We start from the raw sequence: 57,671 nt of genomic DNA on the forward strand, positions 1-57,671 counted from the left end.
ACCCATTGTCTTAATGTCATTTGAGGATTTGATATTTTTAGAGCTTTTGATCTTGCTTGCACCCTTCATATCTGTATAGCTCTTGATGCTATTTACACCCTTGACTTTGCGGTCATCATCATCGTCTTTTGTCGAGGATATCTTTTCTTGAAAGTCCTCTCCCGCTTCGACAACTTTACCTATTTTGTCGCGGACAGATAATAGTGCATCTTGTGCTTTTTCTTTACCTTCTTCTGCTTTATCTTCAAACTGTTCCGCTTTTTCTTCCGTCGCTTCTTGAAGGTTTTCTGTAGCATCCTCCGCCTTATCCTGAATAGTATCGACGAATTTTTCTTTCGCTTTTTCTTTCACTTTATCTTTGATTTCCTCTTTTATCGGCTCAGGGGTGTGTTCAAATAGTTTCTTTGCCGCTTTGCCTAAGGTCTTCTTTATTTCATTGCCCATCCAATTACCACCTTTGGGTTCATCGAAAGAGGACTGATTATTTCTTTGAATCTACTAATTCACCCAGCATGTTTTCGATTTTATCCAGTCGTTTATTAATGCTTTTGTTTTCTTCCTTGATTTCGTCCAAATCAGAAGAATTGCCTTCGGATTTGGATTTCTTTTTCTGGTCACTTTTTAATGGACTCAAAAGGCTTACCACATTTTTGCCCATATATCCTGAAGCCAATTGTTTGATTCCGCTTTGCGCCTGTGCAGCCAGCATTTCTTGGGCTGATCTTCTTAATTGGTTACCAGCTACCTTCACAATTTCCGATTGGCTTATATTTTTGAAAAGCTTTTTACTTGTACCGGGGCTAGAAAGTAAACCGATGCCAGCACCTACCACACCTCCAACAATTGCTAAATTGATAGAGTAATTGCTAATATCGTTTTTTTCTTCTTGTTGTTCTTTCTTCTCTTTTACAGCCATGTAGATCAACCTCATCCCTTCTGTGTGTATACTTTATAAATTAAAAACTGAATTGTCCTTCTTGATTCCTATTTGCAAGCCCTTCCTCCTGGACCTCATCTCGTAAAAGCCCGACTGCTTCCGCATATCTTAACCATGTATCCACACTTGCAATGACTACTCGCGCCTCCACTGTCAGGATTTCAATCCCTACCAATGAGACCCTTACAAATGCGTCAATAACGATACCTTTGTCAAGAATCCGATCAATTACTTCTGCAAGACTGGAACTGTCCGTGCTTTTTTGAACACTCATTTATAATTACTCCTTTCCGCTTTCAAATTTTAATGAAAAAATTATTATTCGTTTGACTTAGTAGGTATATATCCTAATAACCCCTGTCTAAAACGGGGCTTTAGAAGCAATGTCTCTAAAAATTCCAAGATATTCATTGTTTATGTCCGAATTCAGCTTTTACAAAATAGGAGGAAAGGGGCAGGTATCCATTATTCTTGAAATAAAAGGAAAAAGTTTGAAGTTATATTACAATAACAATACATTTTATTAAGAAGCGTTTTTAGAAAATAAAAAAGGCCAATCCGGCTCGTTAACGAGCCGGATTGGCCTTTTCCTTTATCTATTACTTATACCATCACTTTACATACATCATTCGTAAACTCAACAGGATCCTCTAACGGTAATCCTTCAATTAACAGCGCTTGGCTGTAAAGTAAGTTCGTGTACAACGCGAGCTTTTCACGGTCACCTTCATGTGCACTCCTCAATGACGTAAACACATCATGATTTGTATTGATCTCCAAAACCTTGTTAGCCTTGATATTTTGATTATCCGGCATCGCGCTTAGGATTTTCTCCATTTCGATGGTTACTTCTCCTTCTGTAGATAGACAAACTGGATGTGTTTTTAAGCGTTTGGATACCTTCACCGCTGAAACTTTATCAGCAAGGATTTCTTTCATCGCTTCAAACAATTCCTTGTTTGCTTCCTGTTCGGATTCTGTTTGCTTGTCATCTTCTTCAGAATCAATGCCAAGATCTCCGCTTGATACGTTTTTGAACTCTTTCTCTTTGTAATTCATCAACATCTTGATAGCGAACTCATCAATGTCCTCTGTGAAGTAAAGGATTTCGTATCCTTTGTCAGATACTAGTTCTGTTTGCGGCAGTTTTTCGATTCTTTCTTTGGACTCCCCAGTTGCATAATAGATATACTTCTGATCATCTTTCATGCGGGAGATATACTCATCCAACGTCACAAGCTCCTTCTCTGTGGAAGAATAGAACATCAGCAAGTCTTGCAACTGCTCTTTGTTTGCGCCGTATTCAGCATAAACACCATACTTTAATTGACGGCCGAATGCCTCAAAGAACTTCACATACTTCTCACGTTCGTCCTTTAGCATGCCAAGCAAAGCACTCTTGATTTTCTTCGCCAGGTTCTTCGAGATGAATTTCAGCTGACGGTCTTGTTGCAGCATTTCACGGGAGATGTTGAGGGACAGGTCCTCGGAATCTACCAATCCTTTAACAAAACTAAAGTGGTCAGGCAGCAAGTCCGCACATTTGTTCATAATCAATACGCCGCTAGAATATAGCTCTAATCCTTTTTCAAATTCCTTGGAATAGTAATCGAATGGGATACTCTCTGGAATATAAAGGATTGAGTTGTAGCGGATTGTACCGTCTACGCTAATATGAAGATGCTTTAAGGGTTTGTCAAAACCATAATGTTTTTCATTGTAAAACTTCTCATAATCTTCATCAGTTAGTTCTGTTTTATTTTTACGCCAGATTGGCACCATGCTGTTAATGGTTTGCTCTTCTGTCACTTCTTCCAGTTCTTCTTCATTGTCCGCTTTTGGTTTGGAAGTGGTAACATCCATCTTAATTGGGTAGCGAATGAAATCGGAATATTTTTTGATGATGGACTTTAATCTGTACTCATCTAAGTACTCATCATAGCTTTCGTCTTCTGTATTTTCTTTTATTTTCAGAACGATTTCCGTCCCTACAGAATCTTTCTCAGCCGGTTCGATTGTGTATCCATCTGCACCTTCAGATTCCCATCTGTACGCTTCATCGCTGCCAAGGGCCCTACTTGTCACGGTCACTACATCCGCAACCATAAATGCCGCATAGAACCCGACACCAAACTGACCGATGATGTCATGCCCGTCCTTGATTTCATTTTCCTTTTTAAATGCCAAAGAGCCACTTTTCGCAATCACACCAAGGTTTGCTTCCAATTCTTCTTTGGTCATCCCGATACCTGTATCGATAAGAGTTAATGTTCTTTCCTTTTTATTAGGAATAACTTTTACAAAATAGTTGTCCTTATCAAATGTAAGAGATTCGTCCGTTAAAGCGCGGTAATATATTTTATCCATTGCATCACTTGCATTGGAGATAAGCTCTCGCAAAAATACTTCACGCTGGGAGTAGATGGAGTTGATCATCATTTCTAAAAGTCTTTTTGATTCAGCTTGGAATTCTTTCTTTGTCATGTTCTGATTTCTCCTTCCAAATATGTATGATTATATTTTAGCACTCTCAAAAGAAGAGTGCTAACGCTCTATAAAATAATTATCATAGTTGGATATTTTATGTCAATAGGTTTGAAAAGAAAAAAAACAGTGCAATCCAAAAAAGGATTCCACTGTTTTTATACTAGGATGCACTTTTAGAAAGCTCAGAAACATTAGGTGTAGATACTTTCAATTTCCTATCATATATAGACGTAGTAAAAATAGCCACCAACATGAAGCCCATCAGTACTCCAAACAACATCCCCATACCGGAAAGGTCCACCAGCACTCCACCCATAAATGGTCCAAGCATGCGTCCTCCGGTTGCTGTCGAATTGACGATTCCTTGATAGAACCCTTCACGTCCTTTTGGCGCAAGCTGGTTTGCGACAGTCGGCACGGCTGGCCAGACGAACATCTCCCCTATTGTAATGATAATCATTGCGACAACGAAAGCCATGTACTGTTCTGCCACTCCCACGACAGCAAAGGAGATAATGAATATCACCAGGCCGACGATGATTTGTGTTTTCAATGTTTTGGTGTATTTCTTAACTATCCAAGATATGATGGGTTGCGCCAGTACAATCATCGCCCCGTTAATTGTCCATAAAATACTGTACTGTTTAAGCGAAATGCCTAACGATTGCGTATGTGCAGCAATGGTCGTTTGCCATTGGACATAGCCCATCCAGCAGAGCAGATAACCGATACATACCGTTAACAGCGCATAAAGTTTGGTGTGGTCTTTTATCCTCTTCTTTTGATCAAGGATGGAAGTCTGGCTTGTCGGGTTTGCCTGTATTTTACGATAACCAAATAGAGCTATTGTAAAAAAGACCGCATATGTGACCGTATTCGCAAGGAATATGTAGTCAAAGCGGATATCTGCTACAAGTCCACCTAATGCCGCCCCTATTGCCACTCCGAGGTTTTGCGAAACATACATCGCATTGAATGCTTTGCGTCCCCCGTCTTTCCAGACAGAACCTGCCATGGCATACATGGAAGGAAACACAATGCCTGATCCAAATCCAATAATGGTTAAGTACACCACATAGAAATTCCAGGTGTGATTGATGGTCATTCCAATCAGTGCTGTAATAGTGATGGAAATCCCCAACAATATGGAACGATAACCACCAATTTTATCAAAAAGTATCCCACCGATCAGGTTTCCAATGACACTGGCGAAAGCATTGACCATCAGGACAAGACCTGCTACAGATAGGGATTTTCCGAGTATGTCATGAATGTATATTGTATTTAACGGCCATAAAAAAGAAGCCCCTGTTACGTTTATTGCCATTCCAATAACTAATAACCAAAGGGCTTTGGGCATTTTCCGCATTTTGAGGTGCCCTCCTTCAACCAAATTATTTCGAAATCCAAAATAATTGTAATCCGTTTTGAAGGTAGTTTCAATATAAAAAGATTGAAAGGAGAAAATGTATTTATTCTGACATTTGGGACATCAAAAAAAGCAGCACTTAGGCTGCTCTTTTACTCGTTCTCGCTATGATTTTTGGATCGGACTGGTTGGGCTTTTTTCAAATTTTTCTGTTTTACTTCTTTTACCGGATTATATTCTGCACCCATTTCAACGGCCGTGTTTTCGGCGTTTCTCGTTTTTTGTTCTGGGTTATTTTGCTTAGATCGTTTTTTCATCGACGGTAGCCCCCCTTAATGTCTTAGTAACGTCATTTCATTTTGCAGGTTTTGCAATTGCAGACGCATGCGGTTCAACTGTTCACGTTGCTGTGCGTTACAGCTCTGGGAAAGGTGCATCAAATCATTATAAGTTGCTTCGATCTGCTCTTGAGCACTCGTGAACTCTGTATCATTGTAATGTTCCAATTGCTTTGCCTCTGTGTATTGTGCATGTGCATTGCGCAATGCATCTTCACATTGTTGTATAAACTGTTCAACCGATTCTCTTGTTGCCATGTTTCCATTCACCCCACATATTTTCTGTTTACTCTGCTTTATTTTGCTCATTTTTCTTAAGTCCATGCTAAAAAAATGAACAGCATTGAAGCAGAGGCAATATACATGCTAAAATGGTTTGTTAGCATTAATGGATAAAAAAGAGGAGGAGTACGGATGAACAATATAACTAGGCAAAATCCGTTTCCATATTCCGTTGAAGATAAAAGATATCATACTTGGAATTATCATTTACGCAATCATTTTGGACATAAGGTATTTAAGGTCGCATTAGACGGCGGCTTTGATTGTCCGAACCGTGACGGTACAGTGGCACATGGTGGCTGTACTTTTTGCAGTGCTGCTGGTTCTGGTGACTTTGCCGGAAATCGAGCGGATGATTTGATTACACAGTTTAATGAAATTAAAAATAAAATGCATCATAAATGGAAAGACGGCAAATACATGGCCTATTTTCAAGCCTTTACCAATACCCATGCGCCAGTTGAAGTTCTAAGAGAAAAATATGAAACGGTGCTAAAGCAAGACGGTGTAGTCGGCCTCTCGATTGGAACCCGTCCGGACTGTCTGCCTGATGATGTGGTCGAATACTTGGCAGAGTTGAATGAGCGCACCTACTTATGGGTGGAGCTTGGTCTGCAGACTGTTCATGAACGGACCGCACTTTTAATCAACCGCGCCCATGATTTTGAGAGTTATGTGGAAGGAGTAAACAAGCTGCGCAAGCACGGAATTCGTGTCTGTTCCCATATTATTGACGGCCTCCCGCTTGAAGATAATAAGATGATGATGGAAACTGCAGAGGCTGTTGCGAAGTTAGACGTGCAGGGGATTAAGATCCACTTGTTGCATCTCTTGAAGGGTACTCCGATGGTCAAGCAGTACGAAAAGGGAATGCTTGAATTCCTATCTTTTGAAGATTACATCCAGCTTGTTTGCGACCAGCTTGAGATCCTACCGCCGGAGATGATTGTCCATCGCATTACAGGAGACGGTCCCATTGATATTATGATTGGCCCAATGTGGAGCGTGGACAAGTGGTCTGTATTGAATGCCATTGATGCAGAGTTAAAAAGGCGCGATAGCTGGCAAGGGAAATTTTATCTAAGTGGGGATGATCAGTGAAATTAGAGCGAGTATTACCTTATAGTAAAAAAATCTTGAGGCTTGCCTTATCTGAAGGGGATATTGCTGTCGATTGCACAGTCGGAAACGGTCATGACACCCTCTTCCTCTTAGAGCTTGTTGGAGAGGGCGGACATGTATATGGCTTTGATATTCAACAAGAAGCCTTGGAGAATACGAAAACATTGCTATCAGAACATGGTGTGGAGTCGCGAGTCACCCTTTTCGAAGACAGTCATGCCAAAGTTTTGAAGCGCATCCCTTCAGAAAAACATCGTCAGATCAGAGGCGCCATATTTAACCTTGGCTATCTTCCTGGTGGGGACAAGGAAATTGTGACAGTGCCGGAAAGTACGATTGAAGCAGTGGACAACCTATTATCTGTAATGGAAAAAGAGGCCGTTATCGTCCTTGTCGTCTACCACGGACACCCAGAAGGCCAAGTAGAACGTGATGCCCTCCTGGACTATGTTACCAGGCTTGACCAAAAAAAAGCCCACGTCCTCCAATATCGCTTCATGAACCAAATCAACAACCCGCCATTCATCATAGCCATCGAAAAAAAATAAAAGGACCGGCAGTGGCCGGTCCCTTTATTGCATTAACGCAGAGAGGGTCAGACCCCTCTGCAGTTCTTTATATCACTAAAGCGAATCTCTCCGCTTTATCTATGCGCCTCGCCAGCTTTGGAATTTACGGTATGCCCGTCCATTCATGTAGAAGAAGTAGGCTGTGCCGCCGCTTGCTTTGATGATGCTCTTGGCCATGGAGGAGATATCTTTGCAATCATGGACTTTGCGGTCTGAGAGATAGACCCCAAGCAATCCGCGATTGATGAGGCGGTGAAACTTTTCGAACGGCAAGCCTGATGTATAGGCATCCGCCTGTTCCATGAAATGCCGAAGCCTGTCCATGAACACAGCCTCACTTTCATAATACGTACAGAAATTAAGATCTCCGCCATCCAAGTCCTCTTCTTGATCAATGAAATAATCCAACAGGATATGCAGTCCCTGAATATAGGGAAAATACCCACCAACAATTTTCTCAGCATGTTGGGAGGTAAAGGATTCTCGGTATGCCTGTGAAACCAAACAGAATATCCCAAGAGTGGACCCTGTACAAGCAGAGAATTCATACCATTCCATAGGTGGAAGCCCCTCCTTATGAAGAGAGAACCATTCCTCGAGTCTCGGCACCCTTTCTTTTTCTATCACATGCTTATGTACTTGCAAATCGCAATAATAGCCTGCAAGCCTCACAAGGTGCGGAGCTATTATCTCATAATTCCTGTGAGAGCCCAGCACATCCTGGCACGTTGTCACCAAGCTCCAAAGATACCCCCCATCATCCTGTTCATCCCGAAATCGATAGTAATTTTTCAAAGGTGTTCCGACCGTCAACGCGTCCGGCATGGACTCATGCAGAGCAGCAAAGTCTTCAGGGTCCATAGAGGTGCTCCTGTCACAAAGATTATCTAAATAATCACTGATGGTCTGATAAGCTACAATAAATTTAACCGCACTCCGAAAATCTGAACCAGCAAGCAAAGACAAGATTCCTCCCCCTTCACAATGGAAAGCTTTTGTCTCAATACTTGCCAACGCCTGCTTCCTAAGCTCCTTATCAGGAATACCAGACGCTCTCTTTTTCCAATGCTCCAACTCTTCATAAACAACAGGAAACACATCTCGATATACTCTTTTCATTAAAGAAAAAGGATGGGTGGGTACCTTCAAACTCAATCACTTCCTCCTATTTGTAAGTCCACAAAAGCTTTCGCATAGCGGAACACACGAGCACGCTCAGGTTCATTGAAAATTTCATGATATAGACCTTCCCATTCCTTGTACGTTTTTTCTTTAGCAGAAAGGGAATTGAACCATGTTTCTGAAGCGAATTGATCCACAATTAAGTCATCTCCCGCCTGCAAAAGCAAAACAGGAACATCCGGGAACTTCTCAATTCCTGTAAAAGCTTGATTCATTGATTGAACAAGTTCGCGATACCATCTTACAGACACTTTCGTGATGTATAACTCATCTCCTGCAGCGGTTCTTCTTATTTCTTCATTTCTTGTAGCTTTATCTATCGTCAATCCTGTTTTGAATTTTGTTTTTGGCAAAATAAGATTCAGGCCTTTGGAAAGGACATCAAGCCCTTTTGCTGGATGATGCAACAGCTTTAAACACGGCGAGGATAATATAACGCCATCCACCATCAGTGGTTTTTTTTCCTGAAGCGTTCGGATGACTGCAAGCCCTCCCATGCTATGCCCGATAACAAAGACAGGCGGCTTTAACAGGTACGCTTCTTTTATCCATTTTTCCACTTCTTCTATATATTCATCGAAATTATCGATATGTCCCCTTCTTCTTGTGGAAAGTCCTTGTCCAGGCAAATCCCCCATAATTACATTGAATCCGTTTGATTTCCACTGGTCCATCAACCACGTGTACCTCCCGTGATGTTCCTGCGCGCCATGGACGATTACGATGGTGCCTTTCGGTTCTTCCGCCTCCCATTTCCACATTTCAAAACACTCCCTCAAAAAAATGAAATTCTTTCTGATATAATAAAATAAAACACTCAACTCTTACAAGCTGGAGGAACTCATGTATAAAATATACCCATATCTTGATAAAAAACCACAGATTGATGAAACCGCCTATCTTGCAGACTTTTCGGTTGTAACCGGTGATGTAACGATTGGAAAAGAAAGCAGCATTTGGTTCCACACTGTCATCCGCGGCGACGTTGCCCCAACCATTATCGGTGAGAGGGTCAACATCCAGGATCAATCCTTGCTTCATCAAAGTCCCAACAAACCATTGATAATAGAAGATGATGTCACAGTTGGGCATCAATGTACACTACATAGTGCTTTTGTTCGCAAAAATGCCTTAATTGGCATGGGCTCCATCATTTTAGACGGTGCTGAAATTGGAGAAGGCTCCTTCATCGGTGCCGGCAGCCTTGTTCCCCCGGGAAAACGAATTCCTCCAAACTCACTGGCATTCGGCCGCCCCGCCAAAGTCGTCCGAGAACTAACAGACGAAGACAAACTAGACATGGCCCGCATCCGAAGAGAATACGTCGAAAAAGGCCAATACTACAAATCCGTCCAGACGTGAAGTTAAAAATTTGATGAAGCAATAACCAAGTTGATCGAAGCGCCTGGAACGGAGATCAACCGTTCATGCAATAACATTATCACACACACCACCCAAATCCCGGGTGGTGTATTTTATTCTAAAATTTCTGTAAATTTTCCATCATCAAATTCTAACGCTATCTTTACATAGACTTATAACTTCCTAAATAATTTCCACCTACAATAAAATTAAGAATCAAAACTAGCTAAAAAGGAGTCCTGATGATGGTCAAATTACTAGATAATTTCTACGAATTCGAGTGCAATCTATTTCGCAGTGTTAATCGACATTTTGACAGAAAATATGTGAATTTCTTTTTCCGCAACATCACCCATGTCGGCGGGGCCACTTTCACCATTTGTACCCTCTTGCTTTTACTATTCTTCAGCAATCATACCCTTAAACATACCGCTATTGCTGCAGGACTTTCCTTGGCGCTAAGTCATATCCCTGTGGCTATAGCCAAAAAACTTTATCCTAGACGCCGCCCCTATCTCGCGCTTGCAGAGATCAAAGTGGCAACCAATCCGCTCAAAGATCATTCATTTCCATCTGGTCATACTACCGCCATTTTCTCAAGTATCATTCCATTTATCCTATTTATGCCGCCGCTTGCCCTTTTATTGATTCCGTTGGGGCTTTGCGTAGGTATATCAAGGATCTATCTTGGACTTCACTATCCCTCTGATGTTGCAGTTGGAATGGTACTCGGTAGCAGCACAGGAATAATGTCCTTTCTGCTAGTCGTTCCCCTATTTTCATAAAAAGAAGGAGGCTAACTATGAAAATTGCCATTTTCACAGACACCTTTGCTCCAGATGTGAATGGTGTCGCCAAAACGTTAAAGCGTTTTACCAATTACTTGGACAACAAAGGGTTGGAATACCGGGTATTTGCCCCAGAAAGTACAAACAAAGATCTTTTTTCCAGCCATGTCCATCGCTTTGCAAGTCTGCCGTTTTTTCTATATCCTGAGTGCCGACTCGCTTTGCCGAATATGTTATCCGTGAAGGCCGAGCTCCTAACATTCAAGCCCGACCTCATTCATGTTGCGACCCCCTTTAATATCGGCCTTTGCGGACTTCATTATGCAAAAAAACTAGACATTCCACTAGTTGGGTCTTACCACACCGACTTTGACAAATACCTCGAATACTATGACCTTCAAATTCTGACAAAAGTGCTTTGGAGCTATATGAGATGGTTTCACAGACCATTACGGAAGATATTCGTTCCTTCCAGCGACACCCAGAATCACCTCAAGAATCACGGATTCACCAACACTGCCATTTGGCCTAGAGGGGTGGACTGCTCCTTATTCCACCCAAGAACATCCTCTCAACTACTGAAAAAAAAATATAATATAAAAGAAAAATATATTCTTTCTTATGTTGGTAGGCTTGCGCCTGAAAAAGATGTAACCCTGCTTCCAGAGATTAACTCTTCCCTGCCTGAATCCATTCGTCATGATGTACACTGGCTCATGGTGGGTGACGGGCCATTAAAACAGGAGTTGCACAAAAAAGCGCCAAATAATATGACTTTTGCAGGCTACCAATCTGGCCAAAACCTTGCAGAAGTCTATGCGGGATCTGATTTATTTGTCTTTCCTTCTGCTACGGAAACCTTTGGAAATGTTGTGCTAGAATCTATGGCATCAGGAACCCCTGTTGTGGGGGCTAATGCCGGCGGTGTCAAAACAATTATTAAACAAGGACTGACCGGCCACCTGTGCAGCCAAAATGATGCGTTCTCTTTTGCTTCTGCCATCACAAGCCTTTTGACGGATGAAGAAAAACGAGAGCAAATGGGTTATGCAGGAAGACAATATGCTTTAGAACAGTCTTGGGACTCTATTTTTGAAAGGCTCCTCCATGATTACCAAAACGCATTAGCACAACAAAAGCTTCAGATACTTGCATAAGACTTAAGAAAAAAGGAGGCCGTTACGCCTCCTTTTCCGTTTCGTTTGGAAGAGGTATATCCTGCAACTGCTTTTTCCTGGATATACTTTTCCTCTTTTCCTCATATACATCATGCCATATGATAAAGACTAAAACAGTCCAAAGCTTACGGCTATTGTCACGCTTCCCCTCTCTATGTTCTTCAAGCAATGACTTAACATTTGAAAGGTGAAACCACTCACCAGCCGCTTTACTATTTTCTAAAACAGAAACCGCCCATTCATACAGTTCGCCCTTCAACCAAACCCTCAGCGGAACAGGGAATCCAAGTTTCTTCCGGTCAATTACATGCGAAGGCACAATTCCCCTGAACGCTTCCCTTAGCAAATGTTTGGTTGTACCATTACTAATTTTTTGCGAAGCCGTCAGGGAGGAAGCAATTTTAAAGATTTCCTTATCAAGAAACGGTACCCTCACCTCTAAGGAATGAGCCATTGACATGCGGTCCGCCTTTACAAGGATATCACCTCTTAGCCATGTCATCATATCGATATATTGCATCTTTGCAACATCATCATAATTTTCTGCTACTTTATATAAATCTCCTGTGATATCTATGTTAGAATACTCAATTCTATGAGTTTTCCATAAAAACGCCTTTTCTTCCTGATGAAAAATTTGGGCATTGCCAATGAAACGGTCTGATAACTTCGAGCAGCCCCTTAAGATAAAACTCCTTCCTCTCATCCCCTCCGGCAATTCACTGGCAAAAGAGCGCAAGAGTTTTTTTGAAAATGGCGGTATATAATCAAATACACGCAATGAGGATGGTTCCCTGTAAATGTTGTATCCCCCAAACAGCTCATCTGCCCCTTCCCCTGACAGTGCCACCTTTACATGCTTGCGTGCTTCACGAGCAAGAAAATATAAGGGAATGGCAGCAGGATCTGCCACCATATCATCAAGATGCCAGATTATCTCAGGCAACTCTCTCCTGAATTCTTCCGCAGTGATGGTATATGGAACATGATCCAAGCCAAGAGCGTCAGCAGTTTGTGCCGCAATATCCATCTCACTGTACCCTTTCACATCAAAGCCGACCGAGAAAGTAGTTAAACGAGGGGTAACCTCCTTTGCCAGTGTCGCAATAATACATGAATCAATGCCTCCTGATAAAAAGCTCCCCACAGGAACATCGCTTCTCATATGCACCTCCACTGATTTTCGGAGCTCATCCTGAATGACACCTGAGAGCCCTCTTACAGATTGTTGAATGGGATGAAAAGTAGGTTGCCAATAATCTTTCCATATTATCTTCTCTCCAGGCCTCTTGATGAAATAAACACCTGGTTTTACTTTTTTTATGGAGGGAAAAGCGGTATCAGGTTCTGGAATGTATTGAAAAGAAAGATAGTGTTGCAAGCCGATACTATGATGTTTTTCTTCCTCAGGAAGGCAGTAGAGCAAGCACTTCAATTCAGAGGCAAAAGCAAAACCTTCCTGATTCTCCATAAAATAAAAAGGCTTGATGCCAAAAGGATCACGCGATCCGAACAATTCTTTGTTTTCACTGTCCCAAATCACAAAACTGAACATGCCCCTAAGCCTTTGGACACAACGTTCCCTCTCCTTCATATATAAAAATAGGATTACTTCTGTATCCGACTCGGTTTGGAAGCTGTACCCCTCTTTCATAAGTTCCGTTCTAATTTCCAGATAATTATAGATTTCTCCATTGAAAATGATCTGATAGCGTCCACTTTGATCGCGTAATGGTTGATGTCCCTTTTCTAGGTCAATGATGCTGAGACGCTTAAACCCAAGATGCACAAATTCATCTTGGTAGTACCCTGTTCCATCAGGTCCCCGGTGTTGTATTTCTTTTACCATATTCGACAAAGGCCATTTCGGAAGTTTCTCCCCGTACTTAATGAATCCGGCAAAACCACACACACAACCACCCCACTTCTAAATTCCTCCATCAACTATGACGGAGAATAGCTTTTCCGAGTTACAAATACTACTAGTTTTGACGTAAGAAAGGGAATCTTATACTTGAGTGCCATTTAATAAAGAGAATTGTGAAAAGATTTGCAACTTTAAAAGTGAATATTATATAATAATCCTATCTTGCTTGTTCGGAAGGAGGGAAAAAGATGTTACTATCTGTTAATGCTCGCACACCATACATGGCTTACCTGCATATTTGTCGTGCGATTTTTCATGATTCAGCTATCAACGGGACACGTATGTCCTTTTTTAGACAGCTGAATAGAAATGACAGATAGTAAGAGTTCTTTTGCCCAAAAGCACATCTGGTGTAGCCTGTACTCGTTTTTAGTCGTGTACACTATTGCCTAAATAAAAACCATGGGAAAGAAGGCTTCTTCTTACTCGTGGTTTTTTTGTGCGTTTAACATTCTGAAGGAGATGACATTAATATGATGATTTGTACGTTAAATAATATAAGTAAAAGCTTTGCCGGCACGATGATTTTTGAAGATGTTTCGATGGAGATTCAGGCAAATGACCGCATTGGTCTTGTCGGTAGGAACGGGAGTGGAAAGACGACACTCTTTCAGCTTATCAGTGGTTCGGAAACCCCTGATAAAGGTGCTATTCATATTAAGAAAGGCGCCAAAATTGGCTACCTAGCACAGATCCCTTCCTTTCCTGAAGGGACAACGGGAGAAGATGTATTACGTTCCGCTTTTCGAGAGACAGTGGAACTGCAATATAAACTTCGGTCATTGGAAGAACAAATGGCGGTGGTTGCTGAAGAAGGAAAATTAAATAAAATTATGCAAGAGTACGGCGTTCTGCAAGAGCGGTTCAGTTTTATGGGAGGCTACGAAATTGATGCCTCGATCCAGCGAATTGCAAACGGATTAAAAATCACCCCCTTACTATCTCAGCCATTCTCTAGCTTAAGTGGCGGAGAGCAAACAAAGATTTGTTTAGGGTTTATCCTGTTGCAAAATCCTGACCTCCTTCTTCTTGATGAACCGACCAATCATCTTGATATATTTTCTGTAGAGTGGCTGGAGCAATATTTAAAAGAGTATAATGGGACAGTTGTCGCCATCTCCCATGACCGCTATTTTCTAGATGAAGTGGCAACAAAAATTATAGATTTAGAAGACGGAGAAATCCACACTTATCACACCAACTACAGTGGGTTCCTTAAGGAAAAAGAAGAACGACTACTGTTAGAGTTCTCCGCCTATCAAGAACAACAGAAAAAAATCAAAAAAATGAGAGAAGCCATCAAACGCCTTAAGGAATGGGCCAATCAGAGTAATCCGCCCAATGCCGCCATGCACCGCCGGGCGAAGAGCATGGAAAAAGCTTTAAACAGAATGGAAAAAGTAAAGCGCCCTATTCTTGAAAGGAAGGCAATGGGTCTTCAATTTGACGCTGCAGATCGCAGTGGAAAAGATGTCGTTATAATGGAAAAAGTAAGGAAAGCATTTGGGAAGGCAGATCTGTTCAAAGAAGTTGATCTTGCGGTGTATTTTAGAGAGCGGGCTGCCATTGTTGGACAAAATGGAACGGGTAAATCTACGCTGTTAAAGATATTACTTGGAAAAGTAGATGCGGATGGGGGTTTAGTGAAACTTGGCAGCAATGCAAAAGTCGGTTATCTTTCCCAGCACATCAAAGCCAGTAATCCAAACCAAACATTAATTGAAGCGTTCCGTGAGGATATTTCCATCACGTTGGAACAAGCAAGACACGTGCTAGCCAAATTCTTGTTTTATGGACCATCTGTATTCAAGAAAGTCGAAAATTTAAGCGGCGGCGAAAAGATGCGCCTGCGATTGGCACAACTCATGCATCAAGACATCAACTTACTCATCTTGGACGAACCGACCAACCATCTTGATATAGATTCACGCGAGGTGCTTGAAGAAGCACTAGATGACTTCGCGGGTACCATCCTCGCAGTCTCTCATGATCGGTACTTCTTAAATAAATACTTTGAGAAAACATGCTGGCTAGAAGACGGAAAACTTGTTACCTATGAAGGGAACTATCAGTATGCGCGGGAGAAGCGGGAGGAATTGGAGAGGAAGAAGGTTGTGGAACTTCCTAAAACTTTGAAAATTGAGCAGAAAATAAAGCACTCCGCGACTGAAGAGAGCGAAACTAGAGGCTACGAAGAATTCGAAAAACAATTAGAAGTCTTGGAAACAGAGATAGTTAAGTTGGAAACTCTGATGAACAATGAAGAGGACTTGCTTACTCTTCAAAGGCTGCAAGATGAACTAACCATATTAGAAACGGAAAGAGATTCTTTATATTTAAAATTAGAAGAAATCCTTTAGAAATAAAAACCGCCCTGGAATAAAGCTCTCAATGAGCCTCATTCTCGGGCGGTTTTCTTTTAGTAAATATATTAAGCGTTCGCTTGCTCTTTCAAAGTATCTGCTTTGTCTGTTTGCTCCCAAGGAAGATCCAGATCATTACGTCCGAAGTGGCCGTATGCAGCAGTTTGTTTGTAAATAGGACGACGAAGGTCTAGCATTTTGATGATTCCAGCTGGACGAAGGTCGAAGTTGTTGCGAACCAATTCCACTAATTTTTCTTCAGAAACCTTACCAGTTCCGAAAGTATCAACTGCGATGGATACTGGTTGTGCAACACCGATTGCGTAAGCCAATTGAACTTCACACTTGTCAGCAAGGCCGCTTGCTACGATGTTTTTAGCCACATAACGTGCAGCATATGCACCAGAACGGTCTACTTTCGTTGCATCTTTACCGGAGAATGCTCCACCACCGTGGCGAGCGTATCCACCGTAAGTGTCAACGATGATCTTACGTCCTGTAAGACCTGCATCCCCTTGTGGTCCACCAATTACGAAACGGCCAGTAGGGTTGATGAAGTATTTTGTATTCTCGTCAATCAATTCAGCAGGAACTACCGGCTTGATTACGTATTCCTTGATGTTACGTTGGATACGATCCAAGGATACCTCTGGGTGATGTTGAGTAGAGATAACGATTGTATCAATACGAACAGGTTTGTCGTTCTCATCATATTCCACTGTCACTTGCGTTTTACCGTCTGGTCGTAAGTAAGGAAGAACCTCGTCTTTCCTTACCTCTGTTAAACGGCGAGAGAGCTTATGCGCGAGTGAGATCGGTAATGGCATTAATTCTTTTGTTTCATTACAAGCAAATCCGAACATTAGACCTTGGTCCCCAGCTCCGATTGCTTCGATTTCTGCATCTGACATTTGACCTTCACGAGCTTCTAGAGCTTGGTCAACACCCATTGCGATGTCAGCAGACTGCTCATCAATGGAAGTAAGTACTGCGCAAGTTTCCGCATCAAAGCCGTATTTTGCACGAGTATAACCGATGCCTTGGATAGTTTCACGAACGATTTTTGGAATGTCAACATACGTGGAAGTAGTGATTTCACCAGCAACCAATACCAATCCAGTAGTTACGGAAGTTTCACACGCTACACGTGCGTTTGGATCATTAGTCAGGATTGCATCCAGGATAGAATCGGAAATTTGATCACAAATCTTATCCGGGTGTCCCTCCGTTACGGACTCAGAAGTAAATAAACGACGTTGTTTAGTCATTAAAAAAAGTTCCTCCTTTTTGTTTATGAAAAGCGTTTGACTTCTCTTCACGTACAGCAGTTATATTTGATACGGATCTCAGTTCCTATTGTGATGTTCTTTGTTATCTTGTGTAAAAATAGAAAAAACCTTCCCACAAAATTGAGGAAAGGTTTGATGTCGAGAATTAGCCTTTCACTCTTATCGGTCAAGGTCATAGCCTTGCTCAGGTTTAGCACCTTTTCTCAAGCGACCAAAAACTTGGCCTAATAAAAAACAGCGGCGTGCTTTTTCGCGCTCGCTCATCCTTTGAGCAGGTTGCTGGGTTTCATAGGGCCTGTCCCTCCACCAGCTCGGAATAAGAGTATCCGTTCAAGGTTCTATATTAGCGTACTAAAACCTTGCATGTCAACAAAAAAGAGAAATAATTCGACATAGATTTACAGGAAATAATTGCTTCCTTCTATTATAAATCTTTTCTCATAAAAATCTCACTATCATTTCCTTTTACTTATGGATGACAGGGTTTATAATGAGAGAGGACATTTGGCTAAATTTAAAGTGGACAAGTATAAAATGATAACGCTTTCACATTGTGGATAGTAAGCTTTTCCACATGGAGGAGCCTCTTTTTCACAAAATGTTAACGAATTCCTATTAATTTTCATAAAATAAGCTAATTAGTATGGACTATTTAGTTGAATGTGTTATACTTTTTAACAGATGAGAAAAATAAATAAGCAAATTATATAAACGAAGGAGAGTTATCCATGATGAAAACGGTTGGGATTGATAATGGGTTAACAAAATTAATATACGGAAGCAACACGCATGTACAACTGTCTGTTCCTCAATTGGTGGAAAAGATATTAAACCGTAACGAAGGCTGCCTGACTTCAACAGGTGCAGTACTCGCAACCACTGGTAAATACACGGGTCGCTCCCCTAAAGATAAATTTATTGTAGAAGAAGATATAAGCAAAGATAAAATCGACTGGGGTACCGTCAACGCTCCTATTTCTGAAGAGGTATTTGATCGCCTATATAACAAAGTTCTCACATACTTAGAAAACAAAGAAGAAGTATTCGTATTTAAAGGCTTTGCCGGAGCAGATGAAAAATATCAATTGCCAATCCAGGTAATCAATGAATTCGCATGGCACAATCTTTTTGCACAGCAATTGTTCATTAAGCCGAATGAAGAACAGCTGGCTAAACATGAAACCGCATTCAGCATCGTTTCCGCTCCGAACTTTAAAGCGGATCCTGCAGTTGACGGGACAAATTCAGAAGCATTCATCATCATCTCCTTTAGCAAACGCATTGTTCTGATCGGTGGTACAGAATACGCAGGGGAAATGAAAAAGTCCATTTTCTCTGTAATGAATTACCTTCTACCGGAAAACGGAATCATGCCAATGCACTGTTCTGCAAACGTAGGCCGTGAAGGGGATGTAGCATTATTCTTCGGGTTGTCCGGCACAGGTAAAACGACGCTTTCTGCCGACCCTAACCGCAAACTTATTGGCGACGATGAGCACGGCTGGTCCAACACAGGAGTATTTAACATCGAAGGCGGCTGCTATGCTAAATGCATCGGTCTTACTCATGAAAAAGAACCGCAAATCTTTGATGCAATCCGTTTCGGATCAGTTCTCGAGAATGTGGTCATTGACGGCCAATCTCGTATTGCTGACTATGAAAACTCTACATTAACAGAAAATACACGTGCAGCTTATTCATTAGATGCAATGGACAATATCGTTCAGCCTAGCATTGCGGGACATCCGAATACCATCGTCTTTTTAACAGCCGATGCAACGGGCGTATTGCCTCCAATCTCTAAGCTTTCGAAAGAACAGGCAATGTTCCACTTCTTAAGTGGTTACACAAGTAAACTTGCAGGCACAGAGCGCGGAATTACTTCACCACAAGCAACATTCTCGACTTGCTTTGGTTCACCATTCTTACCGCTTCCTGCTACAACTTATGCAGAGATGCTTGGCAAAAAAATCGATGAGCACAACGTACAGGTTTACCTTGTAAACACAGGCTGGACTGGCGGAGAATATGGCGTTGGAAGCCGCATGAAGCTATCTTACACAAGAGCAATGGTACAGGCGGCACTTGAAGGCGACCTGACAAATGTGGAAGTGGAAAAGGATCCATACTTCGGCGTATCCATCCCTGTACATGTTCCTGGTGTACCTGACGAAGTATTACAACCAAAGAAAACTTGGCATAATGAAGAAAAATACGATCAGTTTGCACGCGAGCTTGCAGGCAAGTTCAAAGCGAACTTCAAAAAGTTTGAAAATGTACCGGCAGAAGTCCTTGAGTTTGGCGGACCTACGGTGTAATAGAGTAAAGAGCGGAAACCTTCATCAAAGGTTCCGCTCTTTCTTTTGTTCCTTCATCCATCGTGTCAGCCGCTCCACAATCCTCCTATTCTCCTGCGGCGGAAAATAATGCGTGTACTCCGGATAATACCAAGCTTCCACCCTCTTCCCCATTTCCCTCGCACACTTTTCCAACCTATAAGAATGCTCAATAGAAACGTTCTTATCCTGCTCTCCATGAATAATCAAAATAGGCGCATCCAGCCGCTCAAGTTCCAACAGCGGCGTCCGCCATTCATACCGCTCCGGATATTTATTCGGTGTCCCACCTATCACCCGCTTCATCATCCTGCGCAGGTCCACTCTCTCCTCATAGGTGAGAAACATATCGGAAACCCCGCCCCACGATACAACCGAACACACTTCAGGAAATTCAATTCCTGTCATCAAAGCCATCACGCCGCCACGAGAGAAACCGAACACATGAATGCGATCAGTCTTAACTTTGACATGACCTGCTAACAGCTTAAAAGCAGCAAATGCATCCTCTCTGTCATCTCCAGCAAAGTCCTCATTTCCCTCTCCGCCTTGGTTTCCCCGGTAAAATGGCGCCATCACGACAAATCCCTCTGAGGCGAATTGAACAATCCGTCCGACACGAACCTGTCCGACATTTTTGATGCCGCCTCTTAAATATAAAAATCCATCATACTTCCCTTCCGCTTTAGGTTCGGCAAGCATCCCCTTTACCTTCAATCCATCGCTGAAATAGGTCACCGAAAAAACATTAATATGCGGACTTGGTGAAGGATATGGAGTTTTTTTAATAATCATTCCGTCTTGCAAAATATTGCCCCCTTTTGACGCACTAGGCATTCACACATGTTTAGCCCAAATCATACGCTAATCTATAAAAACATACAAAGCATATGCCCACAATTTCTGAGGAGGTTGAACATGAAAGGTTTAAGAATATCATTAAGTATCTTATTGTCCTTTATTTTAATTGCTGCGCTTGCAGCTTGCGGCGGAGACAAAACAGAAAAGGTCCGGATTGCTGAAGTTACTCGCTCTATATTTTATGCTCCCCAATATGTTGCGATTGAAAAAGGTTTTTTTGAAGAAGAAGGCCTTGAAGTGGAACTTACCACTACTTGGGGTGGGGATAAAACAATGACCACCTTGCTTGCTGATGGTGCGGATGTGGCATTGGTGGGTTCTGAAACGTCCATTTATGTGTACGCGCAAGGCTCGAATGACCCCATCATTAACTTTGCCCAGCTTACCCAGACAGACGGAACATTTTTAGTATCTAGAGAAAAGCTTGACGATTTTTCTTGGGATGATTTAAAAGGCAGTACATTCCTTGGACAGCGAAAAGGTGGCATGCCACAGATGGCTGGAGAGTTTGTCCTCAAAAAGCACGACATCGACCCGCAGAATGACTTGAATCTCATCCAAAACGTCGACTTTGCAAACATCCCTAGTGCCTTCGCTTCCGGCACAGGTGAATTTGTGCAGCTGTTCGAACCGCAGGCAAGTATCTTTGAAGCGGAAGGCATCGGATATATTGTCGCTTCCTTTGGAGAAGAGTCTGGTCATTTGCCATATACAACATTCATGGCAAAAGAAAGCTATCTAAAAGAGAATCCTGAGGCCGCTGAGAAATTTACCCGTGCGCTCTACAAAGCGCAGCAATGGGTAGAAAATAACCCGGCGTCTGAAACCGCCAAAGTCATCCTCCCGTATTTTGAGGATACATCCGTAGAATTGATTGAAACCGTTGTGGACCGTTACAAGAGTCAAGGTTCCTTCGCCACAGACCCTATTCTTGACCAGGAAGAATGGGAAAACTTGCAAAACATCATGGAATCAGCCGGGGAACTTCCACAATATGTGGAATACGGCACGTTAGTAAATACAGCCATTGCAGAAGAGGTAATGGAAGAATAGGATGATGAACGATGAGTTTATTATCAATCAGTAATATAGAACACATCTATTTTACACCAGAACGAGCTACTAAGGTTTTAGAAGACATCTCGATATCCATCGAGGAAGGGGAGTTTATCTCCTTCCTCGGCCCCAGCGGCTGTGGAAAAACGACACTTCTATCCATCATTGCGGGTCTCCTGCGGCCTACAGAGGGTGCTGTATTATTAGACGGCAAACCCTCCAAAGACTGCGTAGCGGATATCGGCTATATGTTACAGCAAGATTATCTTTTCCCGTGGAAGACCATCAAGGAGAATGTACTGCTTGGGTTAAATATCGCCAATAAGCGATCACAACCAAATATAGACAGAACCTTGCAGCTCTTAAAAGACATGGGACTGCCTGATGTTGAAAAGTTGTATCCATCCCAGTTATCAGGTGGAATGCGGCAACGCGCGGCACTTGTCAGAACGCTTGCCACCGACCCTCAGCTTCTTTTACTGGATGAACCATTTTCAGCGCTGGATTACCAGACCAAGCTTAAACTCGAGGATTTAGTTTTCACCACACTCAAGGCATTTAAAAAAACTGCATTGCTCGTCACCCATGACATTGGTGAAGCCATCGCAATGAGTGACCGAATCTTTCTGTTAAAAGCGAATCCTGGTCGCTTGGCGAAAACATTCATCGTCCCGGAAGAATTGAGAAACATGATGCCATTTGAAGCAAGGCAGCATCCGGATTTCTCCTCCTTGTTCCAAAAGATTTGGAAGGAGCTGGAGCAACTTGAACAAGAAAACGAATATTGACCTCCTCCACCAAGGGTATGTAAAACAGCGTAAAAAGGTGGCCTATCAAGTAAGGCTATATCAGCTGGTCATCTTCATTGTCTTTTTTTCTGCTTGGGAGCTTGCCGGAAAAAACAGCTGGATCAATCCATTGCTGTTCAGCTATCCAAGTCGAATCTGGAATCTTTTTATGGAGAAAATAAAAGACGGTACGCTGCTTTCCAATATTAGCATCACCGTTACAGAAACCATCTTCGGATTTATTCTTGGAACATTGATTGGAACGATCATGGCAGCCATCCTTTGGTGGTCGCCAATGATTTCTAGGGTACTTGAGCCTTATTTAGTCATTCTTAACGCAATGCCCAAAGTCGCCCTTGGCCCTATTCTAATTGTTGCTATCGGGCCTAATATGGGATCGATCATTACCATGGGGGCCATCATCTCGGTCATCATCACGACCATTGTCGTCTATACCGCCTTTAAGGAAGTGGATGATAATTATCTAAAAGTTCTGAGGACATTCGGAGCAACGCGCCGGCAGCTTTTTCAGCAAGCAGTTCTTCCAGCGTCCTACCCGACCATAATATCCACGCTTAAGGTGAACGTTGGTCTGGCGTGGGTTGGAGTTATTGTCGGGGAGTTTTTAGTCAGCTCCAAAGGGCTTGGCTATATGATTATTTACGGCTTCCAAGTGTTCAACTTCACTCTCGTACTACTAAGCCTGTTGATCATCGCCGTGTTTGCGACCATCATGTATCAACTGGTGGAATATCTAGAGAAGAAGCTGGTTAAACATACGTAAAGAGAAAGAGCAACCCCTCATATGGAGTTGCTCCTTTTTATTTTATTGAGACAATGTGTCAAAACGTCATCCTTCATAATAAAACTAAATCGATTATCTTTCCTAATGTTTGCGGGGATATCCTTCAACAAGACAGGCCCATTCGTTTCAAAGTATGTAGACTGCTTTTCTAGCTGATCTATTACTGCAAAATAAACATTCTTAATAATGACTTTCTCTCTTCCATCCACTTTATACTGCCCTATGTATTGCAACAGGCTAACATGTCCACCTGTTTCTTCCTTTACTTCCCTGATCGCACCTTGATCGGCTGTTTCCCCGGCTTCCACTTTTCCGCCCGGAAACTCCATTCCCCTGTTCTTGTGACTGGTCAACAGCCACTGATCTTGGTAACGGCAAATAACCCAGACGTGTTTGGGGTCTCGAGAAAAAGGATGGTCTTCAAAGGATAACATCACTCGGTTGTTATAAATATCTTCAAACTCATACATACTATCGAAACTCCAATATCTCTTTTTTCTTCTTTATCTTATCATAGTAGCATCGAAAATGTGAGAGTCAAGTACCCTAATTAGACCATCATTGCTAAAAAAATTCTATTCGATTATATCATCCATAAGCCCTTGATCTTTTATATGAGCCTTTGTTGCTTCATCCCCCAGCTCATAAATCATCTTGAACGCCTGCTGCAATCCGTTGTCATATGCATCATTTGATTTATCGAAATGATATTGGACATACGGGATGTGTGCCCGCCAGAAGCCTTGCCAATCTGAAGAATAATTTTGATCGAATATTTCTCTTAAATGGGTTATTTCTTCGTCCGTTGCCTGTATTTGATAATCCCAAGAAGATGCTGTACTCACTTGTGAAATTGATCCCTCTGCTAGTGAAATGTAGTACGTTTTACGCTCCATTTATCTTCACCCTTTCCAGTATCTTCTCTTATTTTCACACAAAATCTCTGCTTTATTCTTTTAGATAAACTTGTTACGGATCCGTCTTTTTCTTGATGGCATCAATAACCTTTTTTAAGATATTTGGTATTGGTACACCAATGCGAGATGCATTCTCCATGATGGAAATGAATTCATTCACCAAATAAAATAAAATGGTGATATCCTTAATTAAATTGGTTCCTAAAATAGTATCCAACACATGCGCAATACTAACCAGTGCAAAAATAAATACCTTTTGTGCAATACCTTTAAATCCCACTCGACTTGACAACCGCTTTTCCACATATGCTGCCATAATTCCTGTTAAATAATCTACGACGACAAACATAATTAAAAACATTAATAGTGAGCTGAATCCTCCATACAATAACGAAGCCATGGAACCCACAATTGATACAGTTCCAAGATAGATAAAGTTGTACTTGTCCATGACACCACCCCTTACACCCTCAATTTTTTCTATATTGCATCTTATGCAAAATGCTAACTTCCTGTTACGAATTAATAGAGTTTTGTGCATGAACTTTTCAAATTGGAGAAAACTAATCATTATTTTACTAGAGGAGATAGGGAAAATATGAAGACATTTGAATCGTTCGTCAATAAATATCATAAGAAGTGGATCAGGGATGATGAAGATATTGATGCTGTTGCCTATTCTATTGTGAATAGTTTTACAAGGGAGCAATGTATCGATCTTATAAAAGAATTATCAGATGAAGAACTTCACCAAGTGGTGGCAGAATTGGTGATGGAACAGGTGAAGGAATTATTGATTCGTGGAAGTGACGGAGATCAAGGACTGCTTCATTGACCACTTTTAACAACTAAACATTAATAAAGCCTGATGCAAAGGACTTCCTACAAGTCCTTGCATCAGGCTCTATCTTTTATTTTCCTAAGAATGCATGTAACATCCAGTTGTGTTTTTCTACTCTCTGATGAATGGCAAGAAGCATATCTCCAGTCGTTTCATCTCCAACTTGATCAGCAATCTCCATTCCTTCCTTCAACTCTTCGATCAGCGTTGAAAAGTCGCTTGCAATGGATTGTACCATCTGCTCTGCCGTTTCTTTCCCTTCCGCTTCATGGATGGTGGCTATCTCCAAGATCTCTTTCATTGTTCCGACCGGAGTTCCCTCTATCGCTAGAAGTCTTTCTGCCAATTCATCAATATGTGTGGCAGCTTCTCCATACAACTCTTCGAATTTTTCATGAAGGGTGAAGAATTCTGGTCCTTTTACAAACCAATGATAATTATGTAACTTAATATAAAGTACACTCCAGTTTGCTACTTGCTTATTTACTACATCAGTCAATTGATTAGACATTTTGCTAAATTACCTCCTTCAAATATATCAACATAATATATAGATTTTTTACCCCTTATAGTCTCCCCCTAAACAATGAACTTATGCCTAAACAAAAGCTTATTGCGAGAGAGAATTAATGATAAAATAAGACAAGCAATTTCTTATGAGGAGGTTTCCATCACCATGATGACCATCTTGATCATTTGTATCATCATCGTATTAGTTGTGCTATTCCTAACCCTGCTCTCCACCAACAAAGCCTACAAATACGAACACAAAATAGACCCAATCGAACCAAACCAAAACGAAAATGAACCCGTCGACGAGGAGAAGAAATAAAAAATTTCAAAAAAGGGGTCAGACCCCTAAAGGAGTTTTGCACCTAACGTCGAAACCCCCTGAGCGTTAAGCTCAGGGGGTTCTTTTTAAGATTAACAACTCTATTTAAATAAGTTTTGGTTAGTAGTATTCATAGATGTATGGTGATTCTGGCTGTTCTACTTTTTCTAGTGTGTCTACTTCGACATATGGGAGGGTCCAGTTATTGTATTGGGTTGTAGTCAAGGTCCCACTCACTTTCACCCAATCATCGTTCTTAAGATCCCCTGCTCCGCTCATATTAGACAATGTCCCATATACACTGGCATCCGCCACACAGCAAGACAATCCAAAACGTGCAACAACAAACTGATTTTCCGTAAAGTCTGCTTCTCGGTACACAAATCCAACCATTTCTATCTTCTTGCCGACAAATTCATCAATGCTCATATCAATGATATTCATCATCGGAATGTATCTTTCATCATCGACGACAATCGTATCCATCTTAAGCATCTCGGCTTTTAGGTCTTCATAATAACCTTCAGGTGGTTCTTGCAATTCAAACCCTTCTGGATGCTCTAAAGGTGCATCAGCTAATTGTTCATCAATGGTCGGTTCTCCGTTCTCCTGATCTTCCATATATCCTTCAGGATCATCCAAGTAAGCTTCCGCCCTTGATGTATCGGATTCCCCGCTTTCGCCACCTGCAGGGCCATCAAATGCACCCGCCTGCTCGCGTTGTTCCACAATCACCTTAGAATTTGTAAATCCTCGCTTATCAATAATCGAGCTGTCCAAAATATTATCTGGAAACATGAAACCTGTCACAACAGGAAGCACAAACATAGAATAAATCAATATAGATTGAATCGGAGTGGAAGATTCGCCATGATCAAATCCACAATTACACACCAGTTCTTCTTTATTTTTCGACCCGCTGCGCCAAATCTGCACAATACCAAGTATAAACAAGGTTCCTGCTGCAAAATACATGAACGGCATCATTCGAGGAGCAATGAAATTCGTAATATCCCCTGTGGCCAATAGTTTAAAAAACAAGAGAGTAAATCCTAGCAATATGATTCCACGCAAATAGATATGGAATCCATAATCACGATTGCTTTCCATCTGTTATCATCCTTTCTCCTTACAGCACAAGCTGCTGGAAAATAAGTATGGCCGCGAACACAACAATTGTCACAACTGCCATGAAAACAAGTACAAATTTAGTACGGAAATATGCAAAAAGCATAAAAGTATTTTTAAGATCTAACATCGGTCCATACACCATGAATGCTAACAAGGATCCAACTGTAAACGTGGAGCCAAATGATGCGGCGACAAAGGCATCTGCTTCCGAACAAAGTGATAGCACAAATGCAAAAGCCATCATAACAGCTGGCGACAATACCTCATTTTGTCCAAGTGCCATCAATACACTGCGATCAAGGAACGTCTGGAATAAACTCGCAATAAACGCACCGGCAATCAAGTATTTCCCCATGTCAAAAAATTCATCGCTTGCATGGTAGAATGTTGCTTTCCATTTATTCTGTTGTAATGCTGGCTGCTCAAGCTCCATGTCTTGTCTGCCTTGTAGCTCGCTTTTCGTCCAACGCAACTGATTTTTATTATCAAAAAGCAACAACATTAGAAATCCAATGACAATACATAAAATAAAGGCCAGTCCAAATCTACCGTATAAAATGGTAGGGTCCCCGTTAAAGGCAAAATATGTAGAAGCTACAACAACAGGGTTAAGAATCGGCGCACCTACAAGCAACACTACCCCTACATGTAGCGGCATCCCTTTTTTGATCAACCTACGAACAACCGGGATAATCGCACATTCACAGATTGGTAGAATCACTCCCAGTAATGCTGCCGGAATAATTGCACCAATAGGACTCTTAGGCAGATATTTTTTTATTTTTTCCTCTGATACAAATGTTTGAATCAACGCAGAGGCAAATACACCAAGTAATATAAACGGAATGGCTTCAATGACAATACTAAGGAAAATAGTATTTACATTCAGCCATGAGCTTGGAATATCAAGCGAGATTTCCTTAAAATCTATAAAAAAGAATAGGTATAGGAAAACTCCAATCAAAGCAAGCCCAATAAGATCCTTCAAAAGACTACTGCTTTTCCTCATTCTTCTACTCCTATCATATTTTCTATTTTGTATTATAACATATGAAACTTATAAAACTTTATCTTTGTTACTAGCAATATATGTTTAATCTATTAACTGTATGATAGGAAAGTTTATTCCTGTTTTTCCTTCTTGATTCATTAAGCATATTCCTTTACTATATGAAATATTAATAATCGTAATGATTACTATTTTCAAAAAAGGAGTGTTTGCTTTGCTTCAATGGGCTATCATCGGCGGTGGCATTCAAGGGTTAACTGTTGCCACGTACTTATTGAAAAAGAATAAAACCACCATCAATCAATTAAAGATTGTCGATCCAAATCCAAAGCCATTGGAAAATTGGAAAAGATGTACATCCGTCATTTCCATGCCATATCTAAGGTCTCCATCTGTCCATCATTTGGATACAGAGCCATTCAGCTTGCAATCTTTTTCAAAAATAGAACATAAATATCAACCTAGCACGGATTTCTATGGTAGGTATAAAAGGCCCTCTTTACATATGTTCAATGACCACTGTGATCACCTGATAAATGAATTGGAAATTGAACATTCTTATGTCGCTTCAACGGTTCGTAATATACAAAAAAGTGATGGAGGTTGGAACGTGCACCTTCAAAACGGAGAAGTATTGGAGGCAGAGAAAGTAGTGATAGCCATTGGGATCAGTGACCAGTTGCACTTGCCAGAATGGGCAACAAAATTAAAGCAGGCCAATCCAAACGCCTTATATCATGTGTTTGATAAAAAACTTCCCGTTTTTGAAAAAATGAGTGCCCCGTTTGTAGTCGTCGGCGGTGGAATAACAGCCACCCATCTAACAATTAAACTTGCTTCTATGTTTCCAGGTGAAGTGACCATGATAAAGCGACATCCTTTCAGGGTACATGATTTTGACAGCAATCCAGAATGGCTCGGCCCTAAAAAGCGTCTGCCTTTCGTCAAAATAAAAGACTACGAAAAAAGGCGCCATGCTATAAAATCAGCAAGGCACAAAGGTTCCATTCCATCGGATTTACGAAACAGACTCAGCCACTTAGTTCGTACAGATAAATTATTGATTAAAGATGGAATCGTAAAAGATTATCAGATTCATCCCAGCGACGTACAACTCTTACTTGATACAGGTGAATCAATAAAAGCAAGATCTATCATTATGGCTACTGGTTTTGAACAAAATCTACCTGGGAGGGACTGGCTAGAGCCTGTCATTAAACAAGAGAATCTACCGTGCGCAAAGTGCGGCTATCCTATCGTTAACCATATGTTAGAATGGGCGCCTAACCTTTATGTCAGTGGAGCCCTTGCAGAACTTGAAGTCGGCCCAATTGCCCGCAATATCTCTGGAGCTAGAGTGGCTGCAAATATCATATCTTCCATTTAAAAAAGGATGACCCAAATGAGTCATCCTTTCCCTTTTATCCAAATACTTTTTTAAGATCTTCTTTGTCTTGTTCCAACCAGAACTTCATTAGGCGCTTTGCTCCTTCAAGATCGTGAAGCTTAGCTTGACCGCATTGTTTTTCATTTGAAGCCGGAATATCTTCCACCTGTACAGCATCTTTTAACGTGTCTTCCATCAAGTCAACAATTTCATCCACAGTCGGCTCACCGCTTACTACCAAATAGTATCCAGTTTGGCAACCCATTGGAGAAATGTCGATGATATCAAAATGGCTGTATTTTTCCGCATGTGTACGGATGTTAAATGCCAATAAGTGCTCTAATGTGTGAATAGCATCAGGTTTCATTGCCTGTTTGTTTGGTTGGCAAAAACGTATATCATATTTATTAACAACACCGTCTGTTCCTACTTTGTGTACTCCACAATGACGAACATAAGGAGCTTTTACCGCATTATGATCTAGTTCAAAACTTTCTACTGAAGGCATAATTGCACTCTCCCTTTATTTAAAGTTATAAACAGTATAACACAGATTCAATTCCAATTAAATTCATCTGTTTTATACGAATTTATTTAATTTTTGGTTTTACGGGCTTTCGATTATAATTTATATGAGGTGACCACTATGAAACATGTCTTTTTATCCATCATACATTTTTATCGAAAATTTATCTCCCCATTAACCCCGCCATCTTGCCGTTTTTATCCGACATGCTCCCAATATGGAATGGAAGCAATTGGACGTTTTGGGGCAATCAAAGGCGGTTGGCTTACAATAAAGAGAATTCTTAAGTGCCACCCTTTTCACCCTGGGGGCATTGATCATGTTCCAGAGAAGAAAGACAAACGTTAATTTTTTTCGTATCCATTAACAACAAGATCCAGTTTACCTGTGTGCGGGTCAATAACTAATCCATGCACAGGTACACCCTCTGCCATAAGTGGATGGTTTGCTATCATATCTACACTTTCCCTGACGCTTTCCTCTACACTGTCAAATCCTTTTAAGAAACCTGCTACATCAATGCCTGCATATTTCAAGTCATCAATCGTTTCTTTTGTAACACCCCTTGCTTCCATCTTTTCACGCATGCCTTCTGGATTGATTTTTCCCATTCCGCAATCGTGATGTCCTACAACTAATACTTCATCCGCTTGTAGTTCAAACACGGCAACCAAGATACTTCTCATAATACTCCCAAACGGATGCGATACAATCGCACCGGCATTCTTTACAATCTTCATATCTCCATGCTTAAGATTCATCGCTTTCGGCAAGAGGTCCATCAACCTTGTGTCCATGCATGATAAAACCACTAATTTTTTGTCAGGAAATTTGGTGGTCTGGTATTGAATATATTCCTCTTTTTCAACAAATCCAGTATTATGTTCTAAAATTTCATCCAGTAACTTCATTCTTTTTACCCTCTTTCTGAATAATAGTTTAGATTTCCTTCTTTCAATATGACAAACTCAAAACAAAATGACAATAAAAATAGCTTGTTTTATTTTTAGGTTTTTAGTACTATTTTATATGTAAATCGTAAAGATTACGCTTTAATCAAGAAAGGAAGTTTATATATTATGAAAAAGAAAATTCCTGTTACGGTACTAAGTGGTTACCTTGGTGCAGGAAAAACAACACTGTTGAACCATATTTTGTCCAATAGAGAAGGTTTGAAGATTGCTGTAATTGTTAACGATATGAGTGAAGTGAATATAGATGCTGCACTCATCCAACAAGGTGGATTTTCCAGAACCGAAGAAAAGTTGGTAGAAATGCAAAACGGCTGTATTTGCTGTACATTGCGGGAAGACCTAATGAAGGAAGTAGAGCGTCTAGTAGACGAAGGCAACATAGACTATATCGTTATCGAGTCCTCCGGAATTAGTGAACCAATTCCTGTCGCACAAACTTTTACTTACTTAGACGAGGAATTTGAAATTGATCTTACGGAAAAGTGTCGCCTTGACGCGATGATTACGGTAGTCGATGGTTTTCGCTTCTATGATGACTATCAATCAGGGGAAAGTCTATTAGATCGTAAACAGGGAACAGATGAGTCAGATATCCGTGAAATTTCCGACCTGTTAATTGACCAAATTGAGTTTGCCGACATCTTGCTGCTAAATAAAACAGACTTACTTGATCCCCAATATGTTGTGGAATTAAAGGCGCTGTTGAGAAAACTTAATCCAGAAGCAAAGATTATTAAAACGGTAAATAGTCAGGTAGAGTTAACATCCATCCTAAACACTGGTCTTTTTGATTTTGAAAAAGTGAGCCAAGCTGCTGGCTGGATTAAGGAATTGAACGAAGAGCACACTCCTGAAACCGAGGAATACGGTATATCCTCATTCGTTTATCGTCGAAGAAAACCATTTCATCCGGAGAGATTTAAAACTTGGTTAGATAATTGGCCTGACGAGATTGTCCGTGCCAAAGGATTCTTCTGGCTTGCTTCTAGGAATGATATGGCTGGATTGATTTCCCAAGCTGGTGCATCCATCATGATTCAAGGTGCCGGTGAATGGGTTGCAAGCTATAGTGAAGAGGAGAAAAGGCTAACATTAGAAGAAGAACCGGAATTACTAGAAAAATGGGATGAAACCTATGGCGATAGAATGACCGAACTTGTCTTCATCGGCATTGAAATGGAGCAAATGCAGATTGAACGCTCATTAGACACTTGTCTTCTTACTGAAAAAGAAATGAATGAGGACTGGTCCAGTCTACCTGACCTCGTACCCGCTTTTATCATAGAGTAATTGTAAAAATTTTATAACATTTGTCTTTTTAGTTCTCAAATCGTAATAGTTACGATATAATGTGTTGGGATACAAAACGAGAGGAGAAAACTATGAAAACTAAATCTATTTTTATCGCAATGATGTTGGTAGTTTTTACATTCCTTGTTGGATGTAATTCAGATAATCAGGCTTCTGATGGCAGTGAAAAATTGACTGTCTATACGACCATCTTCCCTTTGGAGGACTTTACAAAAAAAATTGGCGGCGATCACGTTGATGTGAAATCTGTCTTTCCTCCTGGTGCAGATGCACATACTTTTGAACCTTCCACAAAAACAATGAGCGAGATGGCTTCGGCTGACGCTTTTATTTATACAGGTGTGGGAGTAGAAGGTTTCGCTGATAAAGCGAAAGAAGTATTAGAAAATGAGGATGTTACCATTGTAGCCGCCGGAGAAGGCATAGAGTTACGTGGTGAAGACGAAGAGCACGATCACGAGCATGCTGACGAAGCTCATGATGAAGAGCACGATCACGAGCATGCTGACGAAGCTCATGATGAAGAGCACGATCACGAGCATGCTGATGAAGCTCATGACGAAGAGCACGATCACGAGCATGCTGATGAAGCTCATGACGAAGAGCACGATCACGAGCATGCTGATGAAGCTCATGACGAAGAGCACGATCATGAGCATGCTGACGAAGCTCATGACGAAGAGCACGCAGATGAGCATGCTGACGAAGCTCATGACGAAGAGCACGGTGACGTGCATGCTGACGAAGCTCATGATGAGGAGCACGGTGACGAGCATGAGGAAGATGGGCATGAAGGACATGATCACTCTAATGGAGACCCGCATGTTTGGTTAGATCCTACTCTATCTATCACACTTGCTGAAAATGTCAAAAATGCTCTTGTTGAATTAAAACCCGAAGCAAAAGAAGATTTCGAAGCAAATTTTGAAACGTTGAAATCTGACCTTGAGGAACTTGATGCAGAATTTAAGGAAACAGTCGAGACTGCTAACACAAATAAAATATTAGTTTCCCATGCAGCATATGGCTATTGGGAAAAGCGCTATGGATTGGAGCAAATCAGCGTTACAGGCTTATCTCCAACTCAAGAGCCTTCCCAGAAACAACTGACTGAAATTATCAATACTGCAAAAGAAAATGAAATGCAGTATGTTATTTTTGATCAAAACATCAGCGGAAAGATTGCTGAAGTGGTGAAAAATGAAATCAAAGCAGAAGCACTAGTTTTGCATAACCTAGAGGCAGCAACAGAAGACGACGTTAAAAACGAAGAAGATTACTTCAGCTTGATGCGTCAAAACTTGGAGACGTTGAAAAAGGCGTTGAATTAATCAAAAAGATAAACAGGCAGCCTTAGCTTAGTGGGCTGCCTGTTTTTTATATGTCCGTAAAGAAAAAGCTGTTCTAAAGCAACATCCACGCCTCAGAAACAGCAAACTCCTACTCTCCCCTCAATGCATCACAAAACCGCTCTACTTTCCGGTCATCAATATCTTTTCCTATCAAAATGATAGAAGGATTTACGTCGACTTTTTCAATTCTGTTTAACACCAGAGTAGAAGCAGCATATTGAAATTCGTATAATCCAGGGGTTTCATCAAGCCGAACTATTCCTTTAGATCTTATCACCTGTTTAGAGAGCTTTTTTAGCTGTTTCTCCAATACCACTCGATTAATAGGTTCGGAAAACGCGACTTTCACGGCTTCAATGTGATGGTGATGATGGTGGTGATGGTGACTATCGTGGTCATGACCAGCATCTTCCCCGTGACTTTCCACCTTCACTTCCCTCATTTGCATTCTTTTTTCCAACAGAATCTCCAGTGGAACCTCCCCATAGCTCGTCCGGTAGACCGGAATATGATCCTCTAACTCATCAGCAAGCTTCGATTCCACTTTAATCAACTCTTTCTCTGAGACGAGATCCATTTTATTCAACACCAACAAATGGGCAGATGTAACTTGCTCCTTCAACAAGCCTCTTATCTCTTTGGAACTGCTGAAAAAGCTTTGATATTCAAGATAGTGACTAGCATCCACAAGGCTGATCATCGACTGCAACTCAAAATGTTCCATGTACAGAGGTGTCAACAAGACATCTTTAATTTCTAGTGGGTTTGCAACGCCAGTTCCTTCAATGATTAGGACGTCCACCTTTTCCCCTAAATATTGATCTAGTGTGGATTTTAAATCATCCTGAATGGTACAACAAATGCAACCATTTAAAAGCTCCACAACTTTCTCCCCTTGAAAAAGATGGTCTTCCACATTTTCATCACCAAGTTCATTTAGGATAATTCCTGGTTTTAATCCTTCATCCTTAAAGTGATTTAACATATGTAAAAGCACGGTTGTCTTTCCGCTTCCTAAAAATCCGCTTATCACGTAAACTGGTACTTTTTTTGGCATTTTATAAGCACTCCTAACGTTTCATCTTATTATTCTACTACCCATTATACAATTGCTTTAAAAGCAATTAAACTAAGAGTAAATCGTAATCATTACGCTTTTTATTTTAAAGGGAAACTTATCTTGTTTCAAGTCATTTTATCCGTTATGCTTGCCAGCTGTAATGTCCCGTTTTTATTTAGCAAATTATGCATATTTTGTGGAAAAATGTGGACTCTAACGGTATATAACAGCTTGAAGGGACGTAGCCAAAATGGAAGATGTAGTAATTGCAAGGTCATTGTTTGGGACAACAATGGGATTTCATATCATATTTGCAACACTTGGCGTTGGTATTCCTTTAATGATTTTAATTGCGGAATTAATGTATCAGAAAACACAAAACCGTGAATATGCGATTATGGCAAAAAGATGGACTAAAGCAAAAGCGGTGCTGCTTGGTGTCGCTATCCCTACAGGGACGATTGCCGGAGTGCAACTTTCCCTTTTGTGGCCAGGTTTCATGGAAGTCATCGGTAAGGTCATGGCACTACCGTTTCAAATCGAAATTTATGCTTTTTTCATTGAAGCATTATTTATTTCCATTTACGTGTATGCCGCAGACCGGATTTCACCATGGATGCGGATTTTGAGTGTCACACTTGTGACCATCGGAGCTGCCGCGTCAGCAGTCTTGATAACGAATGTCCATGCGTTTGAAGGTACGCCAGCAGGGTTCCGTATTGAAAATGGGCAGATCGTCGATGTCGACCCTTGGGCGGCCTTTTTCAACCCCAGTTTTGTCGTGACAGCTGCACATGTGGCAGTCTCCGCCTTTATGACTGGAGCCTTTGTGATCGCCTCTGTAGCAGCCTATAAGATGTTACGCAACAAGCATGATGAGCGAGTATATAAATTTCACCGAAAAGCTTTGATCATGGGGCTTGTTGTGGGTGGAATATTTTCGTTCATGACCGCCATAAACGGACATGAATCTGCTCAGCTGTTGCATCAATACCAACCAGAAAAGTTGGCTGCAGCTGAAGGACTTTTTGAAACACAATCACACGCACCTCTTGCAGTCGGAGGATTCACAGACCGGGAAACAAAAGAAGTAAAATGGGGCATTGAAATACCGTGGGCTTTGAGCTTTTTAGCGGATGACCGTTTTGACACGGTTGTAGTCGGACTCGATGACTTTCCTGAAGAATATTGGCCACCATTGTTTGTACATACCCTTTTTAACGCGATGGTTGGAATAGGTTCCCTTTTAATCTTGCTCTCTTTAGTAGGGTTCTTTTGGAGCAAGGTTCTCAAAAAAACAACCTATCCAAAGTGGCTTATGTGGCTCTTTGTAGCTGCAGGGCCGCTTGCAATGATGGCTATTGAATTTGGATGGATTTTCGCATGTACTGGGAGACAACCATGGGTCATCTATCGAATCATGCTTACGGAAGACGCTGTAACAGGAAACCAAAATCTTGCCGCATTATTCATTGCGTTTGCAGGGGTCTATGTACTTCTTGGTGTTGCTGTGGTGCTGGTGCTGCGTTATTATTTCAAGCGACATCCAATTGAGGACGAGTTGAACGATATTCCCCCATCAACTACTGGGGTTCAAGCATAAGGAGGATTACCTTCATGACAGATGTAGTATTGGCAATTACCGTCCTATGGGGTTTTATTTTCATCTATGCCGTAATGGCGACGATGGACTTCGGAGCCGGCTTTTGGTCCATGCTCTATATCAAAAATGAAAAAACAAATGCCACCAATATCGCTAACAGGTACTTATCACCAACGTGGGAAGTTACGAATGTATTCATTGTAGCCGTGGTAGTGGCGATATATAGCTTTTTTCCAAGCGCGGCCTATACATTAGGGACTGTTCTTTTGATACCAGGAAGCATCATTTTACTTTTGCTAGCAGTCCGAAGCGGGTTCCTTGTGTTCTCCCATATTGTAGATGATTACCATAAACCTTTGACGTATGTGTCTGGTATCAGTGGTATTATCATTCCAGCTTTTTTGATCCTTGTTTTGCCGATTACACATGGCGGATTTGTGGATAATATCGACGGCGTTGACACTTTAATGCTTGGCCGTTTATTGACAAGTCCACACGCTCTCTCTTTCATCCTTTTTGCCATTAGCAGTACGTTATTTCTGTCTTCTTTGTTACTAGCGGACTTTTCTAAAGTGGCAAATGACAGACATGCATATGCTATATACAGGAGGGATGCCTTGATATTAGGACCTGTCTCCCTATTCGGCGCCCTCTTGATCATGATCACGATGCGCTATGAAGCAACATGGCTGTTCAATGGGATGATGGACTATCTTGTATGGTTATTTATTTCAGCCGGGATGTTTGTCGTGACAGGCGTTGCACTTGTTATCCCTGGAAAGGATGGATGGACAGGGCTGCCGAGATTAGGGGTTGTTTCTGCATTTATTCAGTATGCATTGGCAAGTTATGCATACGGACGGGCACATCTTCCATATATCATCTATCCAAATGTCACTATTGAAAATGCATTTACAGACCCTGCTTCTTTTAGGGCACTGTTTATCACTTATATAGTTGGTTTTATCATTTTATTTCCAGGCTTTCTCTACTTTTGGCGATTGTTTATGAAAGACGAGAAATACATCAAAAGCGAAAATTAAATTTAAGGTCAGGAGGACTCTTCTCCTGGCTTTTGGTTTTTATTTCGACGAAAAATTACAAAGGACTTTCTGGATGGAGCTCCACGAACGCTTACAATAAAAGACAGGTTTGTTACTCTCTTTTGCTTTTTGCTTGATCACTTTAGCAAGATTATGGTTGATGTAATCGGTAAGAACCAAAATAATATCAATATGCTCTGGAATGCTTCTTTTCACTACTTGCACCTTTCTTCCGTCAATATGTAAAACATTTTCAAATCCCTGCGTGACAAGCTTTTCTTGTATATTACCTAAATGATCTGCGCCAACTACCATTAATGAAGCCATATTATATTACTTCCCTTCTATCGTTTAATTGAGAATCATTCTCTTTTATAACACTATAATAATTGAGAATGATTCTCTTTGTCAATAAATTTATAAAATATACCTATTTTTTATAATGAAGTATGAAAAATTTTTTATGGCTAACAATAGAGATGTATCTTCTGTACAAAAAAGGAGGACGTAACAATGGCGAAAGAAGTTTTATGTGAAGTGGAAAACTGTAACTATTGGGGACAAGGTAACCTTTGCCAAGCAGATGCTATCTATGTGGTGAGCCATAAAGGGAACACCGCACACGACTCAAAGGATACTGACTGTAAAACATTCGAACCTGCTCATTAAAAAACAAAGAGCCCAAGAGCTGCGTGGCAGGCAGTTCTTGGGATTTTCTATGTAAGAAAACCAGTCATTTAGTTGATTGGTTTATTACCGCTGTTCCTTTCCGCAAATGGCTTCGCTTTCCGCGGGACGGTGCTTGAGCCTCCTCACTTCGTTGCGGGGTCTCAATCTACCGTTACTCCCCCGCTGGAGTCTTTGCCATTTGCTCCAATCCACAGCTGAATATTACGCGAACGAAAAGTTTATTTTTTCAGTAGTCAATCCAAATCTCTCTCCATAAACCCTATGTTGAATGAAGTAACCTAGTTGATTGTAGTGGAAGGCGCGCAGACGCCCGCGGGAGGAAGGGACTTGTGAGACCCCGCAGGGCGAAGCCCGAGGAGGCTCACGGACCGCCCGCAGGCAAGCGAAGCGCCTGCAACGGAAATCAACCGTGTTTATATACTTAACATTTTAAAAAGCCCCCAATTACTGGAGGCTGTTGCTTTCCTTCGATAAACTTCTCCTAAAGAACCACTTCATCACCAAGCCGTGCTTTGGCGATAAGAAAAAGGTTAAAAGAAACAATAATCCAGCCATCGAAGCCATCATACCTGATATCGAAACGTTAAATAAAGAGGCTGCATAATACCCAAGAACTGCCGAGGCAACCCCGATCCCAGCACTTAATAATAGCATGACACTCAATCTATCTGTCAGCAAATATGCACTTGCCCCAGGCGCAATGAGCATCGCGACAACCAATATTGCCCCTACACTATCGAAAGAAGCGACGGTTGTAATGGAGAGCATCCCCATTAATAAATAATGCATGAACATCACTGGTATACCAATGGCGAGGGCCATTTCAGGATCAAATGAGCAAAGTTTCAATTCTTTATAAAAGAGCGAAATAACTGCCAAATTTATTACTAAAACCGCTCCAAGCATCCATACTGCCCTCGGCCCGACATCCATGCCGGCAATCATCAACGTATCCCATGGAACAAAAGCGATTTCCCCCATCAACGCATGATCCACATCTAAATGAATCCTTCCTGCATATAAGGAAACTAAAATCACGCCTAGCGCAAATAGGGAAGTAAATACAACGCCGATAGCTGCATCCGACTGCACACCTGATGAATGGAGCAGCTGAATGAAAAATGCTGTCAATAGCCCGACTACTAATGCGCCTGCAAACATATAAATTCCGTCCAGACTGTTAGAAACAAGATATGCTCCAACTATACCAAGTAATACAGTATGACTGATCGCATCTGCAAGCATCGCCATTCTTCTTAGAATAAGAAAACAGCCGGTAAGTCCGCAAGTTATCCCTACTAGAGATCCGGTTATTATAATCCATCCTTCATAACTCATCAGCCTTCACTCCCTTCTACTGCGGAATGGAAGCCTTTGTTCCCTATTTTTCTTTTCTTTTTATATAAAAATAAGCCATTAGGTTCCCTTCCAAAATCCTTGAGTAAAGCCCGTAGCTCATCAATTATTTCTTTTGGTCCATTTAAAAGATCCATGCTTCCCTCTCGCCAGTTTGAAACAGGGAATTTGCTTTCAAACATGAGATACATATCCAATAACCTGTTTTTCAGAACAATTTCATGTGCCAACTCAAGTCCTTTTTCCGTTAGCATCACTTGTTTATTTGACTGTTCCTCTGCTAATAGTCCTTCCTTTTTCAATTCCTTAACCACACCGAGCAGGGTAAGGGTGGACACAGGACGTAATGCCACCACTTGTTGGAAGGAATAACTTCCAATTTCTTTTCCTTCTGACGCTTTCAACGTCTTTTCGCTCAACTCATACAGACTTGATAAGACATTCTCCCTGGTTATTAAGCGCTTGACCTTCCATTGCTTCACCATTTTAGGCAACAACCCTTTTCTGGTACCGAATAAAAGGGAGATTAAAAATAATATCGTTGCTGCCAAAATGATTAATGGTCCTGTCGGCATACCACGCGAGAGTGTACTGAGCAATGTTCCAACAACGCCTGAGATTCCTCCGACCATCCCAGCCAGCACTACCATATGATCAAGTCGTTCTGTCCAATACCTTGCAGCTATGGCAGGCGTGATTAACATCGCTGCCATTAAAATAACTCCAACCGCTTGAAGCCCTATGACTACTGCCCCTACAATCATCGTCATCAACAGCCCATTCAACCACTTGATTGGTAACCCTATCCCTTGAGCAAATTGAGGGTCAAAAGTAATCAGCTTCAATTCCTTGAATAAGATGAACGTGATGAAAATCAACACAAAGGCGATCACACTGATAATTTGAACATCCAATCCGACAATCGCTGCCGCTTGCCCGAAAATGAAGGAATCAAGCCCCGCCTGATTGCCGCTCCCATTTTGCTGAATGTAAGTTAACAGGACGATACCAAAGCCAAAAAACACAGAAAGAACCAGACCGATTGCTGTATCTTCTTTTATGCGGGAATGTTTGATAATGGCTTGAATACAATAAGTCCCTATTAAACCTGAAATGGATGCGCCAATTAGGAACCATGACATCGATTTCGCCCCATATAGTAAGAACGCGATACAAATACCCGGCAAAGCAGCGTGTGCCATGGCATCCCCAATCAGGCTTTGCTTCCTTAACAAGGCGAAACTTCCGATGACACCACTTGCTATTCCAAGAAGAATCGTTCCGAGCAACACCCACTGCACGTTCGGATCTTGAAGCATATTTAAAACCGTTTCCATACTGTCACTCCTATTGTTCGACAATGGCATGATGTTGGTCTAAAAATGCCAACCGTCCACCATACGTTTTTTGCAAATTATCCATCGTGAATACTTCTTCTGTTGGACCTATCGCAATTTTTCTAAGATTAAGTAACAGCACCCAGTCAAAATACTCCTTTACTGTCTGGAGATCATGATGGACTACGAGCACCGTTTTCCCTTGTGCTTTCAATTCATTGAGTATCGTAATGATCGCTTTCTCCGTTGCAGCATCCACCCCGACAAATGGTTCATCCATAAAATAAACACTTGCGTCCTGGGCAAGCGCTCTTGCCAAGAACACTCGCTGTTGCTGTCCGCCTGAAAGTTGACTGATTTGGCGTGACGCGTACTCTTTCATCCCCACTTTATCAAGGCATTCATAAGCAAACTCAACATCTTTTTTATTTGGCCTCTTCAGCCAACCGATATGACCGTATCTCCCCATTAGGACTACATCGAGTGCATTTGTTGGAAAGTCCCAATCAACAGATCCACGCTGTGGAACATAACCGATTAATTTACGCTGTGATCTGTATGATTTTCCATAGATTGATATAGTACCAGACGCCTTTGGAATTAATTCCAAAGCCGCCTTAATTAACGTCGATTTACCGGCACCATTTGGACCAATAATCCCGATAAGTTTTCCTTCCGGTACGCTGAAACTAATTTCCTTTAATACAGGTTTACGATGATAAGCTACTGTTAAATTTTCTATTTTGACCGGCTCCATATTCGTTCACCTTGCTTTCTAAATTTGCCTTTTTTATATATAAAATAGCTTATTTTAACGAATTAACGATTGTTTCGATATTATGTCGGAACATTCCTAAATATGTTCCCGTTTCTGTTCCTGCAGCTCCCATCGCATCAGAGTATAATTCCCCACCAATTTTAACCGTGTGCCCTCTGCTTTCTGCTCCTTGAACAACTGCATTGATGGAATCTTCAGAAATACTACTTTCTACGAATACAGCCTTGATATCTCTTTCCACCAGTAAATCTACAATGGAACGCACATCATTCAAACCAAACTCCGCATCTGTACTAAGACCTTGAAGTCCGGTCACTTCCATATCATATGCTTCACCAAAATATTGAAATGCATCATGAGCTGTTACGAGCACTCTGCTCTCTGGTGGGATGGCAGCAATTTGTTCCTTTGCGTAAGCATCCAATTCTTTTAATTCATTAATATAAGCCTCGGCATTCTTTTCATAGTAAGCAGCGTTTTCTTCATCTTGTTCAACTAATGTATTTTTCACTTCTTCTACAGCATACAACCATAAGGAGATATCAAACCAAATGTGCGGGTCCATTTTGTCCGTTTCCCCTTCTGCTTTTAAAAGCAAATCACTCGGCACAGACTCCGCTACAGGAATGGTTGGTTTTTCTTCTGCCATCTTATTCAGAATATCGCCCATTCTCCCCTCTAGTCTAAGCCCATTGTAAAAAATAATATCTGCGTCATTTAATTTCTTCAAATCCCCCTGTGATGCTTTATACAAGTGGGGATCTATTCCAGGGCCCATCAGACTTTCCACCTTCACTTTTTCTCCACCGATGTTTTCAGCAATATCAGCAATCTGTGCAATCGTAGTAGTAACCTGGATAGTTTCATTCTCATCGCTGTTAGCTCCTGATGAACAAGCAGTCAATCCAAAACTGATAGCCCCAATCAGAAAAAATCTCCCCAATAACTTTCTCATATTATTTCTCTCTCCTTTTCAAATAAATATTTGTACTAAGTAACAAAAGTTTCTCTTGTGCAAAATTTATGGTAAAAAAATACACATTTTCACCTTACTCCTAGACCACTTTATGCAGAAGAAAATAAAAATGTGATTCAAACTTGACCAATTGCAGTAATTTAAGCCTAAACCTAAAAAGTTGCCCTCATACAAAACTTAAACCCTAAGCAAACATTTGTCAAGAACGAAAAAAGGCGAAAAAAAAAGAAAGGGGGTCAGACCCCTCTAGGAATTTCCCTCTTCACGTCGAATATACAGTAAGTTAACGAAAAAAGGCCCTGCAGCGATGGCGCTGCAGGGCCTTTGGTCTTTTAGGGATGTGTTTATTATTTTGTCGGAATTTTTTTATGTGGTTGCCTTTGAGTGAATGCTTGCTTTTCGCTTACTGATTGATTCTACAAACTCTTCGTCTACTTCATAGCCGATGCCTGGACCTTCTGGCACCATCACTTCACCATTTTCCACTACGACTTCCGGCTTGATAACATCCCTTTCCCAATAACGGTTTGATGCAGAAATGTCTCCAGGGATCGTAAAACTGGGCAATGAAGCAAGGGCGATGTGGAATGCTCTCGAAATCCCTGTTTCTAACATTCCCCCGCACCAGACAGGAATATCATGCTCTGCACATAGATCATGGATATCAATAGCATTTGCCAAGCCGCCTACTCGCCCTATTTTAATACTCATCACTTTACAACTTCCAAGCTTTACAGCGTTTCTTGCATCCTGAAGCGAAACGATACTTTCATCTAAACAAACGGAAGTCGATAAATGCTTTTGCAACTCGGCATGCTCCACAATATCATCAGCAGCAAGCGGTTGTTCCATCATTAACAACTTTAACGAATCCAGTTGTTTTAATTTCTCTAGATCTTCAAGCGTATAAGCAGAGTTTGCATCTGCTAGTAAAGCAATATCTGGGTAAGTATCCCTAATCAGTTGAAGCATTTCGTAATCATTAGCAGGATCTATTTTCACTTTAATTCTTTCATAGCCCTCTGCTAATCGACTTCCAATTGTTGAGAGCATTACCTCAGGAGTATCCATACTCACTACAACTCCAGCTTTTACCCTTTTACGGACACCACCAATATACGCTGCTAAAGAAACTCCAGCACGTTTAGCGAATAGATCCCACACTGCCATCTCAAGGCCCGCCTTCGCCATCTGGTTTCGCTTCCAAGGAATAAGAGCTTCATTCACTTCCCGCGGTGACGTCCATTCCCCTTGAATAATCGTTGGGATAAAGAACTCAGTCAGCATATGCCAAGCAGTTTCAATGGTTTCCTCGGTATACCAAGGAGAAGAAAATGCAACCACTTCTCCCCAGCCAGTATATCCTAAGTCATCCGTTATTTTGATTAAGATGCTTTCCCTGTCTGTGACTGTTTCCTGGTGAGTTCTAAATGGCTGAACTAATTTCATGGAAGTCAGGAATAAATCAATCTGCTGAATGTTCATCTCGGCCCTCCCAATCAGGCAACATTTTGAAAAGCTCTCTGCGCATTAATTTATTCGAAGCATTTCTTGGCAAATGTTCCACAAGATAAAAAGATTTAGGGACTTTATAGCCTGCCAATCGCTCTCGCACAAAAGTAAATAATTCTTCTTCCAACAGCTCCACTACCTTGTTGGTAACCACAAATGCCACTGGAACCTGCCCCCAACGAGCGTCCTCCATACCTGTTACTCCCGCATCATTGATAGAAGGATGCGATACGAGGACCGCTTCAATTTCTGCAGGGTAAACATTCTCTCCGCCTGATATAATTAAATCACTTCTTCTATCTACAACAAACAGAAAACCGTCCTCATCCACATATCCTAAATCTCCCGTGTACAACCATCCATTCCTAATGGCCTCAACAGTACTCTCTTCCCAGTTGTAATATCCAATTGTCACATTGGGACCCTTGACGACGATTTCACCTGTTTCCATTGGACCAGCTTCCAGTCCGTTATCCATTATTTTTAGCTGGCAAGGAAAAAGCGGTTTACCAGCTGAACCTAGTTTTGTCATGGAAAAGTCCGGAGAGAGCGTGACAATCTGTGAGCATGTTTCTGTCATGCCATATGTCTGGTAAACAGGAATCGATTTCCTCATGCACTCTTCTAACACTGATTTTGGTACTGGCCCACCCCCAACAAGCATGCACCTAAATGCTTGTGGGTAGCAATTAGTACCAAGTTGCTCCAGCAAACCGCTAAGCATGGTAGTGACCACGGAAACAATGGTAACTTGCCGAGTCATTAAATCCTGATGCACTCTCTCCGCTTCAAAACGACTATGGATAATCACTCTCATTCCATAAATCACGCTTCTCATTAAGATGGAAAGGCCACTAATATGAAAGATAGGCACCGCTAGCAACCAGCAATCCTCTTCATGCAATCCCATATTTAAAGCTGATCCAGTTGCACTCCAAAAGTGATTGCCATATGTTTGCTTCACTCCTTTAGGAAAACCGGTTGTACCACTTGTGTACATGATGGTATCCACTTCCTCAAGGGAAAATTCTTCAACTAAAGGAAAGTCGCTTCCGCCTAACTGAAAAACCTCTGAAAATGGTACGATTTTCTGAGTTTCCTTAAACTCCTTCCTTTCCTTAAGCCCTATTACCTTTTCGTCATCCACTAAAATAAACCGGGATGATGCGTCCTCTACTTGATAAGAGAGTTCCGCTGAAGTTAGTCTCAAATTATGTAAAACCGTAATAGCCCCGATATTTTTCAGCGCAAACAGTAACTCTACCATTTCTAAGCTATTGGCCATAAAGATAGAAATTCGGTCACCCCGCTTTACTCCCAATTCCACTAGCTTCCCACCAAGAGTTAGAGAATTTATGTAAAGCTCTGAAAAAGTAACCGTTCTATCTTCCATTTCTAGTGCTATCCGTTCCGGAGTCAAAGAAGCCCGTTTCATTAAAAAATTCGGTAATATTGTCATCACTTTACCCCCTCTCACCTTTTTTTTCATATACAAAAAGAAGAGCAATCCAAAAGCCAAAAGCTCTTAGATTGCCCTCCGATCACCAAAAGTGAAATTATTAAGGGAAACGAGGGAATTGTCCAAAGTCCGGCTTTCTTTTTTCTTTAAAAGCATCACGGCCTTCTTTTGCCTCTTCCGTAGTGTAATACAATAATGTAGCATCTCCAGCTAACTGTTGAAGACCTGCCAAGCCATCTGTATCTGCGTTCATGGCAGCCTTCAAGAAACGTAGTGCAGTCGGACTGTTTTCTAACATCTCTTCACACCATTGAACTGTTTCATCTTCTAATCTCTCCAACGGAACAACCGTGTTCACTAGCCCCATATCCAATGCTTCCTTCGCATCGTATTGACGGCAAAGGTACCAGATTTCACGAGCTTTCTTATGCCCAACGATACGTGCAAGATATCCAGAACCGTAACCAGCATCAAAACTTCCCACTTTAGGGCCAGTTTGTCCAAAGCGTGCATTGTCAGCAGCAATTGTTAAATCACACACTACATGCAATACATGTCCGCCTCCAATTGCCCAGCCTGCCACCATTGCCACTACAGGCTTAGGTGTTACACGGATTAAACGTTGAAGATCAAGTACGTTCAAGCGAGGAATTTCATCTTCCCCGACATATCCGCCATGACCACGAACCTTTTGGTCTCCTCCTGAACAGAATGCTTTGTCTCCTGCACCAGTCAAGATAATTACCCCGACACTAGAATCATCACGTGCATACGCGAATGCTTCAATCAATTCCATTACCGTTTTTGGACGGAAAGCATTATGTACTTCCGGACGGTTGATCGTAATTTTTGCGATCCCGTTATATGTTTCATATAAAATGTCTTCAAATTGTTTTGGTCCTGCTATCCATTCTCTTGCCATGTTTTATTTCCTCCCTAACATAAATTAGTTCGACAAAAACTCACTTACTATTTTACCAAACTTTCGCGGTTGTTCCACATGAATTGCATGTCCCGCATCACTTATTTTAAAAAAAAGCGATTTTTTTATCATTTTTCTCATTTCCTGAGCAATAAGGACAAATTTTTCGTCCTGCTCCCCTGCCGCTAAAAGAACGGGACAGTCCATTTTATCAAGAAGTTCCCAATTGGAAGGTTGCACTCCTGTACCTATGCCACGTAAGCTATTTGCCAGTCCCACAGATGAATTATTCAATCGTTGCTGATAAATAGCCTCTTGTTTGGAAACCGACAACTTCTTCTGTGATTGAAAAAGTGGAATGTCAGTCCAAAAATCCACAAAGGATTTCAGGCCTTCCTTTTCTATCTGCTCGGCAAGCTTTTCATCCGATTTAATCCTGGCAAGCCTGTCCTCCATTATTTCCAATCCGGGAGACGCACTTTCAAGCACTAGCTTTCTAACAAGCATGGGGGAAGCAACGGCAAAAGAAAGCGCCACCCTTCCTCCCAAGGAATAGCCGTAGATGGAGATTTTGGATATCTCCAATCTTTCTAAGATAGTTCTTAAATCAGTTATCGTATTTTCCATACTGTATCGCTTTGTATCGCCTGGCGCTTCTGTTTTACCATGACCAAGTAGATCGATCAGTATAAAAGTAAAATCATCCGCGTTTTCTAATTCTGCTATCAAATCATGAAAATTCCTTCCGTTCCCAGTAAAACCGTGCAGCATTAGAACATGGTGGGAACCATCACCAATTTTATCTACATGATAGTATACCCCGTTGATCTTCATCATTCTTTGTTCTCCAATGTCAAAATCATTTCCTGGGAAACATTTTTCCACAATTTGCGATGAATCTCTTCATTCTCTGCACGATTTGTCGGGACTTCTATCACTTTCAAGCCTTTATTTTGAAGAGAGTAGGTTACTGCCTTTTTAAATTCAGCCCAATTTTCCGCTTTCATGTAATCGCCTTCGTACAATTTAACAGCATGTTCAAATTCCATGTCAGTAGGAGTTCCAAACAATGACTCAAAATGTTTTTCTACTTTTGACTGCGGAAGAAAAGAGAAAATTCCTCCTCCATTATTATTTACAAGAACGATGGTTACGTTAAGCTTTTGTAATTTGGCTGCAAGCAGTCCGTTCATATCATGATAGAAAGACAAATCTCCGATAACGAGTACGAGGTTCTCAAAAGCTTTACTTGCTGCGAGTGCAGTGGAAACCACACCATCAATCCCATTTGCTCCCCTGTTTGCAATCACCGATACTTTTTTATCATCTGTAAACAGGAAAGTGTCAATATCACGGATAGGCATACTGTTCCCCACAAAAATGGCAGAAGAATCTGGTAGCATTGTTTGGAGTTCGGAAATCACCCTTCCCTCAAACATATTGCCAATCTGTTCCTCAGAAAGTACCTTTTTTGTCAGGTTATTCAACGATTTAATATAGTCTAACCATTCAAAGGAATCTCGCGCATTAAGGTTTTCTAGTACCTTCCGGCAGAAAAGCCTTTCTTCTGCATGAACCATATAGCTTGCTTGTAACGTCGGATCTCTCCAGCCGCCGTCCCCGTCCACGACAATCTGGACAGCATTGCTTGACTTGCTTATGTATTGCATCAAAAATTTCGATACCGGCATCGCCCCAAAACGGATGATGATCTCGGGTTCCAATGCCTCCTTCACTTCATCTGGACGTAAAAAGGCATCATAGCCTTCTACTACCGTCTCTTTTGGATGTGGTCCTGTTCTGAGTCCTGACAATGGATCAGCAAAAATCGGATATTGCAACGTTTTAGACAACTCCGCAATCGCCTGTGAACATTCATCAATCTTGACCTGCGGAATCTCTCCACAAACAATGATTCCTTTTTTCCGTTCACTCATTAGCTTTGCAAAAAAATGTGCCTGCTCATCTGAAATGGAATATTCCCCTACATTCACTTCCACAATCGATTCATTGCTTTCTTTGTACCTGGACCAAAGCTCCTTTGCGTTTAAATCTGGAATCAACGGCTCTCGTAAAGGGAAATTAAGATGAACCGGTCCTATAGGAGCGCTAAGTGAAGTGCCGGCAGCTCGAGCAGCCATTGTTCGCGCATATCTAATCATGGCATTCGTATCTTCTGGTAATGCCATCTCCACAAACCATTTTACGTAATCTCCATACATTTTCAGTTGGTCAATTGCCTGCGGAGCGCCAACATCGCGAAGTTCATGAGGGCGATCTGCTGTTAAGACAATGAGTGGAAGTCTTGATTGATAGGCCTCCACTATCGCAGGATAATAATTGGTTGCTGCAGTACCAGATGTACAAAGAATAGCCACTGGTTTATTCTTTGTTTTCGCAAGTCCAAGTGCATAAAATGCCGCAGATCTTTCATCAATCAGTACCGTAACATGGATGGCAGGATGTTCCGCCAAAAGTAAGGCGATGGGAGTGGAACGGGACCCGGGGCTGATTACCGCATCCTCGAGTCCGCTTTTTACTAATTCATCTACAAAAGCTGCAAGATAATAGGTCATATCGTTCGTCGAAGTCATTTTGTAAAATTGCCCCCTAATGCTGATAACATTGGACGGAATTTAATCTGTGTTTCTTGGTATTCGCTCTCAGGGTCGGAATCCCCGACAATCCCACATCCTGCAAACAAGGATGCCTCTCTCTCCTGCAGCAGACCTGAACGAATAGCCACCACAAATTCCCCGTCTTCTTTCCAATCCATCCAGCCCAGTGGACCCGCATACCAGCCTCTGTCCAAACGTTCCACTTCCCTTATTGTTTGAAGGGAAATTTCCTGAGGAAAGCCGCCTAGCGCAGGTGTTGGATGCAGCAATTTTATTAGATCTGAAAGGCTATAATCATCACTAGTTTCCGCGGTTACCGGCGTGTGAAGGTGTTGGATATGCTTCATTTTGTAAAGGTTTGGTTCAGATGGTGTACTCACATTTTCACAAACCTTCTCTAAGGATGCACGAATCATTTGCACAACCAAGTCATGTTCATGCATGTTTTTCTCATCACTAAGTAAAGCCTTGCCAAGCAGTGAGTCTTCTTCCACCGAGTCACCTCTTGCAATCGAACCCGCAAGACACATAGACTGGACATTGTTCCCTTGTTTTTTCACCAATTGTTCCGGTGTTGCGCCAAGGAAGCAATCGGTCCCTCTTTCAATCGTAAATAAATAACTGTTCGCTTGCTCCTTCATAAGGTTTTCCAATACAGGCGCCACATTCACTTTATCTTGGAAAAGAACCCGTAATTCCCTTGCCAGTACTACTTTATCCATCTCTCCCTCCGTTATTTTCTCCGTAACTTTAGAGATGGACTCCTTCCATTCCACTGGATCCATTTCAAGACACTTTACAATTGAAGTGGTGCTGACATGCTTAATAGAAGAGCTCTTTAAAAGCTCCTCTTCCAGTTTAACCAAATCTTTCAGCATACTTTCATCACAATCACTTAAGTAATTTATGGTGATGTAGGTATCGCCTTTTATTTTTGTGAGCATAAAGGTTGGTAAAATAAATAGAGCGTCCGCAAATTGATCCCATAGCTTCGTTTTTTCCTTCTTAGGATCAAACGAGAAGCCACCATATATAACCGGACCCACTTCCTGCGAATCTTTGTTGCAAACAGCATGATGAATAAAACGCTTCCATTGCGCTTCAATATCATGATATCTGTCGTCTTCTCCACCTGCAGTGAATTCCGCAGTCACTCCTGCACCAACCATCATATGGGAATGATCAGGATTGGACCAGAAGAACCGTTGACCTTCATAAAAAGGTTCACTTTTACGGAAAAAATGCAGGGGATCAAGCTGTTCCACTTTTTTAGTATAACTTATTAAGACCGTCTGGTTTATCGAGGCAGCTTTTGATTTCGCTTCCTCCCATAAACTCACTATATGATGAAATGGTATTGTAATCATGTAAGACTCCCCCCGAGGCCTTGTTACCGCAAGACTTTGTCTCGAAATTGCTTCCTTAAAGATACACCTCAAAACCTTTTTATGTCAACAAAATGAGCCGTTTTCTTTCGTGTTTCTTCCTTATAATAGATACATGCAAAATCTTCCTGTGTTTCTTCTGAAAAACCGTTGACACCTTTTGTCCCTTTACATACACTTATATTGTATTTATAATATATTGCTTTCGTTTTTTATTTTGCCATAATAGATGGAGGGGTCACATAATGCAACCTCAGACAATTCAAACAGAGACAAGCTTTCAACCACCTACAGAAAAAAGATGGAAGGTGTGGTGGAACCTGCTTCGTCCACACACTTTAACAGCGGCATTTGTTCCGGTATTCATTGGGACGGCACTTGCCCTCTATGACACATCCATTGATTGGCCTATGTTTCTGGCCATGTTGTTGGCCAGCCTGTTAATACAGGCAGCGACAAATATGATCAATGAGTATTACGACTATAAAAAGGGTTTGGATAATGAAAATTCAGTCGGAATCGGCGGCGCAATAGTAAGGCACGGTGTTAAACCGGCCACTGTACTCCAGCTGGCTTTTGCCTTCTTCGGTATCGCTACTTTGCTTGGTGTGTATATTTGCATGCACAGTACATGGTGGTTGACCGTTATCGGAACAGCCTGTATGGCAGCCGGATATTTTTATACAGGAGGTCCCTACCCTATAGCATATACCCCCTTCGGAGAAATTGTAGCAGGTTTCTTTATGGGATTTGTCATTATTCTTATTTCTTTCTATATTCAAACCGGCACCATTTCTGACACGGCAATGCTTATTTCCATTCCCATCTCCATTCTTGTCGGAGCGATTCTTTTAGCAAATAACATTCGTGATATTGTAGGCGATAAGGAGAATGGTCGGAAAACAGTTGCCATCTTAATTGGCAGAAAGAACGCCATCCTGCTACTAGCTGCTATGTTCATCGTATCCTATGCACTTATTGTACTCTTTATTGCACTTGGTTACGCGTCCTTTTGGTTATTATTAGTTTTCTTATCTGTGGCGAAGCCACTTTCTGCAATCAAAGGTTTTACAAACAATAACAGCAATGTGACGATGATGCCGGCCATGGTGGCGACGGCAAAAACAAACACCATTTTCGGCTTTTTGCTTGGAATCGGACTTCTAATCGGTTACTTTGCATAATGATTTTAAAAAACTGACTCTTAACATGTGAGTCAGTTTTTTTAATTGGCAATCATGATTTATGGAAGGAACGCTCATAATACAAATAGACAGGATATGAAAGGAGTCTATTTGTATGATATCGCCTGATAAAATAAATCAGTTAAAGCAACAATTGGAAGATACAAAAAAAACGCTTCAAGCTCACCTGGATCAAAATGATCATTACCAGCTGGAACAGGAACATCCTTATGAAACAGTAAGTGAGCTTTCCGCTTATGATAACCACCCTGGTGACCTTGGAACCGAGTTATATGAAAGAGAAAAAGACCTTGCTTTAAATGAACATGCCGAAAAAGAAATGAAGGACATCAATCATGCCCTCCAAGCTATGGCCTCTGGTACGTACGGAGTTTGTGAGGTCTGCGGAAAACAAATAGACGAAGAGCGTCTCGACGCTATTCCGACCACCACTTATTGTAAGGAGCACAGTCCCGATCAAGTGGTATCCCATGACCGTCCTGTGGAGGAAAAAGTGCTGATGCCTCCTTATGGAAGATTTGAATACGATGAATCAGAAGGTGTGGCTTTTGATTCGGAGGATACATGGCAAATTGTCCAAAGGTACGGGACGTCCGAGTCTCCATCCGACTTTTCTGATGATATCGAACATTACGACCGGACCTATATAGAAAGCGAAGAAAATGAAGGCTATGTAGAGGATTATGAAAACTTTGTCGGTACCGATATGTACGGGCAAAACGTTACCGTGTATCCATCCATCAAGCATGAGGCTTATGAAGATGCACTTGATGAGGAAGGCATTATGACCTCATTCGGTGACTTGCATGGGTATGAGAAAGATCCTTATACAGAGTAAAATTAATAAGGAAGCCTTAACGACAGTTTACGTTAAGGCTTCCTTATTTTTATTTGGATGGATATGTTTCTTGTAAATATGCCACTGACTGCCTGATTAACTTTCTTAATACATCCTCGTCAATATCCGCCACTTTGTTTATGTACACACAGGCCTTTCCTGTCGTATGCTTTCCGAATTTTTGCAGCAGTTCTTCCCTTGTTGAATCACCTGTTGCAAAATACAAGCTGATTTTAGCCTTACGAGGGGAAAACCCGACAAGCATAAAATCGCCTTCATGACCCGTAGGATACTTGTAATGATAAGAGCCAAACCCAATAATGCTTGGTCCCCACATTTTCGCCTCAAAACCTGCTGTTTCTGTGAAAATTTCTAACAGTCTATAAGCATCTGCCCGTTTTTTAGGACTGTCCACGGATTCAATGAATTCGATAACACTGCTTTCCGTTTCTTTTGTTTTTAATTCATACCCCATACCAGTGCTCCTTTCTTTAAATATCACCCTATATTTATTCCACATTTCTCCTTGTATCCCTTTCCCTTTTTCAATTAAGCACCACTTTATTGTTGAACCCATACATTATCACAGGCCGTTATCACGCTTTATACCAGAAAGTGAGGGAACTGATACATGTACACCAGGGGTATATTTTCTAAGGAGTGGGCTGTTTTTCTAGCAGAATGTTGTCAGCTAGCCTATGACCAGTATCTTCAAAATGGTATATTTTCTATACCTCAAGGCTTTAATTTGATAAAAGAATTCAAAGGAGTATCCTTTCATAGCCTGGAATGGTTCGGTTTTATTTTAGAATGTGAGGACGCGATCATCGTTAGCTTCCGCGGTACACAAACTGACCCTGACTGGATTGCGGATGCAGAAATATTCCAGCAATCATTTCCTTATTGTGACAAAGGTGAACAGCTACTTGTTCATGGTGGCTTTCTTTCGGTATATGAGTCCATGAGGGAAGACCTTTTTAAGTGCCTTCAGCAGGAGCTATCAATTTCCAAAACTTTATTCATCACAGGGCATAGTCTTGGAGGAGCACTCGCTACCCTATTTTCACTCGATTGTGCCTTGAATACACGATTTGCCTCGGTATATATGTATAGTTTCGGTGCTCCGCGAGTAGGAAATGAGGCTTTTGCAAACCTCTACAATGAGTATGTTCCTGCTTCGATCCGCTTCGTCAATTTAGCTGACCTCGTACCCTTTGTTCCACCAACAAAAGTCGTTGCACCGCTAAGCAAAAGAACCTGGCACTACAAACACACCATGACTCCCACCCGCTTCCTGCTGACAGAAGGCTCCATCATAAAAAACCACAGCATTGAAACCTATATAAAAGCAATGAAAGAAAAATTTTAAAAGACAAAAAAACCGTGCAAAAATGCTCGGTCCTTTTAAAGTATATTGGTGAATGGACGCTGTCCCTTTACACAAATGGCTACGCTTTCCGCGGGACGGCGCTTGAGCCTCCTCACAATGCTTCAGGGGTCTCAACCTACCGTTACTCCCCCGCGGGAGTCTTCGCCATTTGCTCCAATCCACAGCTAGAAATTACGTTTAATAATGGTATTGGTTTTCCTTGCACTTTATAAACTTAAGGTGAAATGTAGCCACCTTGTTGATAGGAGTGGAAGGCGCGCAGACGCCCCGCCCCGGGAGGAAGGGGCAGGTGAGACCCCGGAAGGCGACGCCTGAGGAGGCTCACGGACCGCCCGCAGGCAAGCGAAGCGCCTGAAACAGAAATCAACAGTTTATACACTTTGTTATCGTTTGCTGTAGCTAGGTTCTAGTCCCCAGATTTCATTAGCGTATTGCCTGATGGTGCGATCGCTTGAAAAGAAGCCGGAATGGGCGATGTTCTTTGCGCTCATCGTCAGCCAGTGATTGCGATTACGATATGCGGCATCCACTCGCTCCTGTGCATCTATATAAGAGGCAAAATCCTTCAACACAAAATACTCATCGTTTTGCATTAGCAAGGAATCGTGTATTGGTTCAAAGTGGTCGTCCACATCCGGGAAGAATCCGTTGACAAGCTGTTCTAAAACTTGCTGGATTCTCTTATCGTGATGGTAATACTCACTAGAACGGTATCCGCCATTTTGATAATAATTCAAAACCTGTTCCGCGGTAAGTCCGAAGATGAACATGTTTTCTTCCCCGACCTCTTCTTTAATCTCGATATTTGCTCCATCAAGCGTGCCGATCGTCAAGGCCCCATTCATCATGAACTTCATATTTCCTGTACCTGACGCTTCCTTACTTGCAGTGGATATTTGCTCACTTACATCCGCTGCTGGGAAGATATCCTCCGCCAAGGAAACACGATAGTTTTCTAGGAAGATAACCTTTATCCGCCCATTGATCGCCGGATCATTATTCACCTTATCTGCCAAAGAGTTTATTAGCTTGATTACTCTTTTAGCATAATAATAGCCTGGAGAAGCTTTTGCTCCGAAAATAAATGTTCTAGGATGTATATCAAAACTGCTGTCCTCTTTTAAACGGTTATATAAATACATAATATGAAAAACATTTAAAAGCTGACGTTTGTATGCATGCAGCCTCTTTACTTGTACATCGAAAATACTTTCTGAATCAATAACGATTCCCGTTTGTCTTCTGATACGCTCTCCTAATATTTGCTTTCGTTCCCGTTTCACTTGGTCAAGCTTCTCCAAGAACGCGGAATCGTTTGCATATACGTCAAGCTGTCGAAGTTGTGTTGTGTCTTTCATCCACCCATGACCGATGGTGTCCTGAATGAGTGAGGTCAGTTGAGGGTTTGCTTTTAACAACCATCTGCGGTGTGTAATCCCATTTGTTTTATTGTTAAATTTATCTGGGAATGCTTCATAAAATAAACGCATTTCTCGATTTTTCAATATTTCCGTGTGTATCTTTGCAACACCATTGACACTGAAGCTACCAACGACCGCTAAATGAGCCATCTTTACTAAGCCATGGGCTAGTATTGCCATTTCTTCAATCCGTCCCCATTGACCAGGATATTTTTTCCATAGGTCAGCACAAAAGCGTTCATTGATTTCTTCTACAATCATATAAATCCGCGGCAGCAGTGGTTGGAAAATATTGATTGGCCATTTTTCCAATGCTTCTGAGAGTGTTGTATGGTTGGTATAAGAGATGGTATGGGAGGTAATTTCCCAAGCCTGCTCCCAACTCATATCCTCTTCATCCAAAAGAATCCGCATCAATTCCGGAATTGCTAATACCGGATGGGTATCATTGATATGAATGGTCACTCTTTTATGAAAATCTATTAAACTACCATTTTTCTTTCTGTAAGAACGGATAATGCTCCCGATACTAGCGGCAACCAGGAAATATTGCTGCTTTAAACGCAGGATTTTCCCCTCATCATGTGTATCATCTGGATAAAGAAATTCGGAAACTGCCTCTGTATCCCTTTTGTATTGCATGATGTCCTTGTTTGTCGGAAAAGGAGCAGGTTCAGCACTCCAAAGCCTTAACATGTTGACCGTATCTGTTTGATAGCCGACAACCGGCATATCGTAAGGAACCGCTGTAATAGCCTCTCCTTTTGCATGCCTGAATTTTTCTTTTCCATCTTCTTTATAAGACTCTACTTTCCCCCAGAAGTTGATTTCAACCGCCTGGTCTGGCTTTCTTACCTCCCAAACGTTTCCGTGCCTTAACCATTGCTCAGGCAATTCCACTTGGTAACCGTCAACAAATTTCTGATCAAATAGTCCATGCTTATAGCGAATGCCACATCCATGACCAGGCAGGTCTAAAGATGCGAGGGAATCTAAGAAGCAGGCTGCAAGGCGGCCTAGCCCACCATTTCCAAGCCCTGCATCTGCTTCAATCTCTTCGATGGAAGCGAAGTCAAGCCCAAGTTCTTTTAGCCCCTCTTCCACCACCTCTTGAATTCCAAGATTCAAAAGGTTACTTCCCAACAATCTTCCTAACAGAAATTCGATAGAAAGATAGTACACTTGTTTTTCATCAGCAGCACGATTTCGTTCGTTGGTGGTAATCCAGTTTGCACTGATATATTCTCTTACCATGTTTCCGAGTGTATGATAATGATCTCTTGAGGTTGATTCCTGGAAGCTCTTTCCGTACATACTCTCCAATTTTTTTAAAAAAGCAGCCTTGAATTTCTCTTTACTAGAGAACATGCACTCCACTCCTAGCCATTAGTGTTGAATACAACTGGTTGTATTTAAATGCTGATTTAGCCCAGCTATAATCTCGTTCCATTGCTTCTTTCATGATGCCGTTCCACACTTCAGGCTGCTCATATATGCTTATGGCCCGCCTTATGGTATGAAGCATATCATGGGCATTAAAGTTGGTGAAGGAAAATCCGTTTCCTTCTAATGTCGTTTCATCATAAGAATGGACGGTATCGTTTAGCCCGCCGGTTTCCCGTACTATAGGAATGGTTCCGTAGCGCAAGGCAATTAGTTGGCCAAGACCACACGGTTCAAATTTTGATGGCATTAAGAACATATCCGCACCCGCATAAATTTGATGGGCAAGCGGTTCATCAAAACCTATGAATGTTTTTACCTTTTCGGGATATTGATAAGATAGCTCTCTGAAGTAATGTTCAAACGGAGGCTCCCCTGTTCCTAGCACGACAATCTGCACATCCTTCTCCAACAATTCATGCAGGACACATGTAACAAGGTCCAATCCTTTTTGCTTTGTCAACCTGCTTACCATGGCAATGATTGGCGTATCTTCCTTGACTGGTAGTCCGCATAGTTTTTGCAGAGCTGCCTTATTCACTTTTTTATTCCCCATCTTACTGACGGAATAATTTGCTTCAATGTACTCATTGGTTTCAGGACTATACAGGTCATCATCAATTCCATTAATAATTCCTATTAACGCGTCATTCCTATGACGAAGAACACCATCGAGCTTTTCCCCAAAATAAGCAGTTTGGATTTCATCTTTATAGGTAGGACTTACTGTTGTGATATAACCGGATGATACTAAAGCAGCTTTCATAAAATTAACATTTCCGTAAAACTCCAGTTCATCCGCATGAAAGTATTTTCTATCAATACGCAATAAGTCATGCAGGATACTCGGTGGAAACACACCTTGAAATTGAAGATTATGAATCGTAAATACACTTTGAATATGTTCAAATCTAGGATTCTGTTTGTATTCCCGCTCCAAGATAAAATTAACCATTCCTGTGTGCCAATCATGGCAGTGAATGACATCTGGGATAAAATCGATAGCCGTCATACTTTCCAATACGGCACGACAGAAAAAGGAAAAGCGTTCCCCGTCATCAAAATGACCGTACAGGGAATCGCGGTTAAAGTAGTATTCGTTATCGATAAAGTAATAGGTGATATTATCGTGTATTAGTTTTTCCACGCCGCAGTATTGATGACGCCAGCCCACATCTACAAAAGTGGTCTGAACTCTTTTCATTTTGTTTTTGAAAACTTCTGGTATCTGCCCATATTTTGGCAAGATAACCCGTACGTCCGTACCTAGTTTTTTTAATTCCTTAGGCAATGCTCCCGCAACATCGCCTAAGCCA

Annotated in this window: 58 protein-coding genes and 1 riboswitch (2 of these 59 only partly in view); of the genes, 23 read left to right on the plus strand and 35 right to left on the minus strand. The window is 41.5% G+C overall.

Going from position 1 to position 57,671, the window contains the following annotated elements:
* The 7 genes from gvpQ to LG307_RS17590 form a co-directional block, all read right to left on the minus strand.
* Positions 1–444, minus strand: partial view of a gas vesicle protein GvpQ gene (gene gvpQ / locus LG307_RS17560; RefSeq protein WP_404444699.1) — the 5' portion only. 6 nt of this gene lie to the left of the window's left edge; the window shows 444 of its 450 coding nt (coding positions 1–444); the start codon lies at positions 442–444; its stop codon lies off the left edge, out of view.
* A gap of 37 nt (positions 445–481) precedes the next feature.
* On the minus strand, positions 482–916 hold the full coding sequence (gene gvpT, locus LG307_RS17565) for a GvpT/GvpP family gas vesicle accessory protein (RefSeq protein ID WP_404444701.1): 435 nt from the start codon (positions 914–916) through the stop codon (positions 482–484).
* Between the two features lie 40 nt (positions 917–956).
* On the minus strand, positions 957–1,211 hold the full coding sequence (gene gvpA / locus LG307_RS17570; RefSeq protein ID WP_010195308.1) for a gas vesicle structural protein GvpA: 255 nt from the start codon (positions 1,209–1,211) through the stop codon (positions 957–959).
* 329 nt (positions 1,212–1,540) lie between these two features.
* A complete protein-coding gene (htpG, locus tag LG307_RS17575; protein WP_404444703.1) occupies positions 1,541–3,421 on the minus strand; it encodes a molecular chaperone HtpG in 1,881 nt (626 codons plus the stop codon).
* 163 nt (positions 3,422–3,584) lie between these two features.
* Complete coding sequence (locus LG307_RS17580) at positions 3,585–4,784, minus strand: MDR family MFS transporter (RefSeq protein ID WP_404450492.1); 1,200 nt, start codon at positions 4,782–4,784, stop codon at positions 3,585–3,587.
* 161 nt (positions 4,785–4,945) lie between these two features.
* Entirely contained in the window at positions 4,946–5,110 is a 165-nt protein-coding gene (locus LG307_RS17585) for a glycogen biosynthesis protein GlgD (RefSeq protein WP_404444705.1), read from the minus strand.
* Positions 5,111–5,125: 15 nt separating this feature from the next.
* Positions 5,126–5,389: a YtzC family protein gene (locus LG307_RS17590; protein ID WP_010195299.1), complete on the minus strand. Its 264-nt coding sequence runs from the start codon at positions 5,387–5,389 to the stop codon at positions 5,126–5,128.
* A gap of 165 nt (positions 5,390–5,554) precedes the next feature.
* Here LG307_RS17590 and LG307_RS17595 point away from each other — a divergent pair, with 165 nt between their 5' ends.
* Positions 5,555–6,514, plus strand: a complete 960-nt coding sequence (locus LG307_RS17595) for a TIGR01212 family radical SAM protein (protein WP_404450493.1) — start codon at positions 5,555–5,557, stop codon at positions 6,512–6,514.
* On the plus strand, positions 6,511–7,083 hold the full coding sequence (locus tag LG307_RS17600) for a class I SAM-dependent methyltransferase (protein WP_404444707.1): 573 nt from the start codon (positions 6,511–6,513) through the stop codon (positions 7,081–7,083). The genes LG307_RS17595 and LG307_RS17600 overlap by 4 nt, the downstream gene beginning before the upstream one ends.
* A gap of 99 nt (positions 7,084–7,182) precedes the next feature.
* On the opposite strand, the gene LG307_RS17605 is transcribed toward LG307_RS17600, so the two are convergent.
* Together LG307_RS17605 and LG307_RS17610 are read right to left on the minus strand one after the other, a co-directional pair.
* Positions 7,183–8,253 (minus strand): tetraprenyl-beta-curcumene synthase family protein, encoded by a 1,071-nt coding sequence (locus tag LG307_RS17605; RefSeq protein ID WP_404450494.1) that lies wholly within the window; start codon positions 8,251–8,253, stop codon positions 7,183–7,185.
* A gap of 2 nt (positions 8,254–8,255) precedes the next feature.
* Positions 8,256–9,047: a lysophospholipase gene (locus LG307_RS17610; RefSeq protein ID WP_404444710.1), complete on the minus strand. Its 792-nt coding sequence runs from the start codon at positions 9,045–9,047 to the stop codon at positions 8,256–8,258.
* 82 nt (positions 9,048–9,129) lie between these two features.
* On the opposite strand from LG307_RS17610, the gene LG307_RS17615 reads away from it, so the two are divergent.
* The 3 genes from LG307_RS17615 to LG307_RS17625 all read left to right on the plus strand — a co-directional run bounded on the left by LG307_RS17615 (position 9,130) and on the right by LG307_RS17625 (position 11,593).
* Entirely contained in the window at positions 9,130–9,648 is a 519-nt protein-coding gene (locus tag LG307_RS17615) for a gamma carbonic anhydrase family protein (protein WP_404444713.1), read from the plus strand.
* Positions 9,649–9,893: 245 nt separating this feature from the next.
* Complete coding sequence (locus LG307_RS17620) at positions 9,894–10,433, plus strand: phosphatase PAP2 family protein (protein ID WP_404450495.1); 540 nt, start codon at positions 9,894–9,896, stop codon at positions 10,431–10,433.
* Positions 10,434–10,450: 17 nt separating this feature from the next.
* The gene (locus tag LG307_RS17625; protein ID WP_404444716.1) at positions 10,451–11,593 is read left to right on the plus strand and encodes a glycosyltransferase family 4 protein; all 1,143 of its coding nucleotides are present in this window, start codon (positions 10,451–10,453) and stop codon (positions 11,591–11,593) included.
* Between the two features lie 22 nt (positions 11,594–11,615).
* Here the strand turns inward: LG307_RS17625 and asnB are convergent, their stop codons facing one another.
* On the minus strand, positions 11,616–13,526 hold the full coding sequence (gene asnB, locus LG307_RS17630; RefSeq protein WP_404444719.1) for an asparagine synthase (glutamine-hydrolyzing): 1,911 nt from the start codon (positions 13,524–13,526) through the stop codon (positions 11,616–11,618).
* A 203-nt stretch (positions 13,527–13,729) separates the two neighbouring features.
* Between asnB and LG307_RS17635 the strand changes: the two genes are divergently transcribed.
* The gene (locus LG307_RS17635) at positions 13,730–13,861 is read left to right on the plus strand and encodes an RAxF-45 family protein (protein WP_404444721.1); all 132 of its coding nucleotides are present in this window, start codon (positions 13,730–13,732) and stop codon (positions 13,859–13,861) included.
* Between the two features lie 153 nt (positions 13,862–14,014).
* Complete coding sequence (abc-f, locus tag LG307_RS17640) at positions 14,015–15,901, plus strand: ribosomal protection-like ABC-F family protein (protein WP_404444723.1); 1,887 nt, start codon at positions 14,015–14,017, stop codon at positions 15,899–15,901.
* 71 nt (positions 15,902–15,972) lie between these two features.
* On the opposite strand, the gene metK is transcribed toward abc-f, so the two are convergent.
* Positions 15,973–17,172, minus strand: coding sequence for a methionine adenosyltransferase (gene metK / locus LG307_RS17645; protein WP_404444726.1), 1,200 nt, complete (start codon positions 17,170–17,172; stop codon positions 15,973–15,975).
* A gap of 177 nt (positions 17,173–17,349) precedes the next feature.
* Positions 17,350–17,516: riboswitch (SAM riboswitch) on the minus strand.
* Between the two features lie 408 nt (positions 17,517–17,924).
* On the opposite strand from metK, the gene pckA reads away from it, so the two are divergent.
* Positions 17,925–19,511: a phosphoenolpyruvate carboxykinase (ATP) gene (pckA, locus tag LG307_RS17650; RefSeq protein WP_404450496.1), complete on the plus strand. Its 1,587-nt coding sequence runs from the start codon at positions 17,925–17,927 to the stop codon at positions 19,509–19,511.
* Between the two features lie 24 nt (positions 19,512–19,535).
* On the opposite strand, the gene LG307_RS17655 is transcribed toward pckA, so the two are convergent.
* Positions 19,536–20,324: an alpha/beta hydrolase family protein gene (locus tag LG307_RS17655; RefSeq protein WP_404450497.1), complete on the minus strand. Its 789-nt coding sequence runs from the start codon at positions 20,322–20,324 to the stop codon at positions 19,536–19,538.
* Positions 20,325–20,447: 123 nt separating this feature from the next.
* On the opposite strand from LG307_RS17655, the gene LG307_RS17660 reads away from it, so the two are divergent.
* The 3 genes from LG307_RS17660 to LG307_RS17670 are packed head-to-tail and all read left to right on the plus strand — an operon-like array spanning position 20,448 to position 23,018.
* Positions 20,448–21,443 (plus strand): ABC transporter substrate-binding protein, encoded by a 996-nt coding sequence (locus tag LG307_RS17660; RefSeq protein WP_404444729.1) that lies wholly within the window; start codon positions 20,448–20,450, stop codon positions 21,441–21,443.
* Between the two features lie 11 nt (positions 21,444–21,454).
* Positions 21,455–22,234, plus strand: a complete 780-nt coding sequence (locus tag LG307_RS17665) for an ABC transporter ATP-binding protein (protein WP_404444732.1) — start codon at positions 21,455–21,457, stop codon at positions 22,232–22,234.
* On the plus strand, positions 22,212–23,018 hold the full coding sequence (locus LG307_RS17670) for an ABC transporter permease (RefSeq protein ID WP_404444735.1): 807 nt from the start codon (positions 22,212–22,214) through the stop codon (positions 23,016–23,018). The genes LG307_RS17665 and LG307_RS17670 overlap by 23 nt, the downstream gene beginning before the upstream one ends.
* 17 nt (positions 23,019–23,035) lie before the next feature.
* On the opposite strand, the gene ytkD is transcribed toward LG307_RS17670, so the two are convergent.
* From ytkD to LG307_RS17685, 3 genes are all read right to left on the minus strand, one after another.
* On the minus strand, positions 23,036–23,509 hold the full coding sequence (ytkD, locus tag LG307_RS17675) for an RNA deprotection pyrophosphohydrolase (protein ID WP_404444737.1): 474 nt from the start codon (positions 23,507–23,509) through the stop codon (positions 23,036–23,038).
* Positions 23,510–23,614: 105 nt separating this feature from the next.
* Complete coding sequence (locus tag LG307_RS17680; protein WP_404444740.1) at positions 23,615–23,935, minus strand: hydrolase; 321 nt, start codon at positions 23,933–23,935, stop codon at positions 23,615–23,617.
* A 73-nt stretch (positions 23,936–24,008) separates the two neighbouring features.
* Positions 24,009–24,407 carry a holin family protein gene (locus tag LG307_RS17685; RefSeq protein ID WP_404444743.1) on the minus strand — a complete coding sequence of 133 codons (399 nt, stop codon included), beginning with the start codon at positions 24,405–24,407 and terminating at the stop codon, positions 24,009–24,011.
* Positions 24,408–24,554: 147 nt separating this feature from the next.
* On the opposite strand from LG307_RS17685, the gene LG307_RS17690 reads away from it, so the two are divergent.
* Positions 24,555–24,791 carry a DUF6154 family protein gene (locus LG307_RS17690; protein WP_404444745.1) on the plus strand — a complete coding sequence of 79 codons (237 nt, stop codon included), beginning with the start codon at positions 24,555–24,557 and terminating at the stop codon, positions 24,789–24,791.
* A gap of 76 nt (positions 24,792–24,867) precedes the next feature.
* On the opposite strand, the gene LG307_RS17695 is transcribed toward LG307_RS17690, so the two are convergent.
* Positions 24,868–25,308: a Dps family protein gene (locus LG307_RS17695; protein ID WP_404444748.1), complete on the minus strand. Its 441-nt coding sequence runs from the start codon at positions 25,306–25,308 to the stop codon at positions 24,868–24,870.
* A 165-nt stretch (positions 25,309–25,473) separates the two neighbouring features.
* On the opposite strand from LG307_RS17695, the gene ytzI reads away from it, so the two are divergent.
* Positions 25,474–25,629: a YtzI protein gene (gene ytzI, locus LG307_RS17700; RefSeq protein ID WP_404444751.1), complete on the plus strand. Its 156-nt coding sequence runs from the start codon at positions 25,474–25,476 to the stop codon at positions 25,627–25,629.
* A 120-nt stretch (positions 25,630–25,749) separates the two neighbouring features.
* Here ytzI and LG307_RS17705 read toward each other — a convergent pair whose 3' ends face one another.
* Both LG307_RS17705 and LG307_RS17710 read right to left on the minus strand, forming a co-directional pair.
* Positions 25,750–26,739, minus strand: coding sequence for a TIGR03943 family putative permease subunit (locus LG307_RS17705; protein ID WP_404444754.1), 990 nt, complete (start codon positions 26,737–26,739; stop codon positions 25,750–25,752).
* Positions 26,740–26,758: 19 nt separating this feature from the next.
* Complete coding sequence (locus LG307_RS17710; RefSeq protein WP_168864520.1) at positions 26,759–27,769, minus strand: permease; 1,011 nt, start codon at positions 27,767–27,769, stop codon at positions 26,759–26,761.
* Between the two features lie 205 nt (positions 27,770–27,974).
* Here LG307_RS17710 and LG307_RS17715 point away from each other — a divergent pair, with 205 nt between their 5' ends.
* Positions 27,975–29,156: an FAD/NAD(P)-binding protein gene (locus tag LG307_RS17715; protein ID WP_404450498.1), complete on the plus strand. Its 1,182-nt coding sequence runs from the start codon at positions 27,975–27,977 to the stop codon at positions 29,154–29,156.
* A 34-nt stretch (positions 29,157–29,190) separates the two neighbouring features.
* Here LG307_RS17715 and LG307_RS17720 read toward each other — a convergent pair whose 3' ends face one another.
* A complete protein-coding gene (locus LG307_RS17720; protein WP_404444756.1) occupies positions 29,191–29,664 on the minus strand; it encodes an S-ribosylhomocysteine lyase in 474 nt (157 codons plus the stop codon).
* Positions 29,665–29,802: 138 nt separating this feature from the next.
* Here LG307_RS17720 and yidD point away from each other — a divergent pair, with 138 nt between their 5' ends.
* Positions 29,803–30,030 (plus strand): membrane protein insertion efficiency factor YidD, encoded by a 228-nt coding sequence (yidD, locus tag LG307_RS17725; protein WP_404444759.1) that lies wholly within the window; start codon positions 29,803–29,805, stop codon positions 30,028–30,030.
* Here yidD and LG307_RS17730 read toward each other — a convergent pair.
* Positions 30,027–30,593, minus strand: coding sequence for a carbonic anhydrase (locus LG307_RS17730; protein WP_063559789.1), 567 nt, complete (start codon positions 30,591–30,593; stop codon positions 30,027–30,029). The two genes, yidD and LG307_RS17730, sit on opposite strands and share 4 nt — an antisense overlap.
* 168 nt (positions 30,594–30,761) lie before the next feature.
* Here LG307_RS17730 and LG307_RS17735 point away from each other — a divergent pair, with 168 nt between their 5' ends.
* Complete coding sequence (locus LG307_RS17735; protein WP_404444763.1) at positions 30,762–31,946, plus strand: GTP-binding protein; 1,185 nt, start codon at positions 30,762–30,764, stop codon at positions 31,944–31,946.
* A 92-nt stretch (positions 31,947–32,038) separates the two neighbouring features.
* Complete coding sequence (locus LG307_RS17740) at positions 32,039–33,298, plus strand: metal ABC transporter solute-binding protein, Zn/Mn family (protein ID WP_404444766.1); 1,260 nt, start codon at positions 32,039–32,041, stop codon at positions 33,296–33,298.
* Positions 33,299–33,407: 109 nt separating this feature from the next.
* On the opposite strand, the gene LG307_RS17745 is transcribed toward LG307_RS17740, so the two are convergent.
* Positions 33,408–34,376 carry a CobW family GTP-binding protein gene (locus LG307_RS17745; RefSeq protein ID WP_404444769.1) on the minus strand — a complete coding sequence of 323 codons (969 nt, stop codon included), beginning with the start codon at positions 34,374–34,376 and terminating at the stop codon, positions 33,408–33,410.
* 253 nt (positions 34,377–34,629) lie between these two features.
* On the opposite strand from LG307_RS17745, the gene LG307_RS17750 reads away from it, so the two are divergent.
* The gene (locus LG307_RS17750; RefSeq protein WP_404444772.1) at positions 34,630–35,982 is read left to right on the plus strand and encodes a cytochrome ubiquinol oxidase subunit I; all 1,353 of its coding nucleotides are present in this window, start codon (positions 34,630–34,632) and stop codon (positions 35,980–35,982) included.
* Between the two features lie 14 nt (positions 35,983–35,996).
* Positions 35,997–37,025 carry a cytochrome d ubiquinol oxidase subunit II gene (locus LG307_RS17755; RefSeq protein ID WP_404444774.1) on the plus strand — a complete coding sequence of 343 codons (1,029 nt, stop codon included), beginning with the start codon at positions 35,997–35,999 and terminating at the stop codon, positions 37,023–37,025.
* 39 nt (positions 37,026–37,064) lie between these two features.
* Here LG307_RS17755 and LG307_RS17760 read toward each other — a convergent pair whose 3' ends face one another.
* Complete coding sequence (locus tag LG307_RS17760; protein ID WP_404444777.1) at positions 37,065–37,352, minus strand: DUF2325 domain-containing protein; 288 nt, start codon at positions 37,350–37,352, stop codon at positions 37,065–37,067.
* Positions 37,353–37,538: 186 nt separating this feature from the next.
* Here LG307_RS17760 and LG307_RS17765 point away from each other — a divergent pair, with 186 nt between their 5' ends.
* A complete protein-coding gene (locus LG307_RS17765; RefSeq protein ID WP_404444779.1) occupies positions 37,539–37,694 on the plus strand; it encodes a DUF1540 domain-containing protein in 156 nt (51 codons plus the stop codon).
* A 465-nt stretch (positions 37,695–38,159) separates the two neighbouring features.
* Here LG307_RS17765 and LG307_RS17770 read toward each other — a convergent pair whose 3' ends face one another.
* The 10 genes from LG307_RS17770 to LG307_RS17815 form a co-directional block, all read right to left on the minus strand.
* Positions 38,160–39,053, minus strand: coding sequence for a metal ABC transporter permease (locus tag LG307_RS17770; protein ID WP_404444781.1), 894 nt, complete (start codon positions 39,051–39,053; stop codon positions 38,160–38,162).
* Positions 39,053–40,408, minus strand: a complete 1,356-nt coding sequence (locus LG307_RS17775) for an iron chelate uptake ABC transporter family permease subunit (RefSeq protein ID WP_404444784.1) — start codon at positions 40,406–40,408, stop codon at positions 39,053–39,055. The genes LG307_RS17770 and LG307_RS17775 overlap by 1 nt, the downstream gene beginning before the upstream one ends.
* A gap of 10 nt (positions 40,409–40,418) precedes the next feature.
* On the minus strand, positions 40,419–41,165 hold the full coding sequence (locus tag LG307_RS17780; RefSeq protein WP_404444787.1) for a metal ABC transporter ATP-binding protein: 747 nt from the start codon (positions 41,163–41,165) through the stop codon (positions 40,419–40,421).
* Positions 41,166–41,214: 49 nt separating this feature from the next.
* Positions 41,215–42,141 carry a metal ABC transporter solute-binding protein, Zn/Mn family gene (locus tag LG307_RS17785; protein ID WP_404444789.1) on the minus strand — a complete coding sequence of 309 codons (927 nt, stop codon included), beginning with the start codon at positions 42,139–42,141 and terminating at the stop codon, positions 41,215–41,217.
* Positions 42,142–42,528: 387 nt separating this feature from the next.
* Positions 42,529–43,647 carry an o-succinylbenzoate synthase gene (gene menC, locus LG307_RS17790; protein ID WP_404444792.1) on the minus strand — a complete coding sequence of 373 codons (1,119 nt, stop codon included), beginning with the start codon at positions 43,645–43,647 and terminating at the stop codon, positions 42,529–42,531.
* The gene (locus tag LG307_RS17795) at positions 43,628–45,133 is read right to left on the minus strand and encodes an o-succinylbenzoate--CoA ligase (protein ID WP_404444794.1); all 1,506 of its coding nucleotides are present in this window, start codon (positions 45,131–45,133) and stop codon (positions 43,628–43,630) included. The genes menC and LG307_RS17795 overlap by 20 nt, the downstream gene beginning before the upstream one ends.
* A gap of 100 nt (positions 45,134–45,233) precedes the next feature.
* On the minus strand, positions 45,234–46,055 hold the full coding sequence (gene menB / locus LG307_RS17800; RefSeq protein WP_404444796.1) for a 1,4-dihydroxy-2-naphthoyl-CoA synthase: 822 nt from the start codon (positions 46,053–46,055) through the stop codon (positions 45,234–45,236).
* Positions 46,056–46,079: 24 nt separating this feature from the next.
* Positions 46,080–46,889 (minus strand): 2-succinyl-6-hydroxy-2,4-cyclohexadiene-1-carboxylate synthase, encoded by an 810-nt coding sequence (menH, locus tag LG307_RS17805; RefSeq protein ID WP_404450499.1) that lies wholly within the window; start codon positions 46,887–46,889, stop codon positions 46,080–46,082.
* Positions 46,889–48,649 carry a 2-succinyl-5-enolpyruvyl-6-hydroxy-3-cyclohexene-1-carboxylic-acid synthase gene (gene menD / locus LG307_RS17810; protein WP_404444798.1) on the minus strand — a complete coding sequence of 587 codons (1,761 nt, stop codon included), beginning with the start codon at positions 48,647–48,649 and terminating at the stop codon, positions 46,889–46,891. The genes menH and menD overlap by 1 nt, the downstream gene beginning before the upstream one ends.
* Positions 48,646–50,040 carry an isochorismate synthase MenF gene (locus LG307_RS17815; protein ID WP_404444800.1) on the minus strand — a complete coding sequence of 465 codons (1,395 nt, stop codon included), beginning with the start codon at positions 50,038–50,040 and terminating at the stop codon, positions 48,646–48,648. The genes menD and LG307_RS17815 overlap by 4 nt, the downstream gene beginning before the upstream one ends.
* A 263-nt stretch (positions 50,041–50,303) precedes the next feature.
* Here LG307_RS17815 and LG307_RS17820 point away from each other — a divergent pair, with 263 nt between their 5' ends.
* Both LG307_RS17820 and LG307_RS17825 read left to right on the plus strand, forming a co-directional pair.
* Complete coding sequence (locus LG307_RS17820; RefSeq protein WP_404444803.1) at positions 50,304–51,242, plus strand: 1,4-dihydroxy-2-naphthoate polyprenyltransferase; 939 nt, start codon at positions 50,304–50,306, stop codon at positions 51,240–51,242.
* Between the two features lie 115 nt (positions 51,243–51,357).
* The gene (locus LG307_RS17825; protein ID WP_404444806.1) at positions 51,358–52,101 is read left to right on the plus strand and encodes a TraR/DksA C4-type zinc finger protein; all 744 of its coding nucleotides are present in this window, start codon (positions 51,358–51,360) and stop codon (positions 52,099–52,101) included.
* A gap of 49 nt (positions 52,102–52,150) precedes the next feature.
* Here LG307_RS17825 and LG307_RS17830 read toward each other — a convergent pair whose 3' ends face one another.
* Entirely contained in the window at positions 52,151–52,576 is a 426-nt protein-coding gene (locus tag LG307_RS17830) for a DUF1801 domain-containing protein (protein ID WP_404444808.1), read from the minus strand.
* A gap of 273 nt (positions 52,577–52,849) precedes the next feature.
* Between LG307_RS17830 and LG307_RS17835 the strand changes: the two genes are divergently transcribed.
* Positions 52,850–53,470, plus strand: a complete 621-nt coding sequence (locus LG307_RS17835; protein ID WP_404444810.1) for a lipase family protein — start codon at positions 52,850–52,852, stop codon at positions 53,468–53,470.
* 404 nt (positions 53,471–53,874) lie between these two features.
* Here the strand turns inward: LG307_RS17835 and LG307_RS17840 are convergent, their stop codons facing one another.
* Together LG307_RS17840 and glgA are read right to left on the minus strand one after the other, a co-directional pair.
* The gene (locus LG307_RS17840; protein ID WP_404444812.1) at positions 53,875–56,280 is read right to left on the minus strand and encodes a glycogen/starch/alpha-glucan phosphorylase; all 2,406 of its coding nucleotides are present in this window, start codon (positions 56,278–56,280) and stop codon (positions 53,875–53,877) included.
* Positions 56,270–57,671: the 3' portion of a glycogen synthase GlgA gene (gene glgA / locus LG307_RS17845; protein WP_404444815.1), read on the minus strand. Its footprint extends 50 nt past the window's final position; only the last 1,402 of its 1,452 coding nucleotides appear in the window; the start codon falls outside the window, past its right edge; the stop codon is at positions 56,270–56,272. The genes LG307_RS17840 and glgA overlap by 11 nt, the downstream gene beginning before the upstream one ends.

Origin of the sequence: Sutcliffiella horikoshii, from assembly GCF_044809035.1 — a bacterium.
GTDB lineage: Bacteria > Bacillota > Bacilli > Bacillales > Bacillaceae_I > Sutcliffiella_A > Sutcliffiella_A horikoshii_G.

Bases quoted from the DNA above. Each gene is read 5' to 3' on its own strand.
- LG307_RS17585 (WP_404444705.1), bottom strand. From the start codon at position 5,110: ATGAAAAAACGATCTAAGCAAAATAACCCAGAACAAAAAACGAGAAAC.
- LG307_RS17765 (WP_404444779.1), top strand. From the start codon at position 37,539: ATGGCGAAAGAAGTTTTATGTGAAGTGGAAAACTGTAACTATTGGGGA.
- LG307_RS17685 (WP_404444743.1), bottom strand. From the start codon at position 24,407: ATGGACAAGTACAACTTTATCTATCTTGGAACTGTATCAATTGTGGGT.
- LG307_RS17760 (WP_404444777.1), bottom strand. From the start codon at position 37,352: ATGGCTTCATTAATGGTAGTTGGCGCAGATCATTTAGGTAATATACAA.
- metK (WP_404444726.1), bottom strand. From the start codon at position 17,172: ATGACTAAACAACGTCGTTTATTTACTTCTGAGTCCGTAACGGAGGGA.
- LG307_RS17580 (WP_404450492.1), bottom strand. From the start codon at position 4,784: ATGCCCAAAGCCCTTTGGTTATTAGTTATTGGAATGGCAATAAACGTA.
- pckA (WP_404450496.1), top strand. From the start codon at position 17,925: ATGAAAACGGTTGGGATTGATAATGGGTTAACAAAATTAATATACGGA.
- LG307_RS17770 (WP_404444781.1), bottom strand. From the start codon at position 39,053: ATGAGTTATGAAGGATGGATTATAATAACCGGATCTCTAGTAGGGATA.
- ytkD (WP_404444737.1), bottom strand. From the start codon at position 23,509: ATGTATGAGTTTGAAGATATTTATAACAACCGAGTGATGTTATCCTTT.
- LG307_RS17830 (WP_404444808.1), bottom strand. From the start codon at position 52,576: ATGGGGTATGAATTAAAAACAAAAGAAACGGAAAGCAGTGTTATCGAA.
- LG307_RS17775 (WP_404444784.1), bottom strand. From the start codon at position 40,408: ATGGAAACGGTTTTAAATATGCTTCAAGATCCGAACGTGCAGTGGGTG.
- LG307_RS17625 (WP_404444716.1), top strand. From the start codon at position 10,451: ATGAAAATTGCCATTTTCACAGACACCTTTGCTCCAGATGTGAATGGT.
- LG307_RS17655 (WP_404450497.1), bottom strand. From the start codon at position 20,324: ATGATTATTAAAAAAACTCCATATCCTTCACCAAGTCCGCATATTAAT.
- LG307_RS17720 (WP_404444756.1), bottom strand. From the start codon at position 29,664: ATGCCTTCAGTAGAAAGTTTTGAACTAGATCATAATGCGGTAAAAGCT.
- htpG (WP_404444703.1), bottom strand. From the start codon at position 3,421: ATGACAAAGAAAGAATTCCAAGCTGAATCAAAAAGACTTTTAGAAATG.
- menC (WP_404444792.1), bottom strand. From the start codon at position 43,647: ATGAACATTCAGCAGATTGATTTATTCCTGACTTCCATGAAATTAGTT.
- menH (WP_404450499.1), bottom strand. From the start codon at position 46,889: ATGAAGATCAACGGGGTATACTATCATGTAGATAAAATTGGTGATGGT.
- ytzI (WP_404444751.1), top strand. From the start codon at position 25,474: ATGATGACCATCTTGATCATTTGTATCATCATCGTATTAGTTGTGCTA.
- LG307_RS17740 (WP_404444766.1), top strand. From the start codon at position 32,039: ATGAAAACTAAATCTATTTTTATCGCAATGATGTTGGTAGTTTTTACA.
- LG307_RS17785 (WP_404444789.1), bottom strand. From the start codon at position 42,141: ATGAGAAAGTTATTGGGGAGATTTTTTCTGATTGGGGCTATCAGTTTT.
- LG307_RS17660 (WP_404444729.1), top strand. From the start codon at position 20,448: ATGAAAGGTTTAAGAATATCATTAAGTATCTTATTGTCCTTTATTTTA.
- LG307_RS17825 (WP_404444806.1), top strand. From the start codon at position 51,358: ATGATATCGCCTGATAAAATAAATCAGTTAAAGCAACAATTGGAAGAT.
- LG307_RS17840 (WP_404444812.1), bottom strand. From the start codon at position 56,280: ATGTTCTCTAGTAAAGAGAAATTCAAGGCTGCTTTTTTAAAAAAATTG.
- LG307_RS17635 (WP_404444721.1), top strand. From the start codon at position 13,730: ATGTTACTATCTGTTAATGCTCGCACACCATACATGGCTTACCTGCAT.
- menD (WP_404444798.1), bottom strand. From the start codon at position 48,649: ATGACTTCGACGAACGATATGACCTATTATCTTGCAGCTTTTGTAGAT.
- abc-f (WP_404444723.1), top strand. From the start codon at position 14,015: ATGATGATTTGTACGTTAAATAATATAAGTAAAAGCTTTGCCGGCACG.
- yidD (WP_404444759.1), top strand. From the start codon at position 29,803: ATGAAACATGTCTTTTTATCCATCATACATTTTTATCGAAAATTTATC.
- LG307_RS17815 (WP_404444800.1), bottom strand. From the start codon at position 50,040: ATGATTACAATACCATTTCATCATATAGTGAGTTTATGGGAGGAAGCG.
- gvpA (WP_010195308.1), bottom strand. From the start codon at position 1,211: ATGAGTGTTCAAAAAAGCACGGACAGTTCCAGTCTTGCAGAAGTAATT.
- LG307_RS17750 (WP_404444772.1), top strand. From the start codon at position 34,630: ATGGAAGATGTAGTAATTGCAAGGTCATTGTTTGGGACAACAATGGGA.
- LG307_RS17745 (WP_404444769.1), bottom strand. From the start codon at position 34,376: ATGCCAAAAAAAGTACCAGTTTACGTGATAAGCGGATTTTTAGGAAGC.
- LG307_RS17680 (WP_404444740.1), bottom strand. From the start codon at position 23,935: ATGGAGCGTAAAACGTACTACATTTCACTAGCAGAGGGATCAATTTCA.
- LG307_RS17690 (WP_404444745.1), top strand. From the start codon at position 24,555: ATGAAGACATTTGAATCGTTCGTCAATAAATATCATAAGAAGTGGATC.
- LG307_RS17730 (WP_063559789.1), bottom strand. From the start codon at position 30,593: ATGAAGTTACTGGATGAAATTTTAGAACATAATACTGGATTTGTTGAA.
- gvpT (WP_404444701.1), bottom strand. From the start codon at position 916: ATGGCTGTAAAAGAGAAGAAAGAACAACAAGAAGAAAAAAACGATATT.
- LG307_RS17610 (WP_404444710.1), bottom strand. From the start codon at position 9,047: ATGTGGAAATGGGAGGCGGAAGAACCGAAAGGCACCATCGTAATCGTC.
- menB (WP_404444796.1), bottom strand. From the start codon at position 46,055: ATGGCAAGAGAATGGATAGCAGGACCAAAACAATTTGAAGACATTTTA.
- LG307_RS17735 (WP_404444763.1), top strand. From the start codon at position 30,762: ATGAAAAAGAAAATTCCTGTTACGGTACTAAGTGGTTACCTTGGTGCA.
- LG307_RS17615 (WP_404444713.1), top strand. From the start codon at position 9,130: ATGTATAAAATATACCCATATCTTGATAAAAAACCACAGATTGATGAA.
- LG307_RS17695 (WP_404444748.1), bottom strand. From the start codon at position 25,308: ATGTCTAATCAATTGACTGATGTAGTAAATAAGCAAGTAGCAAACTGG.
- LG307_RS17795 (WP_404444794.1), bottom strand. From the start codon at position 45,133: ATGACAATATTACCGAATTTTTTAATGAAACGGGCTTCTTTGACTCCG.
- LG307_RS17705 (WP_404444754.1), bottom strand. From the start codon at position 26,739: ATGGAAAGCAATCGTGATTATGGATTCCATATCTATTTGCGTGGAATC.
- LG307_RS17820 (WP_404444803.1), top strand. From the start codon at position 50,304: ATGCAACCTCAGACAATTCAAACAGAGACAAGCTTTCAACCACCTACA.
- LG307_RS17755 (WP_404444774.1), top strand. From the start codon at position 35,997: ATGACAGATGTAGTATTGGCAATTACCGTCCTATGGGGTTTTATTTTC.
- LG307_RS17710 (WP_168864520.1), bottom strand. From the start codon at position 27,769: ATGAGGAAAAGCAGTAGTCTTTTGAAGGATCTTATTGGGCTTGCTTTG.
- LG307_RS17590 (WP_010195299.1), bottom strand. From the start codon at position 5,389: ATGGCAACAAGAGAATCGGTTGAACAGTTTATACAACAATGTGAAGAT.
- LG307_RS17620 (WP_404450495.1), top strand. From the start codon at position 9,894: ATGGTCAAATTACTAGATAATTTCTACGAATTCGAGTGCAATCTATTT.
- LG307_RS17780 (WP_404444787.1), bottom strand. From the start codon at position 41,165: ATGGAGCCGGTCAAAATAGAAAATTTAACAGTAGCTTATCATCGTAAA.
- LG307_RS17665 (WP_404444732.1), top strand. From the start codon at position 21,455: ATGAGTTTATTATCAATCAGTAATATAGAACACATCTATTTTACACCA.